Below are 57,671 nucleotides of genomic sequence, written 5' to 3'. Positions count from 1 at the left end.
TATTGTTAAATGAAATCCGCGTACGGTTTGCCAAAAAGTTTATGCAGACCGTTGTTTATTTGCCTAATTTTCTTTCCTGGGCCGTATTGGCTACAGTCGTGATGAATATTTTTTCGTACGAAGGTCCGGTCAACGCATTATTGGGATGGCTTGGCATTGATCCTATCTTGTTTATGGCCAGCAATCATTGGTTTAGACCTATGCTGGTGCTGACTGATGTGTGGAAAGGGTTTGGGTATGGCTCCATCATATACTTAGCCTCATTGACGGCTATTGATCCGGGACTTTATGAGGCGTCTTCCATCGACGGAGCCAATCGTTTTAAACAACTGTGGTATGTGACCTTGCCCGGCTTGATGCCTACCATATTACTTGTGACGACTTTAAATTTGCCCAATGTACTCAATGCCGGTTTTGACCAAATTTTCAATCTTTATAATCCCTTGGTTTACGCAACTTCCGATATTATTGACACTTATGTATACCGGGTAGGCTTAGTGGAGAGACAATACAGCTTGGGTACAGCCATCGGGCTCTTGCGGTCTGTTGTCGGAATCGTCCTCATTCTTTCTGCCAATAAGCTAGCTCAGAAGTTTACAGATTATCGAATTTTCTAAAGAGGGAGGTGTTTTCCATTTACGCGCATTCCATAAAAAGCCGAATTGCGGACAGCGTGATCTGGATATTGCTGTTAGCTTTCACTTTGTCCTGCCTGATCCCTTTAATTAATCTGGTTGCCATTTCGTTCAGTGACAACGCGGCGGTTTCTGCAAACATGGTAAGTATTTTTCCGGTGCATCCTACGTTCAGTTCCTATGAGAAGCTACTCTCGGACAGCCAGTTTTGGCGCTCATTTATGATTTCGGTAGAGCGGGTTGGCCTTGGTTTGATCGTCAACATGAGCCTGATGATTCTGGCCGCTTATCCGTTATCCAAAAGCTCAAAACAATTCCGGGCACAGAAGGTGTACATGAATATTGTGATTATCGCCATGCTGTTCTCCGGGGGTCTAATTCCAACCTTTATGGTAGTCAAAGGGCTTCATCTACTGGATTCTATCTGGGCTCTGATTCTGCCGGGAGCCGTGGCGGTCGGGAATGTCATTCTATTGATGAACGCGTTCCGGGCCGTGCCCAAATCCTTGGAGGAAGCTGCAACCATTGATGGGGCTTCGCAGTGGAGAATTCTCTCAACCATATACGTGCCTGTGGTGTTGCCTACAATTGCTACAGTAACGCTGTTCACGATTGTTGGGCATTGGAATGATTATTTCGGGGCTCTGGTCTATATTAACAAAACGTCAAACTATCCGTTGCAGACTTATATCCAGCAGCTCAGCATAGACGCGCAAAATATAACCGATCCGCAAAAGCTGATCGAATACGCCAAAATTTCGAACCGAACGCTAAATGCCGCCAAAATCGTTGTCTCAACATTGCCGCTGCTCTTAATTTACCCTTTTATGCAAAAATATTTTGTTACAGGAATTGTAGTAGGTTCTCTTAAAGAGTGATGTATAGAGTCATCATTCTATAATTCTTTTAGAAAATTAATTAGATGAAAATTTCACTTCGGAGGTAAGCAATGGCTAACAGATCAACAAGGAATGCTGAGCCTGAATCCAAGATTCTGGATGAAATGAAAATAGTCTCTCTTAATGAAGACAATCGTGGAATTTCCTTTACCAATAAAGAGGCTGCTTATTATTATACTCAATCCCACCGGAACAATCATGTGGAGCATGCTTATTTTGAGGGATTGAACATTTCGAAAAGTAGAATTTTTAGCGGTTATACCTTATTTGCAGATCACCTAGAACTGGATAACCAAGAAGGCGAAGTCTTCGTATACCCCTATAAAATGTTGCGCAGGCATGGAAGTTTGGCAGAAGAACTGTGGATGTTCGACTATAAAAATGTACTGGAAATTCGACTTACCGGTGCTCATAACACCATCGGGATTGAATTAAAGGGAGAACGGATCAGATTTCTGAGCCTTCATGAAGAGATTGTTTTTTTTAAGTCAATCGAAGGCGGGTGGGTTATTGCTGTAGGTGCGGCAGGTAACCAGCCGGCAGCAGTTGAGCATGGAATCGTCTACACCGATGCCAAAGCGGAAGGCTTCTATATAGCCGTGGGCAAAAACGCTGCCGAAGCGGCAGACCTGATTCAGAATACGAGACGAAATATCATTCTTTTGAAAAATGAACGGATTAAGCGGATGGAGAATTTCTTGCTGGAGAATGCCTATATCACCAGCAGCAGTGATTCACTCGCTTTATCTTTGAATTGGTTGAATATAACCATGGACCAGTTGGTAACCAGACAGCAGGGAGACGGAATCTATGCCGGTCTTCCCTGGTTTAACGAATATTGGGGACGAGACCAATTTATCGCTCTTCCGGGAGCCGTATTGGTAACGGGACAATTTGAAACGGCTAAACATATCTTGCTGTCCTTTGCGAAATTTCAGAACACCGATAATACCTCCAAATATTTCGGCAGAGTACCCAATATCCTTGCCTTGGAAAATGTGGATTATCATACAACCGACGGGACTCCGCGGTTCATTATCCAATTGCAGGAATATGTAAAATACTCGGGGGATACAGCGATTATTGCAGAGCTTTATCCGGCGGTGCAGAACAGTATAGAAGGCTCCATTAAGCATTGGGTGGACGATAAAGGCTACCTAATACACGATGACAACGAAACCTGGATGGATGCGCGCGATGCCAATCTGAAGTCCTACTCCCCCAGAGACAGCCGGGCCAATGACATTCAAGCGCTGTGGCACAATCAGCTCCGGGCCGGAGTCTACTTCGCCGAGTACATGAACGACACCGACAGCGCTCAGAAATGGAGCAGGATTGCTGACAAGCTCCAAAGAAACTTTGAAAAAGATTTTAGGGATCGAACGCATCCCTATCTTGCTGACCGACTGAACGCGGAAGATGAGCCGGAATTCTCGCTACGACCGAACCAGTTGTTTGCCTTGGACATGATTGAAGACGATCACTTTAAATGTAAAGTAATTTGTAAGGCATGGGAAGAACTCGTTTATCCATGGGGAGTTGCTTCGTTGGACCGAAATCATCCATTTTTCCATCCCTTTCACTTAACCAGTCATTATCATAAAGATGAAGCCTACCACAATGGTGCAGTTTGGATCTGGCTGAATGGTATAGCGATGCAGCGTATGATTGAATCCGGGCAGGAAGAAACTGCTTATAAACTGTTCAAGAATATGAACTGGCAAGCGCTGAATCTGGGAGTAGTCGGTGGACTGAGCGAGAATATGGATGCTTACCCGCAGGAAGGTCGGAATTGGGCCAAACTTACGGGTGCTTACCTGCAAGCCTGGTCCAATGCAGAGCAGCTGCGTGTTTGGTATCAATATTTTTTAGGTATCCGGCCCAACATGATTAATCGCACCCTTTCGATTGCCCCGCGAATTCCTATGGAAATTAAGGATGTACAGTCTCGCGTCAAAGTTGGAAACGGAACAATTACCGTAACCTATAAAGCCGCAGCGGAAGAAACGTATCTTTACGGGTTTAACGGAATTGAACTCACGGCAATTATTGATATATCTCCTTTTGAGGTCTTACAGGTTGAGGTAGAACCTGATTTTGAGCTGAAAGTAACCCGGACCGAACTTGCACTGACAGTTACACTGCTTGATAGTGCAGGAACAACAATCAAAGAGATTACCGAATCACGATTGCCTTTACGCGTTGAGCGGCAACTGGCCAATAATCAGGTATTTAAGAATGTTAAGTTTGCAGAGCCAAGGGGCTTGGAGAATCATTTACTTATAGCCCAAATGAATGACAAGTAGTAATAGTTATGGAAGCGAGAACGCCGTCTGCGAGCATTTGAGTCAGGAAGGCATCAAGCCAGCAACTTATAACAATCGGCTCGTGTATCTGCGGACTTTCTTGCTATCTCTGAGCTGATCTCTATTCATCCCGAGGAGTGGAAGCGCAAGGTACCGATATTCTGTACTAATGAAGGTAAACCTCTGACCAGACATACTTGGGTGACCGTGTAGAAATGTACGGCAAATTTTTCATTTGACTCCTCCTTATCCTTGAAAGAAGGACAGAGTCAAGTTTGCTCTGTCCTTTTAAGTTAGAGTGGTAAGGTAACATTTGGTACCCATACAACAGTATCATGTATGACGACCCCTATAATAGAAGAAAAGATACAGAATTTGTTACTACTTAGGACCCTGCGAGGATATAGAAGGTTTACTTGCGAAGGTTAGGGGATCGCACTACCGTAATCCAAACCCTCCCCACCCGGAACTTCAGGTAACCCACGTGCTAACGGACCGTATAGCTCCTATTTCCGCATTCCTGCGATGGTTTGGAGTCTAGCGGACCGCATAGCCTCTATATTGGAAAAACAGGCCCTAACTAGTGGGTTTTTGCCTGAATAGAGGCTCCTGAGTCCGTTAGACCTGCAAAACAGCCTTTTTACAGCAAATAGAGGCTCCTGAGTCCGTTAATAGTCTGAAAGTTAATCGCTGGTTACGGGCGACAGCCTTCCTTTGGTTATGCTCAGCCTCCTTGTCGCGCGGTGTGGTAGGACAGGCTCGAACGAGTAATACATGGAAAACAAGGGGGCTCTAAGTAATAACCAGAATTTAATTCATTTTATCGTTTCCCCAAGCTCAGTTGGTTAGAGCGGTCGGCTCATAACCGATTGGTCACAGGTTCGAGTCCTGTAGGGCCCACTTCTCAAGAACCCTTACGCTGTAAGGGTTTTTTGCTGTTTTAAGAGTGATGGATCACAACAAAATACCAGTTTAGAATAATGAGGAAATGGTAACGTTTTGGTCACGTTGGATGATTTATTCTTGCCATATCTAAGAAAATGTAAACATTGCTCGAATTAATCATCCGGGTCCTATTTCAAGAAAAAATATATTCGGAGACACCAAATGCAAAAATGCAGCATGCCTCATCGAGGTAGGGCTGCATTTTTTTGCATTTTGAAGGTCATTCCAAAGGCGAATCTCTTTTTCAGGTCCTCATTTTTACGGATTCATGGTATTCCATAGCGTTTGGAACGCACCGGACTCGACCTCGAAGAATACCGGTGCCTGGCCGTAGCGTACAAGCCCTTGACCGAACAGTGTCAGCTCTACCCGGGCTTTGTCTTCCAACTGCAGGTAGATGACCTTTCGGTCTTCGCTGTCATAGATGCCTTGCTCGATCAGTGGTTCTGCCGCCAGCGGTTTGGCTGTTTGGAGTGCCGTTACGAAGCCGTCAAGCGCTTCGCCGCTGGCAAGCGGCGCGTACTGCTGCAGACCGTTGTTCCAGCTATCGAAGCCTTCCCACTGAGCCGAAGTGATCCGGCCTGCGAGATTCAGCTTGCCGAACAGGTCGGCGCCGCTGTTTACGGTAATGCCGTTCGTATGCTCATACAGTTCGGCGTAAACCTCGCCGTTCATTTCCGTATAGGACATAAGTAGGAAGTCGGAATCGTATCCCTTCATGGAATAGATATCCGTCTCGCCGATGTTGGAGGCTAACTCGATATATTCGTCTTTACCGCTCCATTCGTTGATATCGCCTTTAGTCCGTCCGAGTTTGTCACCGCGTAGCGCGGCGGCATCAGCGGCATCGATGCGGGTCGCGGAATGTGTATAGATATTGCCCTTATAAACGACCAGAGCGATCATATCTGTCTTAGCACCAGATTCCGTATCCGGCAGTTGCAGCTTGGGAATGACGATGCTGCCGGACGTACCCGCATCAGACCTGACCAAGTCGGTTGCTGCTGGCTTCACCTGGGCCACCTGCACCGGTGAAGCCGGGTTGTTCAAATGCTTCCATATATTAGGTGAGGCCAGGCCGATCCCTGCGGCAAGTACAACGCTTGCCGCGATATAAACTGTCTTGTGTGGACGCTTCCGCACCTGCCGCTGCTCCAGCTTGTCGATCAATACTTTTTTCATCTCTTCACTCGGTTTCATGGAATCCACCGCTTTCTTGTATGTTGTTCGAAACTGATCTTCCCTCACTGCGTTTCCGCTCCTTCCAGCTCGAGTTTTAACAGCTGTCGTCCCCGTTGAAGCCTCATCTTCACGGCTGACTCGCTGATCTGTAGTATCTTGCTGATCTCCTGGATGCCATAATCCTCGTAATAATACAGATGGATAACGGTCTTATACTTCACAGGCATCGCCAGCACGAGCTGCAGCAGCACCAAATCCTCAGGGCTATCTGCTGTCACTGGATCTACGCCCTCCAGTTTGACCTCGCGCTTACGCCAGCCTCTGCCCAGTAGTGTTTTGCAATGATTGGTGATTACCCGGATCAGCCATGCCTTCTGATGTTCGGCATCCTTGAAATCTGGTGCTTTTTCCATCAGCTTGATGAAGGTATCCTGAGTGGCTTCTTCGGCATCCTCGCGGCTGCCCAGATGGACAATAGCAATCCGGAACAGCATTTCTGCGTAGGTTTCGTAACTCTTCAACACATGATTGACCGGCCGGTTCATGGAACGCTGCATGATGCTCTGCCCTCCTTTACTTATAACACCATTAAGGACGGCAGTTGGTCACATTTTGTTCCCGGAAACTTAGATCAGTGTCTGAGGTAAGTGAAATTTCAACTAGAGGAGGACGATTTCTGATGATGAAATCCAAGAACGAACGGTATTCTGTTCACTTTATTTTCACCGCGAATTCAAAAACGAATAAGTATACTGCTTCAGGTAAATTTGTACTTCAATAATAAAGATGCCCAGGTAGCTCCGGGACATCTTTATTTATGTAATCATAATAATAATGTCAGTTTTCTTGAAACGGGAGGTCAAATAGGGAGTATTGAATGACTATTAGCAGTTAGTGGGTAATCACAAAAAATTAATTGCATCCTGATAATGAATTTGCACTTATCCAAGTTTGCCTTAATAAGATGTTGTGAAGTCGCATAATTCTAAGGAGGCATACAACGGATGCAGAGGAAACGGCCTACAGTAAAGAAGATAAAAACAGGCTCTAAGGTACAGAGACACGTACATGAATTTGAAGGTAGCACTAAACTGGCTGAAGAAGGTGCAGATCGACACAACCATCGGTTTGCAGGTGTTACAGGACAAGCGATTCGGGTAGGAACGAGTCATGTCCATGAAATTGATTTGGAAAGAACTGATTTCCTGAACCATTTTCATAATTTGAAGAAGATTAGAACAGGACCAGCTATTTCCGTAGGAAACGGCAAACACGTACATTTTGTTACTGGTCAAACTACATTAAATGACGGTCACGTACATCAATTCAATTTCGCCACATTGATTCAATCACCGCTCATATAATGAAAATATTTATAAAAGAATAAATTTAGGCAGCAGTGGAAGTTTGAACTTTGCTCTAAGAGCTTGTCCTTTTTTTGGTGCGCCCAGCATGGGCGCTATCTCTAGGGTTGAAGTCCCGAATGGCGAAGGCAGTAGTAGCCATTAGCTTAAGGCAAGGGTGTCCACCGCGAGGTGGAATCGGAAGGAAGCCAGCGGCAAATCTCCGGTCTGAGGAACACGAACTTCATACAAGGCTAGCGTATGCTGGATGAGGTTGCCAAACAAACCAAAGCCCATACTGCCAAAGGCGTGCGAGAGTAAATGAAGCAGATAGATGGAGAGGAAGATAGCGTTTTTACCTGGGGAGATCTGTGCGAAAGACGAAGACCACTTCGTAACCCTGCCCGTGAGGACAGGCTGAACGTACAGAAGTCAGCAGACGCCATAGTACGCAAGCTGTTGCAACAGCTGCGGAAGGGCTGAACATGAAATAGGTATTTGTACACCCAGGCGTTCAAGATGAGTAATGAAAGCAGAAAAAAATCCGAAAGGACCTAACTGAAGGAGGAAGCGGTGAATCCCATGTGGGACTTCGGCAGGGCAGAATTCATCTCTGGCACAAGAGGAAGGTACAAATCACGCAAGGAGTTGTAGAGAAATGTTGGAGCAGCTGTTATCGCGGGGAAATCTCCTTGAAGCACTAAAACGTGTAGAAGCGAATAAAGGAAGCCACGGCGTAGATGGAATGTCCGTAAAATCCTTACGAGAACACATCAAACAAAACTGACAGACCATTCGTCTTGCGATTGAAGAGGGAACCTACCAACCTAGCCCTGTGCGTCGGGTCGAAATCCCGAAACTGAATGGTGGAGGTGTCAGGAAATTAGGTATTCCCTCCGTGACAGACCGAATGCTCCAGCAAGCAATCGCTCAGACGTTATCCCATTGTTTGATCCGCAGTTTTCTGAACACAGCTATGGATTTCGCCCGAAAAGGCGAGGATATGATGCAGTAAGGAAAGCTAGAGCATTCATGAAAGAAGGCTATCGATTCGTAGTCGACCTGGACTTGGAGAAATTCTTCGACCGCGTCAACCATGACCGCCTCATGATGAAGATAGCAGAGAAAGTGAAGGACAAGAAAGTCCTTCTGCTTATTCGAAAATACCTTCAATCGGGAGTGATGGAGAACGGTTTAGTTAAACCGACTGTTGAAGGAGCGCCGCAAGGAGGATTATGCAAAGCTTTGCATAATACTTTACTTCTCATAAGGAGCCATTCCTGTAATGAATTAATTTGAGGTTTGAAAGAAAAAAGCGCCAACTGTATACTGGGAAACGTTCCGACCAAAGAACAAATTCCAGCGCAGGAGGCACTCAACATGAAGTATAAACAATCGAAGAAACAGAATCAACGGATTACACGAATTTCTGACAAGACCCTTGTCGTAGGCGCAGACATTGCTAAAGAAACCCACGTGGCCCGTGCCATCGACTTTCGGGGCATTGAACTGGGAAAGGACTGTGTGTTCTCCAATACCCGTACCGGGCTGGAACAACTGGTTCAGTGGATGAAGGAGCTTCAGCAGGAGCATGCCAAGAGTGACGTCCTCTTTGGCATTGAGCCTACCGGACACTACTGGTTTAATCTGGCCGAATACTTGGGACAGCAAGGGATTCCTTTGGTCATCGTCAATCCGCATCATGTACACAAAAGCAAAGAACTGGAAGACAACTCACCGACGAAAAACGACTATAAGGATGCAAAAGTCATTGCCGATTTAGTGCGTAACGGGAAGTACAGCGAAACCGAAACTGCCGACGAACCTCTATGCAGATCTGCGGATTCTCATGAATCTTCGCGAGAAAATCATGGTGAACCTCGGGCAGGTACAAAGACGAATGCAGAACTGGCAGGATCGATTTTTCCCGGAGTACACAAAGGTTTTTAAAGACTGGGAGGGGAAAGCCTCCCTTATTACGTTAAGCGAGTTTCCGACGCCAGAAGAGATCGTAGCGCTCGGTACAGAGGCCATTGTGAAGCGATGGAAGAAGGACGTGAAGCGCGCCGTAGGGACGAAACGAGCGGAGCAACTGGTCGAAACTGCAAGAAGATCCATCGGGCTTACCGAAGGACTTCCCGCAGCCAAAATAGAGATTAAAACGCTTCTGGAGCAGTACGAAATGTTCGCCAGACAACTCGAAGAGATTCTGGTCGAGGTGGAACGTCTACTTGCACAAATTCCGGGAACGAAGGAGATGCTCACTGTGCCGGGTGTGGCCGTAGTCACCTTGGCGGGGTTCCTTGCAGAAGTAGGGGATCTAAGCAGTTACGAGCACGGACAGCAGATCATACGGCTGGCCGGACTGAATCTCAAAGAAAACAGTTCAGGAAAGAAAAAAGGCAAGTCCAGCATTACCAAACGTGGACGTGCAAGGCTAAGAGCCCTGCTGTTCCGGGCGGTCATGCCCATGGTAGCGAAGAACGCGGAGTTCAAGGCGCTGCACCAGTACTTTACGACACGAAGTCAAAATCCATTGAAGAAAAAGCAATCCCTTGTGGCGTTATGCGGAAAACTTATACGCGTCCTGCATACACTCGGTACGAAGCGAATTCCGTACGACGCTAACGACGTGTTAGGGCCGGTACGTCTGGCCCAGCTACAGATGGCAGCTTAAGAAAAGACCAGACTCTTTTTGCTCATTGAAGTAGGAATGACCAAAGACAAAAGAAGCACGGAGCAGCCGCAGGAATCAATTCCATAAGGGCAACGACCCTGTAAAGGAGCAAGAAACGGCGTCCACCTCTTGAGAGGCAGAACGAAGGAATGTAAGGGCAAAGACCCCGCGTGACATGGGAGGGTAAGCCGTCAAGAGACAGGTGTGGATATCCAAAGTGCGATTACAGAATGTATCTTTGGGTTGGGGATAACTCCCCCACTCTCTATTCCCGCCACCGGCTCTTCCAGAAAATAATGTCATCCTTACATGACTATTCCAACTCTCAATCTGTCAATGAATGAAAACCTGAGAACGAGTGAGCAAATAAGAGTAAATATTAATTTATAGTGGGAGGAGTTATAAGCCCGCTACTGGCGAATATCTATCTGCATCCGCTGGACCTAGCCATGACCGAAAGAGGGCACCGCCTCGTGCGTTACGCGGACGACTTTGTCATTTGTTGCAAAACCCAAAAAGGGGCGGAACGCGTGCGGAGAATTGTCGTTAAACTGCTGGAAAAGGAACAGGGGCTAAAAGTACATCCGGAAAAAGACACGAATCGTGAATAGCAAACGAGAAAGATTTGTCTTTTTGGGCCACGAGTTCAAGCCCGGCAAGTATGTAGGACCGACACCGAAAGCCGTGGAGAAGTTTAAGGAACGGGTAAAAGAAATCACGCGAAGAAACCAAACGGTGGATATCGAGCAACTGGTGAAGAAGAAATTGAATCCGTACCTACATGGATGGGGGAACTATTTCGGAATTGGAGATGTAAAGAAGCGATTTCAAGGATGGGATGCATGGATACGGAGGCGACTTCGAATGGTCCAACTGCGAAGCTGGAAAAAGATACGAAAGCTGCATCGGGAATTGAGACGCAGGGGCTGGGACAATGAATTGCCGGGTCTGCGGATGACGGCCTGGCGCAGCTCCCACTCGACCTACGCTCAGTATGCCATGCCCAATACGTGGTTTGAGGAAATAAAACTTTGCAGTCTGACGGAGATTTACAATAACCTTCATCCCCAGAGGGGATAACTGTCGGAAGAGCCGTATGCGATGACCCGCACGTTTATGTAGTACATCCAGATAATACTCATAATTAGGATTGCCCAGCACACAATCTTCATTAGTTATACATTCGCTTCAAATCCGGCTATGATTTTCTAGTGCTTGAATATATTTAACGGGATGCTGGATTAAGCCGTGTATTTTATGAAGCAAGGAAATCCGCGAGGTAGAAGAAACTCATACTGTTAAATAGATTTTTTATTAGAATGATTGTTACTACTTAGGTCCCTCTGAGGATGTAGAATGCTACACTAGAGATTTCAGAGAAATTAGATGCAAAAGTGCATTTAATTTCAGCTGGAATTCCTGTTATTGGGCAAATAAGTGCGAATCTGCAACTATTTTCGAGTAAAACGATTGTTTAAGGCTCAGAATCCGAAATTAGATGCGTTTTCGCACTTATTTGCTCTAAAACAGAAAAAATCTTCTAATTAGATGCAGATTCGCAACTAATTCGGTGGATTGGACTTATGTGGCGATCAGACTTTGATGCTCCTATCCTATTGGGTCCTAAGTAGTAACGAATGATTACATAAATAAAGATGCCCCGATCTCCGGGGCGTCTTTATTTATTGAAGTACATATTTACCTGAAGCAGTATACTTATTTGTTTTTGAATTCCAGGTGAAAATTCCTTCTGCTGTATCCCAACCACCTTCTGGTTTATAATCCTTCCAATTTTGATGTATTCGGCCTTTGTTATCAATCTCAACTCCAACATCAGCTATTAATTCAATTTTTTTATTAAGCGTTCCATCTTGCAGGCGATAAACGAATAACTGGGTGTTAGAGGGGAGATATTCCACTGTAAGGGCAACATGTTTTTCTTTTGCTGAGACAGAGAAAATCTTTAATCCCACCTCATCTTCTTCATATTCACCTATTCCCGTATTGATCAAGACAACAACACCCTTGGAGTTAACAAGGAAGAAATTCCCTGATTTTGTAAGGATGAAATTTTCATTTTTTTGGTCATTATTAAGATCTACTGTTTTGATAATCTTAATTACTTCTTTTGGATACTTTTTAAGTAAAATATCTTTTGGATCTTGAGATTGGGCATTAATTATACTCGTAAATGAGTTCAGAAAGAATATTGCACCAACAACCAATGTAATGATTTTTTTCATAAAATAAATTCACCTCATTTTTCTGTGTGTATTGTTATTCGTATGCTACGCCATTGGCTCAACCTTGCTTAAATGAAAAGAGTTAATCACCCTCTCCCGTTTTATCTTATAAGGGCTCTATATCTTAGAAACAATTGGTAATAATTGCTTTATATATCTTTTCGTCTACTTCAATCAGACTCTTTTTACCATCTTTAAACTGGATTGCTAGAACATGAGTCCCTTTGCTTTTGGCAGACAAACCAGCTAATAAGCCGACAGGTCCAAGTAAGAATCCCCCCACTAATCCCCGCCCTACAGCACTTGTAGCACTCTTGGAGTGAGTCTCATTCATTACTTCATATTCTTCTACTGTGTTCTTATCGAGATTGATCGTCTTCATGAATCCAATAGATAGTGAAACTTGACCAAATACAATCACCAGTGCTTTACCTTTATAATCACCAGCTATTACCTTGTTTTTAGCTGCCATAATTATTCCTCCTGTTAATGATTTGCAAAATTAACTCTATCAGAATAAGGTAAATTATACTATGTAGTTTGTACGGGAAAATTGATAAAGAGCTATTGGGGGGATGTCTACAGAATTCAAAAGGCGGAATCGCTACGGGGAAAACAAAGGATTGGGCAAGGGACAATAGAAATCCTCGAACAGGCAATGATTTTGATATAGATTCTGTCTATACTTTTAACGAACGAAAAAAGCACAGGTTATCGCAATAACAAAAAGGACGGCTATAACAATCCAAGTTAACCAATGGTTTGGGTTTAGTGTCCAGCCTATTCCTGAATTTTTGTGAACAAATAGTTTAGTCTTCCAGAAGCCATACCTTATCCCTGCTTTCATACCCCAGTCAACCTAAAGTGCCAGCGAGGGGTCAATTAAACCAGTTTAATTTAAACCCAGCCACAACAAATAATACGATCCATCCCCACAACATGAGTAGACGAAATGGCCGAGGGATAATTAAATATTCGGAATACAGTTTATTGAGTATTTTCAAAGAAATCCCTCCTTTTTTTATCCATAATATCACAAAAACAATCAAATTATAAGTTTGCAAGCCAGCTTGATGTATAATGGAATATATTTCTTATTAATCCCAACCGGAGGGATGGACAATCATAATCCTATTGCTCATATTTCTGCTCGTTGCTCTGATCACAGGGCTGGGTTTGTACATGACATGGCATCAGAAGCGGAGAAGGGCAGGGCTGGGGATATCGCAGATGCTGCTGTCTGTCGTGCTGTATGTGCCGTTGATCTCCGTTTTTAGCAGTCTGGACGGAAGTGTAACCTCGCTCGTCGTTTGTTTGTTTTTATTCTGCGGTGGTTTGGTGATCCTGATTTCCAGCCGATTCAGCTGAGTCTCTTCTGCTAGCAGATCATCCTATCCGCAGGCCTACCAGCCTGCCAAGCCCAAGCATTGGGCAGTCCATTCGCTCACCCTGGAAGGGAAATTCACCTCTATTGCCGGGCAGACAGACACTCAATATTAAGGTACAGACTGGTGGCAAAAAACCTAAGCATATCCAGAACGTAAATGCCGTAGCGATTATTTCTGTTGAAATCAGTATAAGCTGGCTGATTTCGTGTAACATAGAATGTCATGGTATACTTGCAGGGAATGCAGGTTGACGATGGATCTGATCTGTTAATGAGAGGAGATGATGTTGTGAGCGAATGGGCGAAAAAAATAGCCGGCGTATTTATTAACAACGAAACCCGAAGAACAGAAATTCAGCAGCCCTTGAGTGAGCTGTTGATTGAACTGAAAAGCGAACAGGGAATCCGTGAAGCAAGTGTTGAACTGGTCAGTGAATTTCCGCTGGTATGGAATGTTATAATTAATGGCAAGCAAGCGAAGATTAGTGAAGAAGATGTGGCGCTGGCCCAGCGATTGTATGATGAGCCTTATGAGAAGACATTCACCGATCCCAAGCGGGATGTCAATGATGTGCTTAAAGAATTGCTGATGAATAGATTCAAATAGAGAAGCGGGACGAAATCGGCCTTGATGCTGCAATGGCATACAAAGGCCGGTTTATTTGTGTTGCAGCAATTGCTCACAGCTCGAAGTAATCCTCTTTAGGCTCCTGCAGCAGGATGGTGAAGGTTTCTGTGGCATGATCCACCTCAATCGTCTCGATGCCGACAAAATCAGGGACGTCGGGGTGTACGGCGTCAACCTTGTAATTCGGATGGGTCATCAATAACTGAATGAGCTGAATGGCGTCCATGATGCTAATGCTCCCCCCAATAACTAATCCGTTTAGATCTTCATACCGGTATTATTCCCGCAGCAATTGGCGTTTATGTGTGGTCTTGGATTCCGCTCTCCCCATTACGGCCAGTAATTGTCCCTGGAGAATCCGTCTTTGGATCTGGTCAATTCGCTGCAGAGCGAGTTCTACAGGCACCTGAAATTCTGCCGCCACTTGTTGGATGGCCTCTTCTCTAAGCTCAGGTAAGGGCATACGGGAGATCATGGAATAAGGCATCGCCGCATACAGAATGAAACGCTCTGATTCGTCTTCCTGAGAGCTTGTGAATCGCTCAGGCATCAGGGTGTCTTCTCCGGCATGGCGAAGCAGGTGGCATAACTCGTGAAGGAATTCCAGCCGTTGCAGGGAAGATGGAAGGCGGTTGTCGATAAACATGCTGTACATTCCGGCAGAGGCCTCGATACACTTGCTTCTTACATCGAGATAATGAACCCAGATGTTCAGACGGTCGGAAATATAACTGATATTAATCTGTGAAGGCTGGTTAAGGTGCATTCGCTTATACAGGTCTTCTGTCCATTTCTCCAGCACGGTCATTTGATAGTAGGATTGCACATAAACACCTCTTTATAGGATCGTATGTTCGTATTTAGGGCTAAAAGAAAAGCCCGAAGGCTATGTAAAAAATATAAGAAATTATATGTTCCACACTATAATTTATCCTTCTATTTCTCGCAGAAACGGATGCCGCCTCTTGCAGAGGACGGCGATGCCGTTTCTTCTTGAGAAAAGACAAATAAGGGGAGGAGGCAGCTCTACCGCTGCCTCATGTTGGAACAATGTGGGAACTGATGTTCCTGTTTACCTAGCATAAAGCAATTAAACGCGAATATCAAGTGTTTTTCCCAGATTCGGATCTACACTCGAACCAAGCAGCTCTACAAGGTTCTGGCCTTGTGTCTGTGCTTGATCCTTGGCAATATTCAGTACCTGCAGCTGAGCAGACTGCGCCAAGGAAGCCTGGCTCATGGCCATGGATAATGCAGCAATGTCCATTTCGCACCTCCCTTTATACTTATCGACGCTCTCCGCGGCAATGATTAGGTGAAGGACAGTTCTTTACCATTTTGCCCAATCGGCAGAACGCCCTGTTACATATTCTGTGCTGTAGTCAATATTACCTGAGGAGGAATTGAACATGGGTGCAGAATATGGTTGTGGTTGTGGAAATAACGTGGGTGGCGTAGGTCATGGTCCAATCTGTCCGGTAGTAAGTCCTTTTACTTCGACAGGTGCAATTCTGGTTCTCTTTATCCTGCTGGTTATCATCACTAAAGCCTGTTTGTTCTAGACAACAACAATGCCCTTATCCGGCTTCTGCCGGATGGGGGCATTGGTCTCATCTGCGTAACATTGGGCAGTAGTCCAAGCTACTTGAACATAAATTCCACACGCGTACCATCGGCATAATCCTCCAGCTGGTTGCCTACCCAGCTTCCTGCACCGCGGTTGTCGCTTGGGATTATGTATTTGATGTCAGCGCCTGCGCCGCCTTCGCTGCACATGGCCATGGGCCATTCGTCGCGGTCATAGCCTTTTTTGGTGGGGATGCCCTTCAGTGATTCGTTCCGGTTTATCTCAGCCTGATCCCGGTCAATGGTACAAATCGGGGAGTGTCCGCTGCGGATAGCTTCCTTAATGTGCTTGGCGGTTTCAGGATAACGTTCAGCAGGGAAATTGAGGCGGACAAGCTCCCCGCCGGAAGGGCCGGAGGGAATACCCGGAATTTGGTTGCCTTCAGTAATATAGGTGAATAAGGCCAGCAATGCGGTAATGATGAGGCTGATGATCCATTTCTTGTGTTTGGCTTTCATATCTGTTCCTCCTTGGTGTCCACAACAAAAGCCCCGGAGCTCCGGGGCTTTCATCCCTGTCTATATTTGTTCGCGGTAGCTGATGTTATTGGCAAGCTTCTCGTTTCGAACCGCTGTGCGCAAGATGTCCTTCACTTCCTGGACCTTGCGGATTCTGCGGAACAGCAGCTCCGGGGAGGAGGCATCATCCGAAAATACGGTCAGTGTTCCTATACCGAGCATACGCTCGGCGATGGACTGGCCCACAGAGAAATCATTGACGCGCAGCAGCTCGATTTCTTCGATGTTTTTGCCGATTAATCCGGTCTTTACCATAATTCGCTGGCTTGTGAGGGTATACAAGGTTGTATTCAAACCTACCAGTCCTTTAAGGCGGTCCGAGATGCCGGCGGCTTTGCCTTCCCATAACACACTCTCCAGACTTCTGTCCTGGTTTGCCGCTGCCGGATGCCCCGGCGCCGCACCTGTGCTTGCTCCACATTCGCCGCAGAATTTGCTTCCTGAGCGGTACTCCGCACCGCAGGTTGTGCAATAAGGCATAGGCTCTCTTCCTCTCCTAACTACATATAGATTCAATATAACACGGCTCGACACAGATTTACATATATTTCATTTGACGATGAAGCGGTTTCGACATTATCCTGTTAGATGGGGTGATAGTACGATGAGAAAAAGTTTGTTTACAGGGTTGATTGTGCTGGTTATGGTTCTTAGTGCCTGCAGCAGCAATGAGCCCGAAGCCGCGATTCCTGCTTCAGATGACGAAGTTCAGGAAAGCGTAATGAATTTCTACAACGAGATATCCAGAATTGAACAATCAGGGAAGTCCTCTCTGGAGGATTTCAATGCCGCATTAAGCTCCTATTCAGCAGGTGAGGTATCCGCCAAACAGCTCAAGAAGGCGATTAAGCAATTTCAGAAGAATGCAGCCAATCTGACAGAGGAAACAGCGGATGTGGAGATCGTGAGCGGTCTGCCTGAGAATATCCGCAAGCTGCTGGTGGAGTCGATAATCGCTTTTCAGAGCGCCTACAGCTTGAAGGAGGAAGCCTCCAAAAGCGCAGATTCTCCGAATGTCAGTCCTGAGCAGTTCAACAAGATCATTGAGAATGCCGACGTGGCAATGCTGTTCGGAATCTCCAAGCTGAATGAGGCAAGGGTAGCCTCGGGATTAATTGAGCCGGATAGCACAACTACAACAGAGGGCGGCAGCGCGAACTAACGTTTATAAAAGAATACGGATAGGCCAGAACGCTGCACCTGATTCGGACAGCGTTTTTTTGCTGTGCCTATGTTGCTACAGGGGTATAAATACAGCAATGCAGCTCCTTGTTCTCATTGAGAGAGGCAAGGGAATTAATATCAAAAGCAGCTACCTGCTGCGTCTCCCGGAGCTTGAAGTGAACGCGGCTTATTTTCTTGAGCGCAATCTGATGCAGCTCCCACAGCGCGGCAAATTCTGCACTGTCCTCGGCCAGCTGCTGGACCAGGTGCTCAAACCAGGGATCACCGGGATGCTTGTCGTAATAGGTGCGGAACACGGCAACCGAATGTGCGGCGAATTCCTCCCAATTGATCAGCCGCTGGCGCAGGTCTTCATTCAGGAACAAAATACGCAGCATCACACGGTTTGGACCGGTCATGGCGGTGAAATTGGTCACAATCTCATCTGCTGCCGAATTCCAGGCCAGTACCTCCGACCGCTCATTGGTAATGAAGGAAGGGTAATGAAGCTGCTGGATAATAAGCTGCCATTGAGGCGCAAGTCCAGTAGTTGCTGAGGAAGAAGCTGCGCGTACGTTCGGGTTCCACAATTGAAGCAGATGGCTCTGCTCATCGTCCGATAGCTGCAGGGCATGACCTATGCTTTCTATAACTTCCCTTGAAGCGCTCACCTCCCGGCCTTGCTCCAGCCGGTGTAATAGGTTGCGCTCACCCCCGCCAGAATGGCGACCTCCTCCCGCCGCAATCCCGGTGTTCTCCGCTGGCCGTAGGAAGAATGAAAGCCGGCCTGCCCGGGCTGGAGCCGGTCTCTGCGCGAACGCAGGAAGCTGCCGAGTGTTTTTAAGCGGTTGTTCTCACTAATCATGTTTCTCCCCCCATCCTTAATGCTGCCGTTCCAAGCTTGTTACGCTCTATTTTAGTATACTCCTGCAGGGTTAGGCAAAATTGCAGCATATAGAACGTGAACTTAAGAATGTTATATTCGGAGTGGTCAGAAAGCCAGAGGCACCAGACTTTCTGACCACTTTACCGCATCATTCTTAAGTTCATCTTATAAAACGATGTTATTTTTTGCTATTGATTAAACCCAGCAGCTGCGGATATAATACAAACATATGTTCGTTATGAGCGGCATAACCTAAGGGTAGAAGGAGAGGATGGCATGAGCAAGAAGCTGGAGCTGAACGGACTTTGGGAAAGCAGCCGGATGATGCTTCCTGAGCACAAGGCCCGCATCTTGAGCGATGAGCGGGAGACGTTGCGCAAGGAGAAGCCGGTTCTGGATGAGCAGAAGCAGGAGGAGATTGAATGTACGCTGGCCTTATCTCTGCGTAGTCATGTGCGGGTAACGGTGGTCTTGTTTGACCCTTTTAAGGACGTGGAGGTAAGCGGATTTGTTACTTCCATTCATACCCATTCCCGGGAGTTCAAGCTGCAGTGGGCAGAGGAATGGAAGTGGATTGATGTGGATAACATCGTAGAGGCTTACATAGTTTAGAACAAGCGGTCAGTGAGGACAGTTATTTCACTTCGGGCTGTTCGCTTTTCTCATAAGCGATTAGGGTAACACTGGTGTTGCCGGTCAGCTCTGCGATCGCCGTTTCGGCGTTGCGGATGATTTCAAGCGCGTCTTCCTGTTCGCCAAATGCCGCCACCTTGTAGCTGTCGCTGTGTATATCCATCGTTGATCCCACCTTTCTGATTTATTTTTCCCTTTGCTGCCTAGGGGTATGCATACAAGCCGATCGGCGGGCGCTGCATTGAATATACCAGGGGGTGATTACATGCTGACTATGGAACAGGTGTGGAGACAGTCGGCGGACAGAATGGGTTCGCTGCACCCTGCGGTGCAAGCCGGAACGAAAGCACTTGTGCAGCGATGTTATGCGAGAGGAGTATCAGTCCTTATCACTCAGGGTATGCGCAGCATTGCAGAGCAGAATGCCTTATATGCCCAAGGCCGGACGAAACCTGGACCGATTGTTACCAATGCCCGGGGAGGCACCAGTTATCATAACTATGGTCTAGCTGTAGATTTCGCGTTGCTGCTGCCTGACGGAAGCACGGTCTCGTGGGATATGAAACGGGATGGTGACAAGGACCGGCTGGCGGACTGGCTGGAGATTGTGGAGGAAGCCAAGCGGCTTGGCTTCGAGTGGGGAGGCGACTGGACCTCTTTTAAGGATTATTCCCATTTACAGATGGCCTTCGGGCTTAGCATACAGCAGCTTCGGGCAGGTACACGGCCTTCAGCACAGCAAGTCCAGACAACACTGCGCCGGATCAACGGAGGTGAGGACGTGAACAAGGATGTAAAAGTAACCATTACACTGAACGGCGTCACCCTAACCCAAGGCATTCTGGATGCGGGAATAACCTATGTGCCTGTGCGTGCTGTGGCGGAAGCGCTGGGCGCTAAGGTTTCTTACGATCCGGCAAGCCTAACGGTTGATATTGTAAAGCCCAATGTTTGATGTATAGACGGCAGCCTTCAAGGGGAAATTATCAGCGATAACCATTAAAGGGAGGTCAACAACTTGAACAAGCTGATAACAAGCCTGGCATGCTGTACTGTCTTATCGTTGAGTCTGGCGGGAGCCGGCTACGCCTCAAGCGCAGCCGGAACCATGGGTGGTATGGGCGGAACAGAGCATAATCTTGGCAACATGGGCGGCATGAACAATGGTCGGATGAACCTTACGGGAACGCCGGCGCCGGGGACGATGAACCTTACGGGTACGCCAGCGCCGGGGACGATGAACCTTACGGGAACGCCAGCGCCGGGGACGATGAACCTTACGGGAACGCCAGCGCCGGGGACGATGAACCGGGGGACGGGAACAACAGGAACGATGAACCGGGGTACCGGAACGATGAGAGGCAACGACACGATCATGAATGACAAAATCCGCACCCGGGACAACAACACAGTGTCGCCTCTGTCCAACACCACGCCAACCGGCAGATACCGGGCAACCAGCACAACCAATAACGACGGCAACGGTTCCAATTGGGGCTGGCTGGGGCTGATCGGCCTGCTGGGCCTCGCTGGCATGCGCAGCCGGGTAGGCGACCGTGGCGGCGACCGCCGTTAAGCATTTGGGTTTCACCCGCTTCGGCTTCTGTCGGAGCGGGTTTTTGGCGTTCTGTGGTTGGAGCGGCAGGCAACGCGAAGAGGCGCACAAGCCTTTCTTGGAGACTCTGCGCCTCCTGTGGTCTCAAAGTAATCATGACTTCAAGTCCCTAAGTTCCTAAGTTCCCAAGTTCCTAAGTTCCTAAGTTCCTAAGTTCCTAAGTTCCTAAGTTCCTAAGTTCCTAAGTTCCTAAGTTCCTAAGTTCCTAAGTTCCTAAGTTCCTAAGTTCCTAAGTTCCTAAGTTCCTAAGTTCCTAAGTTCCTAAGTTCCTAAGTCCCCAGGCTCACCAGTTGGTTAGCGCCCACAGCATATCTGAGCATCTAAGCAACTTTAATGTGTTAGACCCCTGCCCTCCGCCGTTAACGGACTCCAATGCCTCTATTTGTGCCATTTCGCTCATCTCACCGACGTAGCGGACTCCATGGCTCTTATTTAGCTCAAAGGCAGCGAACTGTCACTCATTTCGCTCTAATAAGGGCAATGGAGTTCCTTAGGCCGATAAAAAGGCATGTTTCAGCGAAATAAGAGCTATACGGTCCGCATAATCCATCCCGCACATCCACCATCCGTAGGGAAAAGCCTAGCAGTACGTAGAGGTTGAACTGACCGCATCATTAGACTCATGCAGCTTACTCAGAAATAAATTACTCTGAAGGATTGCGTGTAGGCGAGATACATGATATTATATTTCTTGTCGCGTTACCGCGATGTTATCATGCCGGGGTGGCGGAACAGGCAGACGCACAGGACTTAAAATCCTGCGGTACGTGAGTACCGTACGGGTTCGACCCCCGTCCTCGGCATCCTTGATTTATAAGGGTTTTTTCCGGAAAACCTTGGTTTTTGAAACGACTCTGGAGAGAACTTTTCAACGAGTTCTCTCCTGCAGTTCTCTCCTTTTTCCGAAGGAGAGAACGAGGAGAAGATCGCATGACTCTCATGAAATATTGAGGGCTGTGCGATCTTTTTTTATTAAAAGACCAAAACACCGCTCATTGTTGATGCTGAAGATACTTTGGAACTGTATTCTAAGTGAGAATAAATGTTGGCTGTTGTAGAATAGTTGCTGTGTCCCAGCCATTCCTGAATTTCTTTCATACTGACTCCGTTGGCGAGTAAGAGGCTTGCACAACTATGACGCAGGTCGTGATAGCGAATATGACGCAAACCATGTTTTTTAAGAGTTCTAGTAAAATTTTGTGTGATATAGCCGGGTTTAACACGTTGTCCCAGCTTATCCAAATAGATATACTCCTCATAATCAGTGCAGTAGGAGTTACCACATATGAGTTTATTAAGAGCTTGAAGCTCACGAATACGCAGCAGTAATTCCTCAAAGGCTGGCACAAGAGGTAAGGTGCGGCGGCTCGGTTTGTTTTTAGCCCGGTCCTTTTCAATGATATGTTCTTGACCTTCAAAATAAACCGGAGTTACAGTGTGCCTAATACTAATCGTTTTGTTTTCAAAATTTATAGCTGTCCATTTCAATCCGACTACTTCACTTCGCCGCAATCCATAAAAAGCGGCAAGAATGACTGCTAGCTCTATCAGTTCGCCCTTAACTTTTTCAAATAGAATGTTAATCTCTTGCTTGTTGTAGAAGCTGCCGACAAAATCATTCTTTTTGGGCCGATCAATTTTATCTGCCGGGTTTGTGTTAATTAAATCATTTTTAAGCGCATGTTTTAAAGCTTTACGTATATTAGCGTGATAGTGGAGAACCGTGTTGGTTGTCACGCCATTTTCGTCAAGCTCATACTGATAGTATTCTTGAATATGACATGGTAATAGCTCTTTGAGAAAAAGCCCTTTTTCTTCAAAGTAAGGTACAACATGATTAGTAATGACATTGTGATACGAAGCATAAGTGATAAATTCAACCTGATGTTTCATCATAGCTAGCCATTGAAGCATGAACTCAGAAAACAGTGGACCTAGATCAACTGGCTCTTCAGTGGGTTTCTCTTCGATAATTTCTTCAGCAGTTTGTTCTTTTTCAGGGGCATTTAAGTGAAGAGTAAATTCCCTCCTTGTCTCTAATAGCAATGCTTCTGCTCTTTTCTTGTTTCCTTTTACCATAAGGCCAGTAGGAATCCACTTTGGTTTTCTCTTACCTTCTTCATCTTTGCAATTCAAGACCATATAAAAAAGCCCTTTTTTTTCTTGTAGATGGCCTGCTACCATGAATATTCCTCCTTCATAGCAGCCCGCACTGATCCTACCATTGACGTATTAATTATAACACGTATGGAAGAGGAAGTTCAATGCGGTAAAGCGTCAGAGTGATAGCGATCAAAATTTGGAGTAAACAAATTAAGATACAGTAGGATATTTATTTTTGGAATTTTATAAATCCGACCAATTTTGAAATGACTGATTTTATTTTCTTGAAGTAATTTATAAGCAGTTTTGCTACTTATACCTCCAAGCATTTCACACATCTCGTCAATATTGACGATATCTGGATAATTCTGGAATAACAAATCATAAGCCTCTTGTTGATTGATTGTTCCATGATTTAATTGGTTCATGTTGAACCTCCACTTCATTTCCAAATGGAAGATAGTTGGCATTAAATGATGTTTATAAATTGTTATAAGAAGTATTTCAAACTGTCGTTGGTTAAGCGACATCATAGCTCTGTAATAATACAGAGACTCCCCCTCATCCGAGCAGGCTGCCCCCAGTACAGTTACGTTGGCCAGGCAGAAGTATCATTATCACTCTTGCACATCATGGCGAATCAATTCACCAAAAATTGATCTAAGCCAGAAAGTAATCGCTCGACCTTATAAATACAATCGGTGTCATGGCGTTTCAGCTTTGTCGCTTTCCGCTTTACGGATACAAGAGTAAAGTATTTGAAATATTCATTTATAAAATTTTCAATGTGCATTTTGGAGATGAATGTGTGTTCACCTATATTATAAAATGCGCAAATAATTTAAAAAGGCAACTCAATTGCCAAAATTATTTATCAATATAGCGATTAAGATCAAAGCGTCTTACTGCCATAATAAATTCTATAGTTAATTGTTGCTTGCAATCTTCACTGAACACTCCATTATGCCAGGACAATTTATTAATTAAACCTTCATATCTATTGATAAGTTCTATTTCTGCATCTTTATCACCAGATTGGGACATTTTCAGGAGCTCAATCACTTCTCTCATTTTTATTCCTCCTTTTTTATTGAAGATTGATCTAATTCATAAAAAAGGATGGGGGACTACGAATTGATGCCATTGAATTAACCTTTGGTCATGAATTTAAACTATCTTTTATTTTTATTAATAGTTTTTTCTTGGATTTTGTTATGGCTTGTCTGCTGACTCCTAATAATTCCGCAACTTTCCAATCCGGCTTTTCCTCATGGTACTTTAAGTAAAGAAGATTTTTTTCGAAGGAACTTAATGTAACAACAACTTTGAATAAGGATTCTTTCTGATCAATAATTGCGAAATCATTGTGTTCAGCGTTAATCTGTCTGAGTGTTACCTCCTTAATTTCTTCTAATGATCCTGTACGATACATTTCTTGATCATGCAGTTTGAAAAAGTTACGACTCATGAAAGTCATACAAGATTTCACATAGCTACTGAATGCCTTTTCAATCGATGAATATAGATCTTCTTCAGAGTTAGTTTTCATTATTTTACCTCCTTTACTTTTAAATGGTGAAAAAGGGCGCAAAATGCTACCATATTACGAAAAATGTAAATAATAATTCGAAAATAGGGATGTATGTTAAAGAAGCGGCGCATTCAAATTTTAATCAAATAATAAAATTGATAAATACTATAAGATAATAAGTCGCCTAAGGCCACCTTTTAACTTCTTCATCGATACTTCCAGATAGTCGTAATCGTTGTCGGTATAATAGTGTATCAGCTCGGTCATTTGTATTAAGCTGTCCGGTTTGAGATCGTGACAGTTAGACAAATTGCCGGATCGGGCGGCCGATCCGGCTTGGTCATGCAGGAAGCCTGAGCAACCCTTATAGGAACGCTAAGGCTATGACAGGAAAACACAGCTCTCCATCAGCCTACCCTGGCTGAAGCTTAACAGTGGTCAATTTGTTCTCTAGCCGAAAGCGCGGATAAGTTTCCTCTATTTGTCAGGAACAGCGTTAAATTAGCGTTTTTCTTCCGTGAGGATTCATTGTTTGTGTGCCCAGTCTATTAGTTCATGGTTCCTGATGCTATTGAATGATCATACGACGGTATTGGTAAGGAGTGACTCCATACTGCTCTTTGAACAGCTTAATGAAGTATTGTGGCTTCTTGTAGCCGACCATTTTCGAGATATCTGCGATATGAAGGTTGGATTCCAATAGCAGGTGGGCTGCTTTATCCATTCGCTTTACAAGTAGAAAACTGGATAAATTCATTCCAGTCTCCTGCTTGTAAAATTTACATAGGTAAACAGGATGTAGATGAACTAGTACACCGAGTTCTTCCAAATTTAGCGTATCCTCGAGATGATCAAGAAGATAAGCTTGGACGGATTCCACAATATCTTGGTTGGTTAGCTTGGATTTGCGTCCTAGTTGGGAAACGGTGGACAGAATATCGACGAAGACAGAGTCAGGGTCTTCCAAATGGTTGAAAATCCAGTTGGCGGCTATATCGGAATTTAGATTCGGGAACGCCGCATAAATATGTCTGATAAACTCAATCAGATAAAGGATTTTTAGAATTCGTGATCCGTATTGGTGAAATTGTTTTTGACTGCTTTTTTTGGTTGCTTCCCAATCTTCCTTGTCCAAAGTCCAATCACTTGGAAAGAAACGGATATTAATGAAATCATCCATGCTGATCTGTTCTCCGTAGTAAAATCGAATGAACTCGCTACGGGCAGAATTCTTCTCATGTGGAAGAAACGAATCGGAGAAGATAATATCATTAGTGTTGCACTTAATAGATAGCTCTGGTTTGCAGGAAGCAGGCAGCATCGCCGTCATCAGAGAAGGGCGGCCGGAGGAGAACCATACAAGGCAGTTCAGAGGCCAGGCAGTATCCAGTAAAAATCTTTCATTTTTTTCGGATGGAGTTGCACTCTTGGCATAGATAAATGCTTCTGACAATCGAGAACTTAGAAAAGAGGAATAGCTGCCAGCTTGCTGCTCACTCTCCGAGAGGACTTCGAGCAGCAAGCCGATTCCATTTACATCTGGCTGTTCCGTATCAACGGTTGAGCGGGTCTCCTTAATCACATGGACCGCCTGAAGGATGGCACGTTCCATCTCGTCTTTGATGACGGGCTTTAGCAAATAATCGGCTGCACCAAAGCGAACAGCACTTTGAGCGTATTCGAAGTCGGAATAGCCGGATAAAATAATCACTTGGCAGGGTAACTGCCTTTCTCGGATCCATTTCAACAGATCCAACCCGGACACCTCTGGCATGCGGATATCCGTGATAAGAATATCAATGGGGATACTCTCGAGGAGCTGCTTTGCCTCCAGAGGACTGGTGGTTGTCTGAACCTCATCAATAGCGAATTTACTCCAGTCCAGTAAATGCTTTAAATATTCCACGATATATCTGCCGTCATCCACGATCAATAATCGCATAGTTTCCGCCCTCGCTTTGGTTGAGATGAAGGTGAGCCGTAATGGTTATTCCCCCCCAGTCGTTGCGGAAGAAGCTCAACCCACTTGCTTTGCCGTATACATTCTTGAGGCGTTGATTGACGTTCCAAAGCCCAGTGCCTCGGGTTCCTACTGGAGCTTGATCGGCATCAAGTTGGTCTCGCAGAAAGCGAACTACTCCAGAATCCATTCCTTTACCGTCGTCGCTGATTTTAATTTGCAACTCATTTTCTCGCTTCTCAACGACGACAGAAATCCGATGGGCGCCGATCCGACTTTCGATACCGTGCTGAACGGCATTCTCTAGCATCGGTTGAATGATCAAGGGCATGATCGGAAAGCTATCTAACTCTGGAGGAAGCTGAATGTCGTACTCCAGATCCTTACATAAGGAGATGATAATCAAATAGTGCTCAGCCAACTTCAGTTCAGTGCCGAATGTGATTTTGCTTGAATCTAACTTGGTCATATAACGATAGTATTCTGCTAGATGCTTTCCCATCCGTTCAACTGACTCGGGCGATGTGCGGGCTACAGAAATGATATAGAACAAAGTGTTGTAAAGAAAATGGGGATTAATCTGGGCCTGTAGTTGTTTGAACTCGGCTGTTTTGCGTAGTGCAGTCTCCAGTTTGAGAGACGCGAACAAGCTCTGTGTTTGAGCAATCATATGGTTAAAGCTTCTAAACAACTGGTTGAACTCTCCGTTCGCAGAAGTCGTGATTCGTGTATTGTAATGCCCTTGCTCAACCCTTAAAAACTTTTTGTTCAGGATATGAACACTGCGATAGAAGTTGCGATAAAAAATCAGAATAATAATAAGACCGATAAGGAAAATAGCCGCGATTCCCATAAAAAATACTTGCCGCGTATGATTCAGGGGCACGAGAAAATCACTGACTCTCGTATAGGTGACCAAATAGGTATTGATTTGGGGCAAATACTTGGACAAGATATAATAATCGCCTTTTTTACTATAATAATCAAACTTCATAATTGTTCCATAGTTCGGCGCGACGCTTAACTTTGCTTTCTCTACAATCGCCTTGTCAACCGGTTTGTCATTGATCAACAGGTTTTTGTTGGCGAGAAAAAATGCCCTGGAGCTATCGCTGTTGACTGCTTTGCTTAGAAGATCAGTCAGAGCTTCTGTTTTGAGTTTGATACCGACTACATATTGAATGTCGGATGGTTGGTATTCAGGTTTCATTATCGGCGATAGGGAAAAATAGTATAATTTACCATCCACAAACTTCCAACCTTGGGAAGTAACATCTTTAAGGACGGCTAATAGACTTGAATCATTTCTTGTGCTGATAAAGTCACCGTCTTTTTTCCAAAAAATGCCAATAGAATCGACCGATTGAATGGACAGAAGCGAATTAGAAATGCGGTTATTGATTTCGTTTTTTTTCATTTGTGCATCGTAGTTGTCCAAACTATGTTTCTCCCGATAATACAATCGAACTCGATCTTCGACAGTGTATTGGATTCCATAAAGACTGGCTTCCGAAAAGACATTATTCAGCATACTTTCCGCATAATCCATCTGATTCATGGATGAACGGATCAGGTTCTTCTGAAGTGTCCGGGAACTAATGTTATTCAGCCAATAGAATAGACTCAGCGTTAGTAGCAGGAAGAAAACAAAGAAGTAAAGGAAACGCTTCATGGTTATACGTCTGTTCATGGAAGTTGCTCCTGTTCGTACATTTTATGAATTTATGGTGGTAGGGGTTATAGCGCTTTCATTATAATCTAACTTCCTGTGAATAAAAAGAGAGATGGCGCTCTAATAATGAAAGCGTTACAAAGTAGTTAATGGAGGGGATATGATGTTAATTTCGGAGCATATCGAGATGAAAGCGCTTTTGTTAAAATAAGTCCATCAGTTGGATGTACGTACAACTGAGAGAAGGAGGAAATAGCCATCGCTACTATTATCAAATATCAAAATGAGAAAAAAAGCTGGAAAAAGGAAGTTCGAAAAAATTGGCCGTTGTATGTGTTATGCCTGCCAGCCATAATTTGTGTCGTGATTTTCAATTATGCCCCATGGGCGGAGTCGTTATTGCGTTTCAGGATTACAAGCCTTGGCTTGGGATCGCCCATTCCGACTGGATTGGCTTCGAGAATTTCGTTCGTCTCTTCCAATATGAAGAATCCAGACAAGCAATTGTAAATACGCTGATCATCGCTGTGCTCAAGATCGTTGCCGGAGTTATCGTTCCCATTTTTATGGCGATTCTTCTTAACGAAATTCGAAATACTGGGCTCAAGAAAAGTATTCAAACGCTTGTTTACTTGCCCCATTTTCTGTCATGGGTAACCGTTGCCGGCATTATGATCGATATTCTCGGCCTTGACAGTGGTATGAATGCAATTTTGCATAATGTTTTGGGGATCGAGCCGATTTATTTCTTGGGGGATCCGGATTACTTCCGGCCGACCGTCGTTGTCAGTGACCTGTGGAAAAACTTCGGTTTCGGCATGATTGTGTATTTAGCAACCATCGCCGGCATTGATCCGTCATATTATGAAGCCGCGGAAATCGACGGTGCGACACGTTTTCAACAAACTTTGTATGTAACCTTGCCTACGATGCTGCCGATGATTATAGTTGTGTCGACGCTTGCTCTGGGCGGTATTCTGGACGGTGGCTTCGACCAGATATTCAACCTATATAATCCGTTGGTCTACAGCACAGGTGATATCATTGACACTTATGTATACCGCTCATCCTTACTGAACGGCCAATACGGATTTGGTACGGCTGTTGGTTTGTTCAAATCTGTTATTAGCCTAATTCTAATTGTAATTTCTTATCGAATTGCGTATAAATTGGCTGATTACAAAATCTTTTAAGGAGGCTTAAATATGTATCATAAAACGAAAGGGTACAAAGCCTTCTCGGTGATAAATCAAATTTTTCTGATTGCTATCTCGCTAGCTTGCTTCCTACCGCTGCTACACCTTCTCGCACAGTCCTTAAGTAGTAAAGCGGCTGTAAATGGTAATCTTGTGTCCTTTTGGCCGGTCGATTTCAATTGGGATTCGTACCGCATAACCTTTGACAATTCAAATTTTACAGGTTCAATGATGATTTCCATTCTGCGGACAGTCGTCGGAACACTGATCAGTATGTTCGTCATTACGACAGCCGGGTATGCGATGTCTAAGGATTTTCGTGCCCGCAATGCCTTAATGTGGCTCTTCGTAATCACCATGTTGTTCTCCGGCGGGTTGATACCTTCTTATCTATTGATATCCAGTCTAGGCCTAAAGAACACCTTGTGGGCGTTGGTTCTTCCAGGTGCTTTCGGAGCATACAACCTTATTCTCATCATGAACTTCTTCAAGACGATTCCGAAGGCTTTGGAAGAGGCCGCTTTTATCGATGGTGCTTCTTTTTTTCAGATCTTTAGAAAAGTATACCTTCCACTGTCGCTACCGGGTCTGGCAACCGTCGGACTGTTTATTATGGTGGGTCACTGGAACGCTTGGTTTGACGGCCTCTTATATATGTCGAGCACCGAAAAATACCCGTTAGCTTCCTTCTTGCAGACGGTGGTGGTGCAGGGCAATGGACAGAATATGGCCCTCAGCCAATCCGAGGCGGAGGCCATGTCGCAGCAAAGCCTCAAGGCCGCGCAGATCTTTATCAGCATTGTACCAATCATTGCGGTTTATCCTTTTCTGCAGCGTTATTTCGTTAAAGGGATTGTCCTCGGCGCTGTCAAAGAATAAGGCGCGAGTTAGGGCTGTCGCTGTTTTTTTTCAGAAACTTACGGATAAGCTCCACAATGCACGATGCTCCAAGCTAATCGGCTTGTTTAGCATAGACATTTCAAGGGGTTATTAGTACACACAAAAAAGGAGTCGAAATCGATGAAAAAAACAGTTGGAATACTTTCTGCCGCAGTCTTGATGACTGTCGCTATCGCCGGGTGCGGTGCAGACAGCGGATCGAACAACAACAACAGCAACAAAGGATCAGATTCGTCGGCTGAAGTGACACTAAAAGACGGCAAATACGATCCGCCGATTACGATTACGATTGCCAAACAGCAAGATGAGAATGCGGGCAAATATCTGGAAGGCGAGAGCTTGAATGATAACGTATTGACTCGCTGGGGGGAACAAAATCTCGGTATCAAAATCGAGACAACCCTGCTTGGTTCGGACGGCGGCAACTATAACACCAAGTTGCGCCTTGCGCTGAGCGGTTCTGAGAAGTTACCAGACCTGATTCCAATTTATGACACTACGTTGGCCAACGATTTGATTCAGTCGGGCCAGGTCAAGGATATTGCGGAGGATATTAAAAAGTACATGCCAGATCGGCTGAAGGAAATTTACAAGCAGTTTCCAGCATCATTTAACCCGGTTATCCAGGACGGGAAAGTGTATGGCATGCCGATTAGTCCAAACCTGTCCGAGGGTGAAGTGATGCTGATCCGTCAGGATTGGCTGGATAAGCTTCACTTGAAGGCACCGACTACGATTGATGAGTTCGAAAAGGTCATTGCTGCCTTCACGAACGATGATCCAGATGGCAACGGCAAAAAGGACACCTACGGATTTACCTTCTCCGGCAAGGATGGCTACAATACCGGATGGGTAAGTGATCCAATCATGATTTTCAGCGCATATACGGGCAAAAATATTGTTGGCCAATGGAATATGGACAACGGCAAACTGACTTATGGTTCCATCGCATCTGGAAATAAGGAAGCGCTTGCCAAACTCCGTGATTGGTACACCAAGGGATACCTGAACAAGGAACTCGCAACTCTGGCGGCGTGGGATGCGCTCGCCGATTTCACAGAAGGTAAAGCCGGGATCATCGTAGGCAATCCATGGATGTATGATTCTGTGAAAGATGTGGAGAAAAACGTTAAGGGCGCCAAGATTGCTGTCGCTCCTACCATTAATGGGGTTAGCGGGGAACGTACTTATCAAACCAAACAGTATAACGACGGGGTATTCATGTTCAACAAAAACTTTAATAATATGGAAGCCTTCTTCCTGTATTACGATAAGCTATATGACGCAGCCTTCGGTACTGGTGATTTCAAGTACGGTTATGCTCAGGGGTATGATTATGATATTGTCGACGGACAAGTGACTTATGATCCGGCCAAATTCAACAAACCGTTAGAGGCGCTACAAATGGTGGGCAAAATGGCCTTTACCAAAAATACGCCAAGCGTTGACGGACCCGGTAAATCATTCTATGATTTGGCGAATGGTACGAAACCTGACAACGGTGTGCTAATCCGCGCTGACGCCTTCAGCCCAACCTTTAAAGAGGGATATGTGATCTCTTACGAGGAAAGGGAATCGCTGCTACCTCCTGCATTTAACGGGGCTCCTACAAAGACGATGCAGACCAACTGGGAGCAGCTCAACACAATGGAGAAGGAGACTTACACCAAAATCATCTATGGCAAGGAGCCTATAGAGGCTTTTGATGAATTTGTGAAACAATGGAACGCAAAGGGCGGAGAAGAAATTATTAAGGAGATCAACGACTGGTACAGCAACGCTAGTAAAGTGGATGTCATGAGCAAAATGGGATTGAATTAATTCGAGTATATTTGGAAGGGATGTTGACTATTTGGACAGAGATTAATTCATAATAGCTTCTTTTTTAGCACAGTCCAATTCACTCTAGAGAAGAGGTTTGGACTGTGCTCTTTGTCTGTAGAGTAGGACGAGAGGAAATGTAAAAGTTTCTCAAATTATCGACAGCAATCTTCTATTAGAAAAGTATTAATTATTTTAATATATGAAGATGCTTAAAGACATAATTCAGCAATATTGAGGAGGCAATCATATATCATGAAATCATTGAGAGAAATGAAAAACAACTATTACCCGGTAGAAGTCCCAGCGTTAGGAAAGGATGAAATACAGTGGTTCCGCGACTCCAAGTTCGGTATGTTTATCCATTGGGGGCTATATGCCATACTTGGTCGCGGTGAATGGGTGATGTTTAATGAACGAATAAGTACTTCCGAATACGCGAATCTTGCCGCAAGCTTCCATGCAGAAGAATTTGACCCGAAACATTGGGCGCGTACGGCCAAATCTGCCGGAATGAAGTACATGGTCCTAACAGCTAGACATCATGATGGGTTCTCCTTGTTCGATACTGGAGCAAGCGATTTCAATAGTGTAAATGCTGCGGCTGGAAGGGATCTGGTGGCAGAATACGTAAAGGCTTGTCGGGACGAAGGACTTAAGGTGGGACTCTACTATTCTCCAATGGACTGGCGTTTTCCAGGATACTTTTTCCCCGAGATGTACTTGGATAGTGCGCTTGCGATGAAAGAGCAGTGCTGGACGCAAATACGCGAACTTATGACGAATTACGGCAAGATCGATATGCTTTGGTACGATGGAGAATGGCTCGCGCATGGAGGAATTAAGTGGGGTGCCGATGGATGGACCAGAGAAAAAGACTTTTTGGAAGACGAACTACACTTTAAAGTCAATTACTTCTGGGAGTCTGAAAAACTGAATGCTATGGTTCGTGAGCTTCAGCCCGGGATCATGATCAATAATCGGTCTGGCTGGGAAGGAGACTTTGAGGTTCGCGAACGTAAGATAGGCAGTATTAGAACAGATAAACCTTGGGATTCCTGTGACTGCCTAACGCAGTCTTGGGGATACATACCGAATGCACCCATGTTGACTCTTAAGGCATGTATTCATCATTTAATCCATACAGTAACGCGTGATGGAAATTATTTGCTGAATGTTGGGCCTACCGCAGCTGGTGAAATCGAAGAACGACAGATAGATCTGCTTCATCAAGTCGGGAACTGGATTGATTTATACGCCCACACCATCTATGGGACGAGAGGTGGCCCTTTCCAGCCCAGTGAATGGGGAGGCGCTACTTATTCTGGACATAGCATCTATTTGCATATTACATCCTGGCCTGACAAGCAACTGATTCTTCCGAAATGGAAGCAGCCGATTATAGAGTGGCGTGGTCACAATGTAAATGTCATTAACGTCGTAGAAACAGATAACGAAATTGTAGTTTCCGTTCCTAATGATCAGAAGGATGAAATTGATACAATCGTTGAATTACAGTTCAGAGATCCTATTGAATGGGAAGGAATAAGCGCGGTCGAAGACGGGATATACGGTCTGGCAGATGGGTTAAGTTAATAGGTATCAACATATCCAAGATTCATGGGATATAAAGTGAGGGAAGATGGTTGAACCGTGGTGTATGAAGTAACATAAGATATGTCGGTTGAAGGAAACGGTCGGAGTGGGGTTTTGTTATGCAAGTAAGATAAAATAGCCGTTATCCGACCGTTTTTATATAAAACCCATAGGGATAATATTTATGATCAATATCTGATATGGAACTAGTAGTCTTGCATAAAAAAATGTGCTTAAAAGAAAGGGGAAAAGTTAAAATTCCGAATTAAAGTAAACGCTAACATTTTATCATTTATCCTCTTAACCTTAGCCCCGCTGTTATGGTTATCGGTATTGTTGCCGTTTCTGGGAGATGAGGGACGCTATCTCATTAACAACAAATACTTGACTTCGTGCTATGTAATCGCTTGAAAGGGGCTGGACAACAGTAGTTTTGATAGAAATGATTTAAAATTATCGATTTAAAAAAGGAGATGAAAGTGCACCGGCTTATCAAGTGGTAATTGGGCTAGTTTCTATGAGTTTAAGGTTCGTGGATAATTAAACTGATTTTCCTTATAATTTGTCTATGCTCGGTAGAAAAGGAGAAAACTATTGTCAGGATATATGATTGATTTTAAAGTCACCTATCATATTGAAATTCCCGGTCTTCTCTACAACCTCTGACCATGATTCAAAGGCTTCTCGAATTAGCTAGTCATGAATCAAAACACCCTGATTTAAAGAGCCAGTCCCATCCGTGGACGACTGGCTTTTTCCATAATGAAAAAGTATTAATTCATAAAAGTGTGAGTTTGAAATTGAAAAATATTTACAAATGATATTCATGTGTATTCTTCCTGTACTTATTAGGTGTAACTCCAGTAAGACTTTTAAACACCCTATAAAAATGGGTAGGAGTATCATAACCACACTGATCAGAAATCACATTAATGGTCACATTGGAATGGAGAAGCATTTCTTTAGCCCGAATAATTCGTTTGGTGTTTATATAGTTCGTTACATTCATAGTGGTTAACTGTCTGAAGACCCGTGAGAAATGCGATGTAGAAACATTCGCATGTTCTGCCAACCTGGAGAGGCTGAAATCAAGCTCGGGGTGCTCGTCAATTTGCTCTAAAGCCGCCGCCATCCATGCAGGAGCCATCCGTAGGCTCTCATTCGGACTATCATTTCCCGTCAGAACGAATCGGTTGATCTGCAGCAAGAACTGGCACATGATCAGCCGGATGGCTTCATGATAACCTGGTTTACGTTCATTCATTTCTATTACCATATGATCCATAGCTTCTTCCGCCATAGATTTAAGGGGATCCTTCAGCTCTAGCCTGTAGGATTTATTTTTGCGGGATACATCATAACACAGCAGACTGGAGTAAGAATCATCCAGAGAATCCGAAGTGAATAGTGTGGGGGCAAAGTACAGCGCCGAAGAAACGATCGGATCATCGTTGTCAGGCAAGGAATGATGGATGGTGTTGCCCGGAATGATAAATAAATCTCCGTTTTTTTTCTCATACCATGTATTGTCAATAAAGAAGGTCCCTTTTCCCTGGTACACATAGACGAGTTCATACCGGTCATGCAGATGGTCGGGGAGTTCGTCATTTTGTTTTTTTACTGACTTATAATTCATTTCAAACGGAAATAGCGGATCTCCGAAAAAAGGCTTGCGGAACGGCTTCACCGGAATGACTCCTTTCAGTTGCTCAAGATTATACTTGCACAATATCAAATAATGTTATAAAAATGCAAGTTATAACGATTACTTACCATTTATATCTGATATACAATGGGGTCATATCTTAGTTCATCACATAATTTGATCTAGAAGAGGTGTGGCTTTCGGATGCGTATTGATGCTCATCAACATTATTGGACAATAGACCGGGGGGACTATGGCTGGATTACGCCGGAACTGCCGGTTCTTTACCGGGATTTCCTCCCGCATGACTTGGAGCCGCTACTGAACAAGCACTATCTGGACGGGAGTGTTATGATCCAGGCTGCTCCGACGATTGAAGAAACGAATTATATACTTTCACTTGCAGACAAGTCCTCCTCTGTGCTTGGTGTCATAGGCTGGTTAGATCTGTTTCAGCCCGATCATCGTAAGCATTACGAGAGCTTCCACCAGCATCCTAAATTTAAGGGCTTCCGGATCATGATCCAGGATATGCCGGATGCTGCACGGATTCTGGAGCCTGCATTTGTGGAAGCACTTCGGGGCTATGCGGCCGAGGGGGTGCCGGTTGATTTGCTGCTTACATCACAGCAAATGGGACCAGTATTGGAGCTGTTTCGGCAGGTCCCGGATTTGCGCGGAGTTATTGATCATCTCGCCAAGCCTCCAATTCACAGCGGCGAACTCGAGCCCTGGTCGCATTACTTGGCAGACATGTCGGCTTTTCCCCGCATCTGTTGTAAATTATCCGGGATGGTCACAGAAGCTGACCCAAATGGATGGAAGAAGGATGACTTCGTTTCCTATATCCGCAGGGTGCTTGAATTATTCGGACCGCACCGGGTCATGTTCGGCAGCGACTGGCCGGTATGCCTGCTTGCCGCTGATTATGATGAAGTTATGGACCTCCTGCTTCATGCGCTCCCTGAATCCTGGGGGGAACGTGAACGTGAACGTTTATTTGGCGAGAATGCAAAGGAGTTCTACAAACTATGAAGCTTAATGAAATAGTTATATTTAAGGATGGGGTGATTCTGTAATGAAATACCGTAAATTAGGAAATACAGGGCTGGAGGTTTCCGCACTCAGCTTCGGCGCATCTTCGCTAGGCTCCGTGTTCCATCAGACAGATGATCATGAGAGCGTACGAACGGTACATGCGGCTATTGATGCAGGCATTAATTATATCGATGTATCGCCTTATTATGGGTTGAACAAGGCGGAGACTGTGCTGGGCAAAGCAGTCGGGCAGCTGCCGCGCGATAAGTTTCTGCTCTCTTCTAAGGCAGGACGTTATGGTCAGGACAGCTTCGATTTCAGTGGAGCAAGAATCTTCAGCAGTGTAGAAGAGAGCCTGGCGCGTTTGCATACGGATTATTTGGATATTCTGTTCCTGCATGATATAGAGTTCGTACCGGCCCGGATTATTCTAGAAGAGGCTGTACCAGCGCTTCACAAGCTGAAGGAACAGGGAAAGATCCGCTTCTGCGGAATTAGCGGCTTACCGCTGCAGTTATTCGAAACACTGCTTCCACAGATTGAAGCGGATGCCATTCTATCCTATTGTCATTATTCTTTAAATGATAATTCGCTTCTAAATCTTCTGCCGCTGTTGAATCAAAGAGGCGTGGGGCTGGTCAATGCTTCGCCGCTGTCCATGGGACTGCTGAGCACCCGTGAGACAGCTGATTGGCATCCGGCAAGCCGGGAACTGAAACTAGTTTGCCGGAAGGCCGCAGAATACTGCGCCGCTCAAGGTGCTGATATCGCGAAGCTGGCGATTCAATATTCAACGGAGCATGAAGACATTCCAACTACACTGGTGAGTACGGCCAATCCGGACAATATCATCAAGAATGCTGCCTGGACGGACGAGCCGCTCGATAGAGTGTTGCTTAAGGAAGTACTGGGAATTCTGGAACCGTTCCATAACGACACTTGGGTGAGTGGACGGCCTGAATATAATGGACAGCTTGCCCTAGGTGAAGGGAGTGGTACCGTATAATGAAAGGTATTGTCTGTGAGGAAGTGGGCAAGTTTATTTTCCGAGATGATCTAGAGGAGCCTGTACTTGAAGCAGGACAGGCGATTGTGCAAATCCGCCGTATAGGCATTTGCGGAACAGATCTGCATGCTTATCAGGGTAATCAACCTTATTTCAGCTATCCGCGTGTGCTGGGCCATGAGCTGGCTGGAATAATTGACGCAATTGGGGGAAATGAAGCCGGACTACATCAGGGAGATCAGGTCAGCATTGTACCTTATATGCACTGCGGCGAGTGTTCGGCTTGTCGCAGCGGCAAAACGAACTGCTGCAAGAACATGAAGGTGTTCGGTGTTCATATCGATGGGGGCATGCGTGAACGCGTTTCCATTCCCATAGACCATCTGATTAAGACAGAGGGCTTAACTCTGGATCAGTCTGCGATGCTGGAACCCTTGGCAATCGGTGCACATGCGGTCCGCCGCTCGGGGATTTCGGCAGGCGATACGGCTCTGGTTATCGGCGCAGGTCCCATCGGGCTTGGTGTAATGGCTCTAGCCCGATATGCCGGAGCAAAGGTAATCGCGATGGATGTGAATGAGGAACGGCTTGCTTTCTGTAAATCCTGGGCTAAGTCAGAGTATACGTTAAATGCGCTGCTGCGGCCCAAGGAGCAGCTCGCGGAACTCACAGAAGGCAATTTGGCATCTGTCGTCATTGATGCTACAGGGAATGCCAAGTCTATGACAGATGCTTTCGGCCTAGTGGCGCATGGTGGTTCGCTCGTGTATGTCGGACTCGTCAAAAGCGATATTACCTTTAGCGATCCAGATTTTCACAGCCGTGAAATGACCTTAATGGGCAGCCGAAATGCGACCAAGGAAGATTTTGACCGGGTGCTGGATGCAATTTCCTCAGGATATATCGAAATGAACGGCTACATTACACACCGCACTGCATTTGGGGGAATGATCAGCGAATTCGAAAATTGGCTAAAACCGGAGTCCAAGGTAATTAAGGCGCTGGTTGAGGTTGGAGATTGATCCTTAAAGTTAACAAAGAAAACGGTTCGATTATTATTCGGACCGTTTTACTTTGTAAAAAAATTGAATATGTTAAATTAGTTTGAAATTTGCTGAAAATACTTTAGGGAATCTTTAAAGGGAACCTGAATGAGCATTTCATATTTTTTTAACGTAAATGCTATGTAGAAGAGTAAATAGTAGGATTCCAGTGAGAATTCCACATGAATGTATAAGAAATCTTTTAAATGTGTTATTTATACTGAATGTTTGAGAATGTTAAAATATGCGTGTCAAAACAGGAATGGAAGATGTAAGGAGCTTACCAACTTGGAAACGCTATCAAATAAGCGACGGTATGGAGGGAAAATGGATAAAATCAATATTTATACTGCCCCCTCAGGCGCAGTGAGCAAGGATGATTTTAGGGTCTTTGTAAGGAATTCCGGGCGTCCTTGGGAACAGTTATTTGTTTATGAAGTTAAAGTGGATATGCATCATGTCCGGCAGTCATCTATGGTGTACTTTGATATGGAGGGGCAGGTGGAAGTAAAGGTAGACAGCATTAAGCGGCCAATTCATGAAGCGGTTATTCGTCCATTATCTGCGAGTATTCCATTTGAGCACACGGATCAAAGCATTATATTTACCTTGGATCGGCCACAGAAACTATCGATAGAGATTAACGGAGATCGATTTTATAATTTACATCTTTTCGCTAATCCTTGTGAAGAAGATGCACCAAGCCCAGTTGATGCAAATGTCCTTCTGATTAATCCAGCCATACACCGAACGGAAGATATTTATCGCATGATGGCAACCCCAAAAATTGAAGGAGGCCAGGCACCGGACACCATCTATTTTGCTCCCGGGATGCATTATTTGGAGGAGACTTTGCTGAATATACCCTCAGGGAAAACCGTATATATTGCTGGCGGTGCTATCGTCGTAGGCTCACTTGTTTGTGATCGCGTTAAAGATGTCACCATACGTGGCAGAGGAATACTATATTTATCTGATTTTCATCGCTTCTCTGCTTTTCGTGGTATACGAATTGTCTTCTCAGAGAAGATAGTGGTAGAGGGGATCATCGCGCTCGATCCTCCGCACTATAGCATTTACTTAGGACAATCTCATTATGTCGACATCCGAAATTTCAAATCCTTCAGTACACGGGGATGGTCCGATGGCATTGATATGATGTCCTGCTCACATATTAATATTGAAGATGTATTTCTGCGTACATCGGATGATTGTATTGCTATATATGGGTCGCGATGGGATTTTAATGGTGATACCAGGCATATTAGCGTGCGTAATTCAGTATTTTGGGCGGATGTTGCTCATCCTCTAATGATTGGAACTCATGGCAACCACCGCGGAAATGGTGATACCATTTCTGATATCCTCTTTGACAACATCGATATTCTAGAGCATCATGAACCTCAATTTAATTATATGGGAGCAATGGCAATTAATGCTGGAGATTATAATACCGTCAGAGATGTGGTGTATCGAAATATTCGCATCGAACATTTTGAACTAGGCAGACTAATTGACCTAAGAGTTATTTTTAATAAGGCTTATAATCCTGTTCCAGGTTACCGAATTGAAAATATTTATTTTGAGGATATAACGTATCATGGTGAAACCAAAAATTATAGTCAAATTTTTGGATACGATGATGAACGAACAATTAATAATGTGAGGTTCACTCGACTTACAGTAAATGATAAATTAATTCTCCGGCCTGAACAAGGAATGATTGAGATTAATGACTTTGTCAAAGGGGTATCTTTCGAAGCTTGAAATGATAGTATATTCCGATTAAGGAGGTGACGATGATAAAACTGAATCACCGGTAACCATCGATTAAATGGAAATTATCTTTACCCATACAGAATGGAGACATGAAATCATTCTGTATGGGAATTCGAAGTGAATGTTACAAGTAATAATGGAAGCGCTCTATATTTGTTTTGGAAATCAAATTTCAGAAGGAGTTGAAATATTTGAATATTCAAATTACAGTGGGCAAAAAACAATCGAAAATATTGCATAATGCAAGGAAAATATGGTTTTGTTGTCTTGTTTTGGTCTTAATCCTTCCTTTGATTTCACCTAACGTTCTACAAGAAGCCAGTGCGGAAAAAGTACAGAGTGAGAACATTCAAGATGATGGTTATTTGGATAAAATAATTTTCGGTAATCCAGATTCTGAAAGCGTTCACAATTATACAGGGGAATCAACAAGGGTTGTCTCTGGATTTTTAGGGGAATCTGCCCGTGTTTCTGAACCACTAGATCCGGTTGAATGGCAAAGTGGTGATCTAACGTTTAACATGAAGGTAGACCCCTATCTTCGAAATTATTTATCTGTTAAGTTTGCAGGTGCGGAAGCTTCGTCTGGTAATTCAATCATTGAAATCAATGGGGAACGTGTAGGCTTCATCAGTCATGGCGATTACCAAGCGATTAATAAAGGGTGGACTCTACGAGACCGTTTTTTCTACGTGACGACTATGCTACCTTTAGAGTCAACATATGGTAAGGATGTAGTGGAAATAACGATTAAAACTCAGAGTACCAGCAATATAACTACTTCATCTAGAGGATATTACAATGCATACACACACAATCAAGCTTATTTTAGTGTAGAGGGAGAAACACAAGGAGAGAAATTATCGAAAATTCCATCAGAGATTCTTGCAGCGGATATTTCAGAAGCAGATAAGGAAGCAATTATTAACCAATATACTACCGATCAAATCAATAAATTTAATGATCTTTCCGCAAAAATAGATAATTCACCTACTGCAAAGGTATCCATTGTAAAATATGTAGATGAGTTGAGATTCTATTCAATGGCTTTACTTGCAGACTGGACACCAGCACAAACTCCTCAACAGAAAAAAGCTGCACTTGAACGTATCTTTAAAGTTATTGATAATCACACGAAAGATTATTATGGAAACACAAAAAATGTATTACGTGGTGGTCACCAGGGGGACTGGGGTGGTTATTACGGTGCACTTGGTGAAGCTTTATATATTGTAGAAAATTTAATCAAAGATGATGAGATTTATGGGCAGCAAGCTTTTGATGAATTTCTTGACGAGCCATTTGTAACTGGTACAATCGAAGGAGTTACCTCTCTTGCAGGAGTTGACTGGAATGGTGGAGAATTGACTCGTCGTGAGGCTTGGGAGCGAGTTTTAAAGGCTAATTTTGACTTTTCCCGCTCAAGACTATCTTACATTTACAATCAAGTTCTTTATACGTATGAGGGAGCATGGAAATCCCATGAAGGGCTTAGAATGGTAGGTTCCTCATTCTATGAGGGAAAGGAACGGAGTCATCAGATTCTGCTGGAAACAGCAGGTGCAAGACCATTTTTGGGCGAAGAAGTCTTGGTCGGTCCTAACGGAGAGGAATTGGATTTGTATCACTCACTCTTTTATCATGATACAACTGCCGTTTTTACCGATGATGTGATTCAAATTGTAGGAAAAGGACTGGCTAAAAGCAAGCTGGATGTTAATGGAGAAGTGGTTCGTCGCAAACCTTACGGTGAACACTACACAGGGATTACTGAAGCTGGACTTACCAGAGAGAACACATATGTAGCTAATTATGGAGAGGCAGCTAATTATTTAGCGGAATATTTCTACAGAACGTTAAATCATGAGGGTGATGAGGCGCTGAACGACGAGCTCCTTAAAATATCACTTCAGAGTATTCATGCACGTGGTTATACGCGATACACTGAGTTGGATGATAACGGGAAACGCATTATGCGTGCAGAGCAAGTGGTTGATGAACGTAATGAATCTTTGACAGGATTTTATTCTTATGCAACCAGAGTAGGTGCAGGCACAGCTTTATTATTTGCATCACTGGAAAAACAAATGTCAGATAACGCTTTGCGCTATGAATCACCGGATTGGGAAAAATACTGGTCGTATGCGTCCGAAGCAGCAGGGTATGCTCAACAGCAAATACAAGATAATCAATTATTTAATAATTTCAGTTCAATAAAGAATACAATTGATTACAGGGTAGCGGATACTTATAAGTATTTAACGGAAACTCGTGCCGACTATGACCGGTTTAATAACCAGTTAATGGCCGGAGTTGTGCACCCACAAACAGATTTTGACTACTATACTCAAAGTGAGATTGAAACTTTAGGAGTGAATCCCGAAGATTACGAGCAATTTGCATGGGCTGATATTGACAATATGTTTCTTTCAATTCGAGATGGAGATTCTCGTATTTTTGGTTCATTGTTCTATCGTAATCGTGGACTCACAGCTACAGGGCGTTTGCATGTAATGAATGGGGATTATGAGAACATTGTTCAAATTGCGACAGATAACATTTTTCAGTATAGCGATTATAGCCTCCGATCAGATATTATCAATATTGATTTTCAGTCAGATCGAATTAATAATGTCACGGGTGCTCCTAATGCTTTAGCTGGTGAACTAGCTCCAATTGCTTATCAGCCCGGGGTGGGTAAGGTAAGTAGAGATAATTATGAGGCGGATAGCCCGTATTCAGGATATTCAGATTTATTGACAGCGAGATATGGAAAATACTTTATGATTTTTAATACTACTCGTGAAGAATATGGAAACAAGCAAACGTTTGAAGTTGATCTTCCAGAGGGTCAATCAGGTAGCGCTATATTAGATCTGGTTTCAGGGAGTAATATTTCAGTCATTAATGGAAAGATAACGATTCCTGCCAAAACTGCTATGGTATTGAAACTGGCTTCGGATTTAGAGATAGCACCTAAACCATCACATGTGGATTTTGTAAATACTATCCTCGGAAATGGTTATGTCGCTCTCTCATGGAAAATGACATCCGGAGGTCAAACCTACACGGTGAAACGATCAACTTCAGAGAATGGTTCCTATGAAGCTATCGCCACAAACGTTCAAGGAACTTTCTACAAAGATACGAATGTTCAAAATGGAAATAAGTATTACTATAAAGTCGCAGCAGTAAATAACAGTGGCGCTGGTTTAGATTCATGGAGAGTTGAGGCTGATTTGAGCGCATATTCATCAGAAAGTAATCAATCTGTATGGAGAGAGGATCATATTGGAACTTCTACGGGAGATTCAATAATAAATAATAGCTCGATTGTAATCACAGATGCAAATGGTACTGGATTCGGAGAAGGTGAAGATTACAACATTTACAAAAGAGACATTAATGATTCTATGCATTATGTCAGTCAAGCTGTTTATGGAAGTTTTTCCATTAGCGCAAAAATTGAAAGTGCCGCTGGAAACGCCTCGGGAATTATGCTGCGCGATCAACTGACTGCAGATACTCGGTATTATTATTTTGGAGCCGATTCATCAGGAAATCTAGTTCTACAAAATCGTACTCGAAACTCGATTCACCAGTGGTCTGGGGAAGTAGTAAGTCCTTATAACGCCCATTTACAAGGATACAAAGTGGCAGATTATCCGTATCTGAAATTGGTTAGGGATTTCAATTCTCATTATATCAATGCTTTTATATCGATTGATGGAGTGAATTGGGAGTTTGTGAACAAGTTATTTTCTCCATTTCCGTCTGCGCTGCATGCCGGCGTTACTTCCTCTAGAGAAGCTCAGTTTAGTAATATATCTATTGAAGAGTTACCTTTTGCAGCCCCACAGGCTTATGTAATACAAGTGAAGGACCAGATCACCTTGAATTGGAATAAACCCAAACAGGCAGCTTCCTTTTATGTATATCGCAGTATGAATCAGGAAGCTAGTATAACGGATCCGGTTTTCAAACCTGGTACGTACGACCTTGAAGAAGGGTCGCTATGGACGGAAGTCATAAAAGATACAAATAAAACAACGTACAAGGACACATTAAGATACGGTACAGCATATTACAAGGTGTTGGCCGTTGATGGCGATGGAACTCAAACGTTTTCTTCTGTAGTAGAAACTCAGGCAGAATCAATTGTTACTTTACTAACTTACTTGGAGAGTCTTCCTGCTGAGAATTATACAAAAGTTAGTTATTATTTATTTACTGAAGAGTTAAACCGTGTGAAAGATGAACTTACAAAGCCAGAATATGATGAAGAGCAATTGATTAAAGATCTATACACAGCACAAGAATCTCTGATATCTAGTGAAACGTTAAATAAGAAGCTGGATATACAACCTACGATGGTTAAAGCTTCTGATAAAATTTGGTCAAGTTCTGGTGGTACTGGGACGGCAGAACAGAATGGTTGGTTGGCCTTTGACGGGGATCTAACGACAGGAACGGATACTTTATCCTCTAAAGGATGGATACAGGTAGATTTGGGAGAAGGCCATGAAAAATCAATAGATTCTGTACGATATTCACCCCGAACTTGCTGTGTAGTGAGAATAAATGGAGCTCAAATTCAAGGATCAAACGATGGTCAAAACTGGAATACGATATTTGTAATAAACGGGATAAATGAAGCTAAATGGTACAAAAGTGAGTTTGGAGCAACTGATAAGTATCGTTATTTCCGTTATAACGATACGCATGGAGGAAATACAAACATTGCAGAGTTGGAGTTTTATAAGATAGCTAAAGATGATACTCTTTTAAGTTATTTCCTTAATAGAGCAGAGAGTGAATTATTGGACAGTGTTCATACGCCTGAGAGTAGAACACTGCTTGAACAAGCGGTAATGAATGCTAAAGAGGTTCTGTCAAAAGTTGATACAACCGATCCGGAAATTGAGGCGGCTACAGAAAGTTTACAACTTGCAATTAATGGTCTGGTATTAATAGAAGGTATGCCTAAATTGGATGTTATTCCAGATCAGAATGTGATTGCTGGCAAATCGCTTCAGTTTAAAGTTAAAGCTTCAGGAGGAGTTTCAGAGATTGTCTATGGAGTACGTAATCTTCCAGAAGGTGCTGTTTTTGATGCGGAAACTCAAATTTTCAACTGGACACCTACTCTTAATCAAGGAGGGAATTTTGAAGTTACCTTTACAGCCAAATCTGGAAATTTGAGTTCCTCTCGAACAATAACAATAAAGGTGGTTGGCAAACCAATTGTTTCTCCTGAGGAATCTCTTGCATGGATAGCAAAACAAGAGAACAGCTATTACATTATGGCCACTGATACCTCCGGAATTCCATTAACTTTTAAAGTGGCGACTAATCTTCCTGCTGGAGCTGTTTTGAGTTCTACAACAGGACAATTTAAATGGAAGCCAACTCAAGCAGACTATGGTTCACATTCTATAGTATTTATTGTTAGTAATGGCAGTTTTGAAGCTACTCATACATTAAAGATCGACGTTAATTTAAATGTAATTGCTCCTGAAGGATACACACAAGGCAGCTATTATCTATTCCTGAAAGAAATTGAACGAATCAAAGGAGATATGAGTCTTCCAAATGCAGACAAAGAGGCCCTTGCTGCACAAATTGTTCAGGCAGAACAGCAATTGGTGAATATTGACTCGTTATCGGAACAAATTCCTATAACAACTCCTATGGTAATAGCTTCTCACCGTTCTTGGGATAAAAAATATGATGCAGCAACCAATGGATGGTTTGCTTTTGATGGTAACTTGTCAACAGGTACGGATGCTGAAGCTAATCCAAGTTGGATTCGTGTCGATATGGGTGAAAATAACAATGCAATTGTAGGTTATGTTAAGTTTTTCCCAAGAGCGGGAAATGCCGCCCGTATGAATGGAGCAATTCTTCAAGGCTCTCAGGATGGAACAAATTACACTAACTTGTATACCTTTAGTGGGATCTCTAAATATGAATGGCAGACGGTATATATACCAAATGATACAACCTATCGGTACATTCGTTATTATTCTCCAGCAGGGTTTGCAAATGTAATGGAGCTCCAATATCTCACAAAACCGTTAGACACTACACTCCTGGATTTACTACTGGAAGAAGCCGGTAAAATTGATCAGCAGTTGTATACAAAAGAAAGTGTAGAAGTACTGCAATCCGCAATAGACAGTGCTAATGAAAATAGTATGGGCACTCAAACACAGGTAAATGAAGCCGCCTATCAACTGAAAATTGCCATTCAAGGATTGACTCGTGCGTTGAGCATTAGCAGTTTGTTACCGGTAGAGGTAATTACCACTGTAGGGGTAGCGCCTGTTCTACCGTCTGTTGTTGCTGCAGTATATAGTGATGATTCAATTAATTCTGTTGAGGTTGACTGGGAGACTATAACGCCTTCTCAATACGCAAATGTAGGCAGTTTCAAGGTTGAAGGCTCGGTGCAGGGAACCGATATAAAAGCTGAGGCTACAGTAAAGGTTGTTGGTGATTCATTCAATCTCCCTCCTGTTTTTGACTCGATAGATCCAATAAATATTACTATTGGAGCTAGTGTTAGTTTCAACGTTTACGCAGCAGATCCAGAAGGTGAGAAGGTACATTATTTGATAGAAAACCTACCCAATCATGCAGAATGGGATGCAGATGCTGGTACTATGAACTGGCTTCCAGAAACAACTGGCCAATTTGAAATTATTATTTTTGCTAAAGACGAAAGTGGAGCTACCTCATCATTAACTGTGATTGTCATTGTTAATGATGAAGAAAAAGCAACGGGAGTTCCAGGAATTCCGGTTTTGTCCAGTAACAATGGGTATGATACCGGATTGCTCGATGGTGATTTTGAAATAACAATGAATATGTGGTGGGGAAACAATGCTTCCAGCTACAATCTGTATGAAGATGGTAAATTGATTGAAAGCAAATCACTAAGAGATGACACGCCTTTTGCACAGCGTCTATCTATCCCCGTCAGCGGCAAAAAAAATGGGACCTATGTATATACTTGTGAACTCATTAATCGATTTGGTATTACACAAAGTTCACCACTGACTGTTAAGGTTGCTCATGCTGATCCAGGAACTCCCATCTTATCACATGATAATTGGGATGGTGATGGCGAATATAAAATCGCAATGAATATGTGGTGGGGAACCAATGCGAAAACGTATCGGTTGTATGAAAATGGTCAATTAATCGATACGCAGACTCTGGCCATACTTACACCGAATGCTCAAACTGCAAATACAAGCATAAAAGGAAAGGGCGCGGGTATCTACGAGTACATTGTAGAGCTTGAAAATGACGCTGGTATTACAAAAAGCAGTGCGATGACTGTAAAAGTAAATAAGTAATTATATGATGGGAATGAAGGCAATCATGTTACCGATGCTAAAATCATCATTATTTGAAAGAGAATGAATGTGTCAGATTTAAATTAATAATGTGTTTAAAGCGCAAGTCAGACGTAGATCGGAAAAAGGTTTGTAATACAATTAGTTATCAAATGCATAAGGACAACAACAAAAGCATGGAACGAATCATAGAGATTTGTTCCATGCTTTGTTTTATCAATGTATACTATTCTTCCAGCGCTGAATACTCAAAATAGTCAAAATATGCTTTCTTCGCTTGCTGGTCCAGATCCTGCGCACATAATGCTGCGTAAGAGCCGGTAAAACCAAGCTTGCCGCCATATTCATCTGACAACGTGCCGAAATCAAGCGGCGTGCACATGGCTGTCCATACTTCTCCGTCTGGAGAAGCATAGAATATAATATCCCGTCCGTTAATATCGGCTTTCAGGTAATAACGCTTCCAGTCCTTCACAGAGATTTGCATGGAGGAAACTTCCGCGTATTTCCCCGCTCTGCACATCACTACACCCAAGGCGACTCCTCTGATTTCATCTGCCGTTACACGCAGATAATAGTAATCGCTGTCGTCGTAATAGAGCACTAGTCCTGCCATTTGCATGAAGCTATCCGGCTTGAATTCAAGACAGGTGGATATGGAGCAGGTGAAGTGGCGGATCGGGCGACCAATCAGGCTCTGATCATGTAGTGAGGCTAGAGATTCTCGGCCGGTCAGACGCAGGTAACCTGGACGTTCCGTCAAGCTTACCCATGAGTGATCGAAGGGGACGCGAAGGCTCTGATAAGGGTATCCCAGTTCCCTGTAATCAAAATCATCACGCTCCGGAAGCGGTTCGAACGTATGTGGCGGCAAATCCGGCGCATCCACCGTAAGCGCGGGTAGCTTGCCGCCATGGGCCAAGCGCAGCCAGCCGTCCACAGTCCATTCGCAGCGCTGAATAGCAGTCTCTCTTCCGAGTGGATTCATGGTCCCTGTGCCTGGAATAGGGCGTGTGCACAAATGAGCCATATACCATTCTCCGCCTTGTGTCTCTACCAGTGAGCCGTGGCCTGCCTGCTGAAAGGCAAAGGTTAGGTCATGTGCGGTGGTCATGATTGGATAATCGGGGTCAGTCTCGTAAGGTCCGGTCAGGCTGCGACTTCGCGCCAGTGTAACCATATGATTAACACCAGTTCCTCCTTCAGCGACAAGCAGGTAATAGTAGCCATCACGTTTATAGAGCTGTGGGCCTTCGGTTACACCAGTTGGTGTGCCTTTATAAATTTCATGAACCGGACCGGTTAGCTTGCCGGCAATGGGATCATATTCCTGCATAATAATACCCGAAAAATTGCTGTGCTGCTGGCGGAAGTCCCACCGCATATTCAGCAGCCACTTACGCCCATCCTCTTCATGAAACAAAAACGGATCAAATCCGCTGCCGTTTAGCCGGACCGGCTCACTCCATGGCCCCATAATATCGGACGCGGTAATCAGATAGTTATGTAGATCTTTATACACACTTTTTCGTGATTTTACATCGGTGAACAGCAAATAGTATAAACCATTATCGTAAGATAGGGCTGGAGCCCAGATTGAGCTCGAGCTGGCGTTGCCGCGCAGATTAACCTGAGAGGACTCAGTTAGAACCCGGGTAAGGGAATGCCAATGAACCAGATCGCGGGAATGATGAATCTCTACACCTGGAAACCATTCAAAGGTGGAAGTAGCAATATAATAATCATCTCCTACTCTCAAAAAAGAAGGATCGGGATGAAATCCGGTTAGCACCGGATTTGTAATCTTATGCGCCATACGATAAAAAACCTCCTGGATTATAGGATAGAGAGTAATGTGTTTTTAATGGACGAGTTATACCTTTTTATTGTATCGTCTTTCTCCCTAGAACAGTTATAATAGATTGCACGAAAATATTGTTATTTTGTCATAAAATAAGCATAGTTATCTTATATAAAGCTGTTTTAAATGATTTTTTTCTATACAAACTAAACAAAAAACAAACATTTTAGTATAATTCATTATAACTTTTGGTATGCGGCTCAAAGCTATAATAAGGGAGAATCAAGCGGAAGGTTTCTTTGAAGAATTCAATCGGAAAGCGGGAGGAATATGTTGCAATTACAGAATACGGACCAGACATGGCTGCATGAGGTTATTGCTAAAATTACAAATAAGATGGATCTGGTCAGCGAACGATCCCGAAATAAAATACCTTATACGGTAGTAAACGGAGTACATGATGATCGGTCAGTGGATAATCCTTCCTGCTTGGATGCCGACGGCATTTGCTGGTGGACCAACGGTTTCTGGGGCGGTATTCTGTGGTTGATGCACCATGAGACGGGGAATGAGAAATATCAAGAAATCGCTAAGATTTCAGAAGATAAACTAGATGAATGCTTTCAGCAATATAACGGGCTTCATCATGATGTAGGGTTTATGTGGCTGCCGACCAGTGTTGCTAATTATAAGGTAACTGGTAACCAGAAGTCCAAAACTAGAGCGCTCCATGCTGCTAATCTGCTGGCCGGACGCTTTAATCTGGCTGGCCGATTCATCCGGGCATGGAATGATCTCGATGAAGGGGATACTCGCGGATGGGCAATTGTAGACTGTATGTTTAATATTCCTCTACTCTATTGGGCGTCGGAAGAGACTGGCGATCCGCGGTTTAAACAGATTGCTATGGCGCACGCAGATACTGCCATGACTGCATTTGTAAGACCGGATGGTTCGGTTAACCACATCGTGGAATTTGACCCGTTCTATGGTGGGGTAGTGAAGACTTACGGTGGACAAGGTTATGAAGATGGTTCGTCTTGGACCAGAGGCCAGACCTGGGCGCTTTACGGTTTCATGATGAGTTACATCCACACGGGTAAAGAAGAGTATATGCATACAGCCAAACGAATTGCGCATTATTTCATGGCCAATATTCCGGAGAATGGGGTTATACCCATTGATTTCAGACAACCGAAGGAACCAGCATACGAGGATTCCACGGCTGCGGCAATTGCAGCCTGCGGCCTGATTGAAATTGCAAAGGCTGTAGGCCAGAATGAACAGGCTGTCTATCTCAATACTGCGTTAAAGCTATTGCGCACTTTGGATGAATCACGCAGTGACTGGTCGGCGGAGACCGACAATATCCTGATCAATGGATCCGCTGCCTACCACAATCCGAACCGGCACACCGCTATTATTTATGGCGATTATTATTTCATAGAAGCCATCTTTAAGCTAAAGGGGAATGACCTGTATTTGTGGTAGAGGGAAACTGACAGATAAAGGGAAGCTGAGCTGAATAAGAATCAAGTAAGATTGTGTCCTAAATATAGCCGGGACGCATTCTTTTTGTTTTGCCTTGATTGTAGCGCTCGCTGCCTGAAAGAAGGGTATAATAGATTATATTATGTCATGATGGAGGGAACATGAAGCAACTGTTCGAGCCTGTTGTTTTCCATGACCACAAGTCGCTTGTTTGGAATTACCGGATCTACACCGATGACTACTACAAAGGATATTACCACTGGCATCAGTGTTGCGAAGTGCTGTTCGTTCATGGCGGACAAGGGAATATAGTCGTTAATCAGCAGATGTACGATATCCGACCCGGGATGCTTTTCTTCTTCCAACCTTATCAGTTGCACAGGATTTATTCCGAGGTATCGCTGGAGGCCCCCTTTGTGCGCAGTATTTTCTATATTGGTCCGCAGGTTGCGGAGAATCTGCTTAAGGACTTCCCGAAACGTCGTGCGGTATTCTCCGCCTTATGGCAAAACAACAACTCTTACTGCGGATTCGATCTCAGTGCCCAGATCCCGGTGATGGAATGGGCGTATGAACGATACAATCTCACCAGATGTGGCTCCGCTGAGGACGACTCTGAAGACATTACAATGCTGCTGATGTTGCTGCTGGAGTGTATGGGAACCGGAAAAAACTCACTCCTTACTTCGGAGGGGCGGCGGAATCTCCGTTACTCGGAGAGAATCATGAAATGGATCGAGGAGCACTATCAGGAAGAGGTAAACCTGAATCAGCTCGCGGCTGAGACGCATTTGTCGAAATCATATGTTAGCCGGATTTTTCATCAGGAAACGGGAGGCCGGCTGGTCGATTACTTAACTGCTAGACGGATTAAGCAGGCCTGTCGCCTACTCAGCACTACAGACCTGCCGGTGGAACAGATTGGAATAACTGTCGGGTTTCCGAATGCCTCCTATTTTAACCAACTGTTCAAAAAAATGCTTGGTACAACGCCACTGAAATACAGGAATAATATAAGCAACATTAGTAAGGAGACCTGAAAAATACAATAAATATGCATGTTTTGAACATTTCCTAGTTAGTTATACGACTATACAATATATGTGAAAATAAATAAAAGGAGCGCTTTAAGCGCTTCCAATCTGGAGGTAAAGACAATGAATGTCATTCATCAGTTGAGTGTTTATGATATTCCCGAATTCACACCGGCCAACAAGGACTTTACGGTTAAAGTAAGATCTAAGGATGGTCCTTGGAAGACTTTATTGTGTTATAACGTAATGATTGACATGCATCAGGTACGAAATGCGTCCATGGTTTACTTTGATTTCGTCGGCGAAGTGGAAGTTGAGATCATCAGCAATGCTGAGTCTGTGTCCAGTGTAGCGATTCGCCCGCTTTCCTATAACATCAGCTATACACGGCAAGACAATACAATTCGATTCATCCTGAACTCCCCTAAAAATCTTTCCCTGGAGATCAATGGTGATCGTTATCATAATCTTCATATTTTTGCAGGGGAAATTATGAAAAATGAACCAGATCTTCAAGAGTTTGGAATATTGCATATTCAACCTGGTACTCATAGCGCCGTTGATCTTTTAAATAAATTCACAGAGGTAGATCCGATAACTGGAAAAGAGCCGTCCACGTTATATTTTGCCCCTGGCTTGCATCAAGTTCTTCCACAAGGGCTGTTAATTCCTTCAAATAAAAAGGTCTACCTTGCAGGCGGAGCAGTGGTTCTGTCCGCTCTGGAGTGTCATGAGGTTGAAAACGTCAGGATTTGGGGAAGAGGTGTGCTGCATCAAGCTAGAATTGGACGCGACACTCCGCATGGTGGGATTAAAATCAACTTCTCCAAGAATGTACAAGTTAGTGGAATTACCCTGGTCAACCCACCTTACAACAGCATACATGTCGGTCAATCCAGCAATGTAATGATTACAGATTTTAAGGCTTTTTCTTGTACAGGCTGGTCTGACGGGATTGATTGTCTTTCCAGTTCTAACGTTGAGGTAGATGGAGTGTTTATGCGTAATTCAGATGACTGTTTCACAGTTTATGGAAGCCGGTTCGCTTATTCTGGAGACAGCCGGAATATTACATTGAAGAATTCTACTCTTTGGGCAGATGTCGCGCATCCAACATTTATCGGTTGTCATGGGGATCATGAGCATGGTGGAGATATCCTAGAAGATATCCATTTTGAGAATATTGATATTCTAGAACACCATGAACCGCAGCAAGAGTATCTAGGTTGTATGGCGATCAATGCCGGAGACGAAAATATTGTACGTAACGTCAGATATGAGAATATCCGGGTGGAGCCTTTTGAGAATGGCAGACTCTTTGATTTACGAGTGTTTTTTAATGCGAAATATAATCCAGCACCTGGAAAACGGATTGAGAACATTCATTTTAAAGATATTGTATACAATGGTCTGGAAGAGTACCCTTCGCAAATAATAGGATTTAATGAAGAACGAATGGTCGATGGAGTCACACTGGAGAATGTTGTGATTCGAGGCAAGAAGGTTACTGATGTAGAAGCCGGCAATATCTTCATTGGAGAGCATGTAGGGCAGGTTATCTTTAAATGAACGCTCATAAAAAACAGGCCAGATGTATGCATCTGGCCTGTTTTTTTGAGAATGAATTCTGCTTTGAGCTCTTATCATCAATCCCTAAATTCATGGGGGGTTACGCCGAATTGACTTTTAAAAACCTTAATAAAGTATGCGGGATTATTGTAGCCGAGTCTGTCAGCAATTGCATAAACCTTTTCAGTAGTGTATTTCAGAAAATAGACTGCTTTCTCCATGCGCAGCCGTAATAAATAATCGGCAATATTCTCACCAGTCTCATTCTTATATACTTTAGAAACGTGAGTGGGATGGAGGTAGTCTTATGAATGAAATAGGAAAAGGCGGAGGACAGCGCCAAGTAATTTTCGGTTAGATGTTCATGTGAGCCAAGGTAATAATCCTCCCATTCCTGAAAGATTTCCTCTAGCTTAGAACTCGCGGCCTTCCACTGTCCAGCTTCCAACAAATGAGCAAATGACGGTGGTGTATACAGTGAGCTTACTGAGCGGGAAACCGGTCCGGTTACTAATGCGTCCTCGACCAACTGAACAACAAAATCCTGATCACTTCCGACTTGCTGAATAATAGAGGCCATGCTTCACTGATAATAGATTTGAATCTCGGTTGGAAACAAAAAACGATTTGAGATTATTACAGAGACGGTTAATTTAAGTAGCTGCTTAACGATAATGCGAATCTTGTCCGCTGTCTCCTCAAGAGTGTTTTCAAGAGAACGACATCTTTTGGCTTAACTACAAATAAAAGATTATTATATAGATCCTCACAATACCAGCAGTCGAAGGACTCTGTCAGCAATTCCTCTGCAACATTTGCTACAGCAAATCCCAGATGGGGCATATCTTTACGATTGTAAATCCCATCTATATCCTCAGGTCGAATAAGCAGCATGGAGAGGTATTCTCCGGATTGAATCGGGATCGAGAGCATATCCAACCGATTATCCAGCTTCTGCTCCGACCAATGTTTTCCTTGAATTATCTCATTGAGTAGGTTGGAGCGAAGCAGCGGAAAGTTTCTGATTGGAATTCAGAAGCAGGCGAAGCTTCGTGGTGTAAGCATCACTTGTACCAACTGTCCACTCATTTTTCAGAGTAATACCCATGACATCTTTGGCCCAGCGAGTGTGAACATTATCGTCTGTACTTTCACCGTTCTTGAAGGTAAAATCTGCTCCAACCATGCGAGCAGTAGTAATTGTTACGTCTTGTTTGGCGGTGCTCTCAGCATCTTTGGAATTTCCCTTAGTGCAACCGCTTGCTAATGCAGTAACAAGAACGAAAACTGCTGTTGTCAACACGGCTCTTTTATAGCGAATTTTCATACTTTTGTCCCCCTTAATTGTGTTGTTTTCTTTATTTACAAGCTCAGTATAGACTCCTTTACTGTCAAAACCTATATTAATAAATAGACAAATATATAACTATATTTGTTGTTTGCAGTGATTGACCGATCGATGACTTGCCGTTAATATCATTTTATAAAAGGAGAATTGCTGATCTCTACAACAACTTTGTTTGAAAGGAGAGGTGAACTATGCGGATATTGATTGCAGATGATGATGAGTTCACAAGAGAAGCATTAATTGAGTCTATTCGATGGGAAAGTTATGGCATTGAACAAGTTCTGGAAGCCAGAGATGGAATAGAGGCGGTTCGAATGGCATCCAGATATCATCCTGATATTGTACTAACAGATATACGGATGCCTAAGTTGAATGGAATTGATTTTGCTGAAAGATTGACTGAGATCTGCCCTAGCAGCAAGTTATTGTTTATGAGCGGGTATCTGGATGTGGACTATTTGAAAAGCGCAATCAGGCTGGCTGCGCTTGATTATATTGAAAAGCCTATTCGTATAGACGAACTGGAGCTTGCAATTAAAAAGACCACAGAGCTTGTTCAGTCTAGTCAGAGAAAGGAACTTGAGAGCTACAAGACTAGAGACATAGAGCGTCAGAGATTAGTTAGAATTCTGATTGATAAGTCGGCTCGTACTGAGGAGATCAAGGGAATCTGTGAGGTGGTAAATTTCCCTTTAAATACACAATACGTTGCTTTATGTGTAACAGAGATTCAATCTTTAAAAAATGAAAACGATAACATTAGTTTAGTTAATGAGTTCTGGAATAATCAGAATATACCATGTATCGGTGATTATTTAGGGAATGGAGAATATGCCTTTATCTTGTCAGTGGTTAAGATGGATCTGAGACGATTGGAAAGTCTAGCCCGCTATCTATTAAGTCAGTATCCTAAAGAATTTTATGCTGGTATTGGCAGCAAAGTATTTAAGCTTCGAGAGGTTGTTGACAGCTGGGAAAAGGCAAGGAAAGCATCTGAAATATGTTTTTTCTTTCCTGACATCTATTTATCCGTATATGATGAAAGCTTCTTAAAACGGACAAGTAGTTCTCAAGGATATCACATGGAGTTCCTCAATCTTATGAAAAGTTCTCCTAATCACTTACCCGAATGGATAGATAGGGTATCTCAATCGTTCATTTTCCAAAAAGCTTATGAAAAGGATAAATTCTGTTCCTTATTTATTACAATTGCAAACACTTTGGTGAACGAGGAGAGTTCCCTGCTTTTGAAAGTCGAACAACTTTACCACACTGCTGATATCGGACAAATCGTAAGAAGTAACCGAACGGTAAATCAATTAAATCAATTTATGCAAGAGCTTTGTCAGGAATATTTAGAAGTAATTAATCGGAACTCCCGCTATTCTCTCATCACCCGTGGCGTCATCAAATATGTGGTCAACCATTGCAGTAAGACCGATCTGGATGTTCAGGAGGTTGCGTACCATATGCATCTATCTGTCCCGCATTTAAATATGTTGTTCAAGCAGGATGTAGGAACGACTGTAAGCCAGTATATTCGAGATTATCGGATTGAGCAGGCCAAAAAGCTTATTGCCAACAACAGCTACAAAATGAATGCCATATCAGAGATGTGCGGATTTGCGACGCCCAGCTATTTTACAAGGGTATTCGGAGATTGCACGGGGATGTCCCCTTGGAATATAGGAAGCAGTTGGGCAATTTATGAGGCTGAATGTTCTGCTTAAAAATATGTCGATTAGAACGAAGCTTCTTGGTCTATTCGTGTTGATAGGGCTTGTTCCCTTAATCTTTACCTTTTTAATTTCGCAAAATGAAATCAGAACCTACGCTTTGAATGGGCAAAGATTTGCTGACAATCAGGCCTATGAACAAACTTTAAATACGCTGAGCAATTTGGTGGCGCATATCGAAGAAATCTCTTTAATGATAATTGTCAATGGGCAAATCAATGATGCGCTTTCTGCGTCCCCGATGACTACACCGGTCTCCAAGCAAATTGCTTTATTTCAAGCGGTAACCTCCTATACACAAATTCTGGAATCAGATTCGCAATTTGACCACATTTTGTATTATGTGAATGATCAATTTCTGATCTCTGGAGACAACGCAGTATATTTCCGTCCACTCAAGCAGTTGGAAGAAGAGAAGTGGTTAAAAGAACTAGGTCGAAGAAATGGAAAGCCTGTTTGGTTGCTTAGTGGTACAACGAGTGCGGATAGTATGGGGGAATCCTATTTATCTCTAGGACGGTTGTTGTGGAACCCTAAAAATTACAGTCAATCTACTGGAGCTTTTACAGTCAATATCAATCTGGACCGGATTAAAGAGATGCTTCGTTCTTCGGTTAAGGAGCAGCTTGTATATATTGTGACTGACAAAGGAACTGTCGCAGCAAGCAATAATAATCAATTGTTAAAAACAATGAAGCTTCCTCAGCCGCTTGAGAGTGGTTCTTCGTTTTCAGAGGTGAATCTTCCTGCTGGCCCCGCTTTAGCCCGGGGAAACCGTATTGGAGGCAGCGATCTATATTTAGTGTCTGTGATATCTGCCAAATCGGCGAATCAGATTATTCATAACATTTGGTTGCGAATGGGAACAGTGTATTCTGTTGTGGGAATCCTGATCCTTTTGATTATCTTTCCAGTTACCAAGTCGCTTACACACCGGATTTTTCTATTGATGAACAAAATGAGTCAAGTCCGGCAAGGAAGGCTGAAGATTATCGATCTTGAGCCGCGGAGCGATGAATTGGGTCATTTGATTTCCAGCTATAACTATATGATTGAAAGTGTACAGGAGTTGCTGAAGGAGCAGTTCAGATTGGGGCAGGAGAAGAAGGGAGCGGAATTGAGAGCACTTCAATCTCAGATTAATCCACATTTTCTATATAATACTTTGGATACTATGAGTTGGTTGGCTCATAAGCAAGAGGGGCATAAGGTTCAGGAAATCATTTACGCTCTGTCGAATTATTACAAGCTTGTCCTCAACAAAGGTGGGGATGCGGTTACTTTGGAAAGTGAAGTTCAAATATGCAAAATATATATGGAGTTGCAGAAATACCGCTACAAAGATCGAAT

General features: G+C 43.7%; 48 protein-coding genes, 2 tRNA genes and 4 pseudogenes (2 of these 54 cut by a window edge). 32 read left to right on the top strand and 22 right to left on the bottom strand.

Annotated elements, in window-relative coordinates; all coding sequences use genetic code 11:
* From B9T62_RS23510 to B9T62_RS23495, 4 genes are all read left to right on the top strand, one after another.
* Positions 1–617, top strand: partial view of an ABC transporter permease gene (locus B9T62_RS23510; RefSeq protein WP_087917511.1) — the 3' portion only. Its footprint begins 274 nt before the window's first position; the window shows 617 of its 891 coding nt (coding positions 275–891); its start codon lies off the left edge, out of view; the stop codon is at positions 615–617.
* A gap of 158 nt (positions 618–775) precedes the next feature.
* The gene (locus B9T62_RS23505) at positions 776–1,513 is read left to right on the top strand and encodes a carbohydrate ABC transporter permease (RefSeq protein ID WP_245864020.1); all 738 of its coding nucleotides are present in this window, start codon (positions 776–778) and stop codon (positions 1,511–1,513) included.
* A 71-nt stretch (positions 1,514–1,584) separates the two neighbouring features.
* Positions 1,585–3,840: an amylo-alpha-1,6-glucosidase gene (locus B9T62_RS23500; protein ID WP_087917510.1), complete on the top strand. Its 2,256-nt coding sequence runs from the start codon at positions 1,585–1,587 to the stop codon at positions 3,838–3,840.
* An 834-nt stretch (positions 3,841–4,674) separates the two neighbouring features.
* Positions 4,675–4,740 (top strand) — tRNA-Met (locus B9T62_RS23495).
* A 303-nt stretch (positions 4,741–5,043) separates the two neighbouring features.
* On the opposite strand, the gene B9T62_RS23490 is transcribed toward B9T62_RS23495, so the two are convergent.
* Both B9T62_RS23490 and B9T62_RS23485 read right to left on the bottom strand, forming a co-directional pair.
* Positions 5,044–6,033, bottom strand: a complete 990-nt coding sequence (locus tag B9T62_RS23490; protein ID WP_087917509.1) for a hypothetical protein — start codon at positions 6,031–6,033, stop codon at positions 5,044–5,046.
* The gene (locus B9T62_RS23485; RefSeq protein WP_087917508.1) at positions 6,030–6,524 is read right to left on the bottom strand and encodes an RNA polymerase sigma factor; all 495 of its coding nucleotides are present in this window, start codon (positions 6,522–6,524) and stop codon (positions 6,030–6,032) included. Before B9T62_RS23485 ends, B9T62_RS23490 begins: the two co-directional genes overlap by 4 nt.
* A 447-nt stretch (positions 6,525–6,971) precedes the next feature.
* Here B9T62_RS23485 and B9T62_RS23480 point away from each other — a divergent pair, with 447 nt between their 5' ends.
* The 6 genes and pseudogenes from B9T62_RS23480 to B9T62_RS23455 all read left to right on the top strand — a co-directional run bounded on the left by B9T62_RS23480 (position 6,972) and on the right by B9T62_RS23455 (position 11,067).
* Positions 6,972–7,331: a YmaF family protein gene (locus B9T62_RS23480; protein ID WP_087917507.1), complete on the top strand. Its 360-nt coding sequence runs from the start codon at positions 6,972–6,974 to the stop codon at positions 7,329–7,331.
* Between the two features lie 300 nt (positions 7,332–7,631).
* Complete coding sequence (locus B9T62_RS39420; RefSeq protein WP_157793986.1) at positions 7,632–7,793, top strand: hypothetical protein; 162 nt, start codon at positions 7,632–7,634, stop codon at positions 7,791–7,793.
* A gap of 175 nt (positions 7,794–7,968) precedes the next feature.
* A pseudogene (locus tag B9T62_RS23470) lies at positions 7,969–8,576 on the top strand (reverse transcriptase domain-containing protein); the annotation flags it as partial.
* A 114-nt stretch (positions 8,577–8,690) separates the two neighbouring features.
* Positions 8,691–9,987: pseudogene (locus B9T62_RS23465) on the top strand (IS110 family RNA-guided transposase).
* A gap of 449 nt (positions 9,988–10,436) precedes the next feature.
* Positions 10,437–10,598, top strand: coding sequence for a reverse transcriptase domain-containing protein (locus B9T62_RS40875; protein WP_245864018.1), 162 nt, complete (start codon positions 10,437–10,439; stop codon positions 10,596–10,598).
* Positions 10,591–11,067 (top strand): group II intron maturase-specific domain-containing protein, encoded by a 477-nt coding sequence (locus B9T62_RS23455; RefSeq protein ID WP_157793984.1) that lies wholly within the window; start codon positions 10,591–10,593, stop codon positions 11,065–11,067. The genes B9T62_RS40875 and B9T62_RS23455 overlap by 8 nt, the downstream gene beginning before the upstream one ends.
* A 602-nt stretch (positions 11,068–11,669) precedes the next feature.
* Here the strand turns inward: B9T62_RS23455 and B9T62_RS23450 are convergent.
* Positions 11,670–12,230: a hypothetical protein gene (locus B9T62_RS23450; RefSeq protein ID WP_087917503.1), complete on the bottom strand. Its 561-nt coding sequence runs from the start codon at positions 12,228–12,230 to the stop codon at positions 11,670–11,672.
* 124 nt (positions 12,231–12,354) lie between these two features.
* Positions 12,355–12,702 (bottom strand): hypothetical protein, encoded by a 348-nt coding sequence (locus B9T62_RS23445; RefSeq protein ID WP_087917502.1) that lies wholly within the window; start codon positions 12,700–12,702, stop codon positions 12,355–12,357.
* Between the two features lie 710 nt (positions 12,703–13,412).
* On the opposite strand from B9T62_RS23445, the gene B9T62_RS23440 reads away from it, so the two are divergent.
* Positions 13,413–13,598: a hypothetical protein gene (locus B9T62_RS23440; RefSeq protein WP_169834430.1), complete on the top strand. Its 186-nt coding sequence runs from the start codon at positions 13,413–13,415 to the stop codon at positions 13,596–13,598.
* 308 nt (positions 13,599–13,906) lie between these two features.
* Positions 13,907–14,224, top strand: a complete 318-nt coding sequence (locus B9T62_RS23435) for a hypothetical protein (protein ID WP_087917500.1) — start codon at positions 13,907–13,909, stop codon at positions 14,222–14,224.
* 73 nt (positions 14,225–14,297) lie between these two features.
* On the opposite strand, the gene B9T62_RS39415 is transcribed toward B9T62_RS23435, so the two are convergent.
* The 3 genes from B9T62_RS39415 to B9T62_RS23425 all read right to left on the bottom strand — a co-directional run bounded on the left by B9T62_RS39415 (position 14,298) and on the right by B9T62_RS23425 (position 15,512).
* Positions 14,298–14,471: a hypothetical protein gene (locus B9T62_RS39415; RefSeq protein ID WP_157793983.1), complete on the bottom strand. Its 174-nt coding sequence runs from the start codon at positions 14,469–14,471 to the stop codon at positions 14,298–14,300.
* 51 nt (positions 14,472–14,522) lie between these two features.
* Entirely contained in the window at positions 14,523–15,071 is a 549-nt protein-coding gene (locus B9T62_RS23430) for an ImmA/IrrE family metallo-endopeptidase (protein WP_087917499.1), read from the bottom strand.
* Positions 15,072–15,335: 264 nt separating this feature from the next.
* Positions 15,336–15,512 (bottom strand): YjfB family protein, encoded by a 177-nt coding sequence (locus B9T62_RS23425; protein ID WP_087917498.1) that lies wholly within the window; start codon positions 15,510–15,512, stop codon positions 15,336–15,338.
* 142 nt (positions 15,513–15,654) lie between these two features.
* Here B9T62_RS23425 and B9T62_RS40870 point away from each other — a divergent pair, with 142 nt between their 5' ends.
* Positions 15,655–15,807 (top strand): hypothetical protein, encoded by a 153-nt coding sequence (locus tag B9T62_RS40870; protein ID WP_245864016.1) that lies wholly within the window; start codon positions 15,655–15,657, stop codon positions 15,805–15,807.
* Between the two features lie 79 nt (positions 15,808–15,886).
* On the opposite strand, the gene B9T62_RS23420 is transcribed toward B9T62_RS40870, so the two are convergent.
* Both B9T62_RS23420 and B9T62_RS23415 read right to left on the bottom strand, forming a co-directional pair.
* Positions 15,887–16,330, bottom strand: coding sequence for a NucA/NucB deoxyribonuclease domain-containing protein (locus B9T62_RS23420; protein ID WP_087917497.1), 444 nt, complete (start codon positions 16,328–16,330; stop codon positions 15,887–15,889).
* Positions 16,331–16,390: 60 nt separating this feature from the next.
* Positions 16,391–16,870: a PH domain-containing protein gene (locus tag B9T62_RS23415; RefSeq protein WP_087917496.1), complete on the bottom strand. Its 480-nt coding sequence runs from the start codon at positions 16,868–16,870 to the stop codon at positions 16,391–16,393.
* Positions 16,871–16,994: 124 nt separating this feature from the next.
* Between B9T62_RS23415 and B9T62_RS23410 the strand changes: the two genes are divergently transcribed.
* A complete protein-coding gene (locus tag B9T62_RS23410) occupies positions 16,995–17,552 on the top strand; it encodes a hypothetical protein (RefSeq protein WP_087917495.1) in 558 nt (185 codons plus the stop codon).
* 67 nt (positions 17,553–17,619) lie between these two features.
* On the opposite strand, the gene B9T62_RS23405 is transcribed toward B9T62_RS23410, so the two are convergent.
* Together B9T62_RS23405 and B9T62_RS40865 are read right to left on the bottom strand one after the other, a co-directional pair.
* Positions 17,620–18,225, bottom strand: a complete 606-nt coding sequence (locus tag B9T62_RS23405) for an MmyB family transcriptional regulator (RefSeq protein WP_245864014.1) — start codon at positions 18,223–18,225, stop codon at positions 17,620–17,622.
* On the bottom strand, positions 18,222–18,419 hold the full coding sequence (locus tag B9T62_RS40865) for a helix-turn-helix domain-containing protein (protein WP_245864012.1): 198 nt from the start codon (positions 18,417–18,419) through the stop codon (positions 18,222–18,224). The genes B9T62_RS23405 and B9T62_RS40865 overlap by 4 nt, the downstream gene beginning before the upstream one ends.
* Positions 18,420–18,716: 297 nt before the next feature.
* Between B9T62_RS40865 and B9T62_RS23400 the strand changes: the two genes are divergently transcribed.
* Entirely contained in the window at positions 18,717–19,052 is a 336-nt protein-coding gene (locus tag B9T62_RS23400) for a YolD-like family protein (RefSeq protein WP_087917494.1), read from the top strand.
* 22 nt (positions 19,053–19,074) lie between these two features.
* On the opposite strand, the gene B9T62_RS40045 is transcribed toward B9T62_RS23400, so the two are convergent.
* The gene (locus tag B9T62_RS40045) at positions 19,075–19,236 is read right to left on the bottom strand and encodes a hypothetical protein (protein ID WP_169834429.1); all 162 of its coding nucleotides are present in this window, start codon (positions 19,234–19,236) and stop codon (positions 19,075–19,077) included.
* Between the two features lie 102 nt (positions 19,237–19,338).
* Between B9T62_RS40045 and B9T62_RS41325 the strand changes: the two genes are divergently transcribed.
* From B9T62_RS41325 to B9T62_RS23385, 3 genes are all read left to right on the top strand, one after another.
* The gene (locus B9T62_RS41325) at positions 19,339–20,028 is read left to right on the top strand and encodes a M15 family metallopeptidase (protein WP_087917493.1); all 690 of its coding nucleotides are present in this window, start codon (positions 19,339–19,341) and stop codon (positions 20,026–20,028) included.
* Positions 20,029–20,091: 63 nt separating this feature from the next.
* The gene (locus B9T62_RS40850; protein WP_087917492.1) at positions 20,092–20,649 is read left to right on the top strand and encodes a WGxxGxxG family protein; all 558 of its coding nucleotides are present in this window, start codon (positions 20,092–20,094) and stop codon (positions 20,647–20,649) included.
* A gap of 756 nt (positions 20,650–21,405) precedes the next feature.
* Positions 21,406–21,491 (top strand) — tRNA-Leu (locus tag B9T62_RS23385).
* 169 nt (positions 21,492–21,660) lie between these two features.
* On the opposite strand, the gene B9T62_RS23380 is transcribed toward B9T62_RS23385, so the two are convergent.
* From B9T62_RS23380 to B9T62_RS23350, 6 genes are all read right to left on the bottom strand, one after another.
* A complete protein-coding gene (locus B9T62_RS23380; RefSeq protein WP_087917491.1) occupies positions 21,661–22,872 on the bottom strand; it encodes a tyrosine-type recombinase/integrase in 1,212 nt (403 codons plus the stop codon).
* A gap of 77 nt (positions 22,873–22,949) precedes the next feature.
* Positions 22,950–23,219, bottom strand: a complete 270-nt coding sequence (locus B9T62_RS23375) for a helix-turn-helix domain-containing protein (protein WP_087920389.1) — start codon at positions 23,217–23,219, stop codon at positions 22,950–22,952.
* A gap of 439 nt (positions 23,220–23,658) precedes the next feature.
* Entirely contained in the window at positions 23,659–23,862 is a 204-nt protein-coding gene (locus tag B9T62_RS23370; RefSeq protein WP_087917490.1) for a helix-turn-helix domain-containing protein, read from the bottom strand.
* Between the two features lie 88 nt (positions 23,863–23,950).
* Positions 23,951–24,340, bottom strand: a complete 390-nt coding sequence (locus tag B9T62_RS23365; RefSeq protein WP_087917489.1) for a sigma-70 RNA polymerase sigma factor region 4 domain-containing protein — start codon at positions 24,338–24,340, stop codon at positions 23,951–23,953.
* Between the two features lie 550 nt (positions 24,341–24,890).
* The gene (locus tag B9T62_RS39405; RefSeq protein WP_157793982.1) at positions 24,891–26,264 is read right to left on the bottom strand and encodes a response regulator transcription factor; all 1,374 of its coding nucleotides are present in this window, start codon (positions 26,262–26,264) and stop codon (positions 24,891–24,893) included.
* On the bottom strand, positions 26,242–27,972 hold the full coding sequence (locus tag B9T62_RS23350) for a sensor histidine kinase (protein WP_087917487.1): 1,731 nt from the start codon (positions 27,970–27,972) through the stop codon (positions 26,242–26,244). The genes B9T62_RS39405 and B9T62_RS23350 overlap by 23 nt, the downstream gene beginning before the upstream one ends.
* A 252-nt stretch (positions 27,973–28,224) precedes the next feature.
* Here B9T62_RS23350 and B9T62_RS23345 point away from each other — a divergent pair.
* The 4 genes and pseudogenes from B9T62_RS23345 to B9T62_RS23330 all read left to right on the top strand — a co-directional run bounded on the left by B9T62_RS23345 (position 28,225) and on the right by B9T62_RS23330 (position 33,467).
* Positions 28,225–29,147, top strand: a pseudogene (locus tag B9T62_RS23345) (ABC transporter permease).
* Between the two features lie 12 nt (positions 29,148–29,159).
* On the top strand, positions 29,160–30,029 hold the full coding sequence (locus tag B9T62_RS23340) for a carbohydrate ABC transporter permease (protein ID WP_087917486.1): 870 nt from the start codon (positions 29,160–29,162) through the stop codon (positions 30,027–30,029).
* A 141-nt stretch (positions 30,030–30,170) separates the two neighbouring features.
* Positions 30,171–31,871 carry a type 2 periplasmic-binding domain-containing protein gene (locus tag B9T62_RS23335; protein WP_087917485.1) on the top strand — a complete coding sequence of 567 codons (1,701 nt, stop codon included), beginning with the start codon at positions 30,171–30,173 and terminating at the stop codon, positions 31,869–31,871.
* A 255-nt stretch (positions 31,872–32,126) separates the two neighbouring features.
* A complete protein-coding gene (locus tag B9T62_RS23330) occupies positions 32,127–33,467 on the top strand; it encodes an alpha-L-fucosidase (RefSeq protein WP_087917484.1) in 1,341 nt (446 codons plus the stop codon).
* Positions 33,468–34,278: 811 nt separating this feature from the next.
* On the opposite strand, the gene B9T62_RS23325 is transcribed toward B9T62_RS23330, so the two are convergent.
* Positions 34,279–35,154 carry an AraC family transcriptional regulator gene (locus B9T62_RS23325; RefSeq protein WP_087917483.1) on the bottom strand — a complete coding sequence of 292 codons (876 nt, stop codon included), beginning with the start codon at positions 35,152–35,154 and terminating at the stop codon, positions 34,279–34,281.
* Between the two features lie 162 nt (positions 35,155–35,316).
* On the opposite strand from B9T62_RS23325, the gene B9T62_RS23320 reads away from it, so the two are divergent.
* From B9T62_RS23320 to B9T62_RS23300, 5 genes are all read left to right on the top strand, one after another.
* Positions 35,317–36,147 carry an amidohydrolase family protein gene (locus B9T62_RS23320; RefSeq protein ID WP_087917482.1) on the top strand — a complete coding sequence of 277 codons (831 nt, stop codon included), beginning with the start codon at positions 35,317–35,319 and terminating at the stop codon, positions 36,145–36,147.
* 43 nt (positions 36,148–36,190) lie between these two features.
* A complete protein-coding gene (locus B9T62_RS23315; protein WP_087917481.1) occupies positions 36,191–37,156 on the top strand; it encodes an aldo/keto reductase in 966 nt (321 codons plus the stop codon).
* On the top strand, positions 37,156–38,178 hold the full coding sequence (locus B9T62_RS23310; protein ID WP_087917480.1) for a zinc-binding alcohol dehydrogenase family protein: 1,023 nt from the start codon (positions 37,156–37,158) through the stop codon (positions 38,176–38,178). Before B9T62_RS23315 ends, B9T62_RS23310 begins: the two co-directional genes overlap by 1 nt.
* A 348-nt stretch (positions 38,179–38,526) precedes the next feature.
* Complete coding sequence (locus B9T62_RS23305; protein WP_087917479.1) at positions 38,527–39,966, top strand: glycosyl hydrolase family 28 protein; 1,440 nt, start codon at positions 38,527–38,529, stop codon at positions 39,964–39,966.
* Positions 39,967–40,169: 203 nt separating this feature from the next.
* A complete protein-coding gene (locus tag B9T62_RS23300) occupies positions 40,170–47,342 on the top strand; it encodes a galactose-binding domain-containing protein (RefSeq protein WP_087917478.1) in 7,173 nt (2,390 codons plus the stop codon).
* Positions 47,343–47,568: 226 nt separating this feature from the next.
* Here the strand turns inward: B9T62_RS23300 and B9T62_RS23295 are convergent, their stop codons facing one another.
* Complete coding sequence (locus tag B9T62_RS23295) at positions 47,569–49,158, bottom strand: glycoside hydrolase family 43 protein (protein WP_087917477.1); 1,590 nt, start codon at positions 49,156–49,158, stop codon at positions 47,569–47,571.
* 315 nt (positions 49,159–49,473) lie between these two features.
* Here B9T62_RS23295 and B9T62_RS23290 point away from each other — a divergent pair, with 315 nt between their 5' ends.
* The 3 genes from B9T62_RS23290 (at position 49,474) to B9T62_RS23280 (ending at position 53,237) form a co-directional block, all read left to right on the top strand.
* A complete protein-coding gene (locus B9T62_RS23290) occupies positions 49,474–50,634 on the top strand; it encodes an AGE family epimerase/isomerase (RefSeq protein WP_087917476.1) in 1,161 nt (386 codons plus the stop codon).
* Between the two features lie 161 nt (positions 50,635–50,795).
* Positions 50,796–51,674 (top strand): AraC family transcriptional regulator, encoded by an 879-nt coding sequence (locus B9T62_RS23285; RefSeq protein WP_087917475.1) that lies wholly within the window; start codon positions 50,796–50,798, stop codon positions 51,672–51,674.
* 117 nt (positions 51,675–51,791) lie between these two features.
* Positions 51,792–53,237, top strand: a complete 1,446-nt coding sequence (locus tag B9T62_RS23280; RefSeq protein ID WP_087917474.1) for a glycosyl hydrolase family 28 protein — start codon at positions 51,792–51,794, stop codon at positions 53,235–53,237.
* Between the two features lie 77 nt (positions 53,238–53,314).
* On the opposite strand, the pseudogene B9T62_RS23275 reads toward B9T62_RS23280, so the two are convergent.
* Positions 53,315–53,521 (bottom strand): annotated as a pseudogene (locus B9T62_RS23275) (helix-turn-helix domain-containing protein); the annotation flags it as partial.
* A 701-nt stretch (positions 53,522–54,222) separates the two neighbouring features.
* Positions 54,223–54,564: a hypothetical protein gene (locus B9T62_RS23265; RefSeq protein WP_087917472.1), complete on the bottom strand. Its 342-nt coding sequence runs from the start codon at positions 54,562–54,564 to the stop codon at positions 54,223–54,225.
* A 212-nt stretch (positions 54,565–54,776) separates the two neighbouring features.
* Here B9T62_RS23265 and B9T62_RS23260 point away from each other — a divergent pair, with 212 nt between their 5' ends.
* Both B9T62_RS23260 and B9T62_RS23255 read left to right on the top strand, forming a co-directional pair.
* Positions 54,777–56,315, top strand: a complete 1,539-nt coding sequence (locus B9T62_RS23260) for a response regulator (protein WP_087917471.1) — start codon at positions 54,777–54,779, stop codon at positions 56,313–56,315.
* Positions 56,293–57,671, top strand: partial view of a cache domain-containing sensor histidine kinase gene (locus tag B9T62_RS23255; protein ID WP_087917470.1) — the 5' portion only. It continues 367 nt past the right edge of the window; 1,379 of the gene's 1,746 nt are visible here — the first part of the coding sequence; it begins with the start codon at positions 56,293–56,295; its stop codon lies off the right edge, out of view. Before B9T62_RS23260 ends, B9T62_RS23255 begins: the two co-directional genes overlap by 23 nt.

This window comes from Paenibacillus donghaensis, assembly GCF_002192415.1.
Lineage (GTDB): Bacteria > Bacillota > Bacilli > Paenibacillales > Paenibacillaceae > Paenibacillus_AQ > Paenibacillus_AQ donghaensis.
This window is presented reverse-complemented; position numbering and strand designations above follow the sequence as displayed.

Coding starts and splice junctions, on each gene's coding strand:
- B9T62_RS23335 (WP_087917485.1), top strand. CDS start 30,171: ATGAAAAAAACAGTTGGAATACTTTCTGCCGCAGTCTTGATGACTGTC.
- B9T62_RS40865 (WP_245864012.1), bottom strand. CDS start 18,419: ATGATTAGTGAGAACAACCGCTTAAAAACACTCGGCAGCTTCCTGCGT.
- B9T62_RS23450 (WP_087917503.1), bottom strand. CDS start 12,230: ATGAAAAAAATCATTACATTGGTTGTTGGTGCAATATTCTTTCTGAAC.
- B9T62_RS23500 (WP_087917510.1), top strand. CDS start 1,585: ATGGCTAACAGATCAACAAGGAATGCTGAGCCTGAATCCAAGATTCTG.
- B9T62_RS23445 (WP_087917502.1), bottom strand. CDS start 12,702: ATGGCAGCTAAAAACAAGGTAATAGCTGGTGATTATAAAGGTAAAGCA.
- B9T62_RS23305 (WP_087917479.1), top strand. CDS start 38,527: ATGGATAAAATCAATATTTATACTGCCCCCTCAGGCGCAGTGAGCAAG.
- B9T62_RS23350 (WP_087917487.1), bottom strand. CDS start 27,972: ATGAACAGACGTATAACCATGAAGCGTTTCCTTTACTTCTTTGTTTTC.
- B9T62_RS23505 (WP_245864020.1), top strand. CDS start 776: ATGGTAAGTATTTTTCCGGTGCATCCTACGTTCAGTTCCTATGAGAAG.
- B9T62_RS23370 (WP_087917490.1), bottom strand. CDS start 23,862: ATGAGAGAAGTGATTGAGCTCCTGAAAATGTCCCAATCTGGTGATAAA.
- B9T62_RS23330 (WP_087917484.1), top strand. CDS start 32,127: ATGAAATCATTGAGAGAAATGAAAAACAACTATTACCCGGTAGAAGTC.
- B9T62_RS23380 (WP_087917491.1), bottom strand. CDS start 22,872: ATGGTAGCAGGCCATCTACAAGAAAAAAAAGGGCTTTTTTATATGGTC.
- B9T62_RS23400 (WP_087917494.1), top strand. CDS start 18,717: ATGAGCAAGAAGCTGGAGCTGAACGGACTTTGGGAAAGCAGCCGGATG.
- B9T62_RS23410 (WP_087917495.1), top strand. CDS start 16,995: ATGAGAAAAAGTTTGTTTACAGGGTTGATTGTGCTGGTTATGGTTCTT.
- B9T62_RS23295 (WP_087917477.1), bottom strand. CDS start 49,158: ATGGCGCATAAGATTACAAATCCGGTGCTAACCGGATTTCATCCCGAT.
- B9T62_RS23280 (WP_087917474.1), top strand. CDS start 51,792: ATGAATGTCATTCATCAGTTGAGTGTTTATGATATTCCCGAATTCACA.
- B9T62_RS39415 (WP_157793983.1), bottom strand. CDS start 14,471: ATGGACGCCATTCAGCTCATTCAGTTATTGATGACCCATCCGAATTAC.
- B9T62_RS23365 (WP_087917489.1), bottom strand. CDS start 24,340: ATGAAAACTAACTCTGAAGAAGATCTATATTCATCGATTGAAAAGGCA.
- B9T62_RS23480 (WP_087917507.1), top strand. CDS start 6,972: ATGCAGAGGAAACGGCCTACAGTAAAGAAGATAAAAACAGGCTCTAAG.
- B9T62_RS23485 (WP_087917508.1), bottom strand. CDS start 6,524: ATGCAGCGTTCCATGAACCGGCCGGTCAATCATGTGTTGAAGAGTTAC.
- B9T62_RS23425 (WP_087917498.1), bottom strand. CDS start 15,512: ATGGACATTGCTGCATTATCCATGGCCATGAGCCAGGCTTCCTTGGCG.
- B9T62_RS40870 (WP_245864016.1), top strand. CDS start 15,655: ATGGGTGCAGAATATGGTTGTGGTTGTGGAAATAACGTGGGTGGCGTA.
- B9T62_RS23375 (WP_087920389.1), bottom strand. CDS start 23,219: ATGAACCAATTAAATCATGGAACAATCAATCAACAAGAGGCTTATGAT.
- B9T62_RS41325 (WP_087917493.1), top strand. CDS start 19,339: ATGCTGACTATGGAACAGGTGTGGAGACAGTCGGCGGACAGAATGGGT.
- B9T62_RS23290 (WP_087917476.1), top strand. CDS start 49,474: ATGTTGCAATTACAGAATACGGACCAGACATGGCTGCATGAGGTTATT.
- B9T62_RS40045 (WP_169834429.1), bottom strand. CDS start 19,236: ATGGATATACACAGCGACAGCTACAAGGTGGCGGCATTTGGCGAACAG.
- B9T62_RS23260 (WP_087917471.1), top strand. CDS start 54,777: ATGCGGATATTGATTGCAGATGATGATGAGTTCACAAGAGAAGCATTA.
- B9T62_RS39420 (WP_157793986.1), top strand. CDS start 7,632: ATGAAGCAGATAGATGGAGAGGAAGATAGCGTTTTTACCTGGGGAGAT.
- B9T62_RS23420 (WP_087917497.1), bottom strand. CDS start 16,330: ATGAAAGCCAAACACAAGAAATGGATCATCAGCCTCATCATTACCGCA.
- B9T62_RS23265 (WP_087917472.1), bottom strand. CDS start 54,564: ATGAAAATTCGCTATAAAAGAGCCGTGTTGACAACAGCAGTTTTCGTT.
- B9T62_RS40875 (WP_245864018.1), top strand. CDS start 10,437: ATGACCGAAAGAGGGCACCGCCTCGTGCGTTACGCGGACGACTTTGTC.
- B9T62_RS23310 (WP_087917480.1), top strand. CDS start 37,156: ATGAAAGGTATTGTCTGTGAGGAAGTGGGCAAGTTTATTTTCCGAGAT.
- B9T62_RS23415 (WP_087917496.1), bottom strand. CDS start 16,870: ATGCCTTATTGCACAACCTGCGGTGCGGAGTACCGCTCAGGAAGCAAA.
- B9T62_RS23340 (WP_087917486.1), top strand. CDS start 29,160: ATGTATCATAAAACGAAAGGGTACAAAGCCTTCTCGGTGATAAATCAA.
- B9T62_RS23285 (WP_087917475.1), top strand. CDS start 50,796: ATGAAGCAACTGTTCGAGCCTGTTGTTTTCCATGACCACAAGTCGCTT.
- B9T62_RS23320 (WP_087917482.1), top strand. CDS start 35,317: ATGCGTATTGATGCTCATCAACATTATTGGACAATAGACCGGGGGGAC.
- B9T62_RS23315 (WP_087917481.1), top strand. CDS start 36,191: ATGAAATACCGTAAATTAGGAAATACAGGGCTGGAGGTTTCCGCACTC.
- B9T62_RS39405 (WP_157793982.1), bottom strand. CDS start 26,264: ATGCGATTATTGATCGTGGATGACGGCAGATATATCGTGGAATATTTA.
- B9T62_RS23440 (WP_169834430.1), top strand. CDS start 13,413: ATGACATGGCATCAGAAGCGGAGAAGGGCAGGGCTGGGGATATCGCAG.